A 55,883-nucleotide genomic window follows, 5' to 3' on the forward strand; every position below is an offset into this window, starting at 1 on the left:
GGATGAGCGCGGGCGGCATGCTCCCGCTCACCTTCACCCTGCTGACCGAGACCGTACCGACCCGGCAGCGCGGCTGGATCGTCGTCCTGATCGGCGGCGTCGGAACCGCCGGCGGCTATGTGCTGACCAGCTGGGCGGCCTCACTGCTCGTGCCACACTTCGGCTGGCGCGTGCTGTGGCTGCTCGGACTGCCCACGGGCGTCGTCCTGCTGCTGCTCAACCGCTGGATCCCGGAGTCCGCGCGCTTTCTCGTGGCCTGTGGGCGGCGCGCCGACGCCGAGGCCGTGCTGGCACGCTACGGCGCCCGGTTGACCTTCGTCCCGCCGCCTCTCGCGAACGTCCCCGCGGCCGCGCCCCGCGCCGGCTATCTGAGGCTCCTGCTGGCGCCCTACACCAGAGTCGGCCTCCCCCTGGTGGTGCTCGCCCTCGGGATCGGCCTGGTGACCTACGGCTTCCAGTTGTGGATCCCCACCGACCTGCAGCGCCTGGGCTTCACCGAACTGACCGCGGACACCACCCTGCGGGACGCGGCCCTGCTGGGACTGCCCTTCAACCTCGCGATCGCCTGGCTGTACGGACGGTGGAGCAGCAAGGGCACACTCGTCCTCCTGGGCGCCTGCACCGCGGCCGCCATGGCGGCATTGGCAGCGGTGGGCGACCGGATCGCCGTGCACCCACTGCCGCTGCACCTGCTGCTCGCCGTCCCCATCTGGTCGGCCGGCTCGGCCGTCGCCGTCCTCGGTGCCTATACGGCGGAGGTGTATCCGACGGCGGTTCGCTCGCAGGCTTCCGGACTCACGGCCGCGGTCACCAAGGTCGGCGGCGTGCTGATGATCGCTGTGGCCGTGGCGGCCGTGGCTCCGCCGTCTCTCCGTACCACCGCGCTGCTCGGCGCGGTGCCGCTCGCCCTCGCCACCGTCGCGGTCATCCTCTCGGGAGTGGACACCCGTGCACGGTCCCTGGAAGAGATCTCCACCAGGCCCCTGAAAGGCAGCGCATCCGCGACCACCTCGGCATGACGGCCGCCCCACGTAGGTGTGTCCGCATCGAGGCCTGATGGGTAGACACGGCCTGGACGCCAACTCGCTTTGGACTCGGCCGGATCGGCAAAGGCTCAACGCTCATCGCTCATCGCTCAACGGGGAGGATTTTGCCATGGGACGAACAGGCTTATGCCCAAGAGTGCTCATAGTCGGTGCCGGCCTGGGCGGCACCGCCACGGCGATCCGGCTGCTGCGCTTCGCGCGCAGGCCGCTTGAGATCGTCTTGCTCGAACGGCGTTCCGCATACCGGTCCGCGGGCGTCGCGTACCACCGGGACGGTAACCCCTGGGATCATGTGTTCAACATCCAGGCGGGCCGGATGTCGGTGTTCCGGGAGGACGTCCACGACTTCGTCCGCTGGGCCAACGTCGAGGCCGACCGCCGGGACTGGCCCGCGCCCTGGGCCGCGTTCGAGTTCGTCGAGCAGGGCCCGGCGCCCCGGCGGATCTTCCAGGACTACCTGGTCGATCGGCTGGTCGAAGCCCGGCGGGAAGCCTGTCCCGGCGTCGTGCTCGTCGAAGCGGACGGCGAGGCGATCGACATGGAAGTGCTCCCCTCGGGAGTCGAGGTGACGGTACGGCAGTCGTCCGCGCCGCACTGCGACGGCGTCCAGGTCGGGCAGGGCCCGGAACCGACTGTGATCTTCGCCGAGCACGTTGTTCTCGCGACCGGCCTCGAACTCAGGGAGCCGCCTTTCGCCAACGAGGTTCTCGCGCATGCGTCCTTCGTACGGAACCCGTTCTCCGCGGCAGGCGTCCGGAAGCTCAAGGCACTGCCACCCGGGGCGACCGTCGCGATCGTCGGTTCCACGTTGAGCGCGTACGACTCGGCGGGCCTCCTGCTGCGCCAGGGCCACGTCGGGAGGATCCATCTCATCTCCAAGACCGGCACGATGTTCCGGACGTACCCTCGTGGCCACGAGCACGAAGTGTTCGAACTGCCCTGTCCGACTTCACTGTTGGAGCCGTACGGGAATCGTGAGGAGTTCCTCGCCCGGGTTCGGGCCGAGTGGGAGACGGCGTGTTCGACGGTCGTCCGGGACCATCCCGAAGTCGCCCCGGCGGTGGTCGCGGAGCGGGTGGCCAAGGCGTGGGAGCCGTATCTCCCCGAGGCCATCGAACGGATTCCCTCGGCAGAACTGCGGCGCTTGTTGGACGAGTTCAGCACCGCGATAGCGGCGTTCCGGGTCGGCGCGGTGGAGTACACGATGGCGATCATCGAGCACGCGATGCACCCGGCGGACGGATCGGTGAAGTTGGTCGTCGGCAATGTGGAGGGGATCACGCCGACGGAGTCCGGGCGACTCGTCGTCTCGGTCGCGTCCCCGGAAGAGAAAGTCACCATCGAGGCCGATCTGGTGGTCTCCAACTTCGGCAGGGAGTGGGACTACACCAGGGTCGGCCAGTCGCTCTGGGGGAATCTCCTCCGAAAGGGGATCGCGGTGCCCCATGAACGCACCGGACGCGGCTTGGAAGTCGACGAACAGGGGGCGCTGCTGAGATCCGACGGGGAGCCGGCCGGACCGATCTCGGCGGTCGGCGTACTACGGGAGGGCGACGAGATCGTGCGGAACGGGCGGACGGGCGCATTCGCCTTCAATCTCGCCGCCATAAAGAACCAGTCAATCGTGGTCGCCGCGCGCGTGATCGAGCAACTGGAGTCGCATGAGGATGGTCCGGCTCACATCCATTCTCAATTCCGGAGCCTTGTCAGCAAGAGGGAAGGAGCAGTCCGGACCGGATTCGAGGAGGCTGTGCTCTTGGAGGTGAGGAGGCTGGCCACGCGTACCCGAAAGGAGCGGGAGCTGCTCGATTCCCGGTTGGACGCCTGCATCCGGTCCTTGGACGACCTTCCGGCCCTTCCACTGGGTGCTTCTGCGCGCGGCCGTCTGACCAGGGCGGTCGTCAACCGGGCCGCCGTCGAACGGCTCGTCGACGTCTCCGTGACGCCACAGCAGCTGCGTCGACAATTGGGGATAGCGAACACCGAAGGAATGAAGGATTATGCGAAGCCGGACCGATAGCCTCTGGTGAATGCGGATCTTGCACCTGTCGGACATCCACCTCGATCGCGTTGACGCACCGAACAAACACGGCGTCAACGCCACTCGGTCCCTGCGTCGGATAATTGCTGATCTGCGGCATCTGACGGCTGTCGACGCCGTCGTCGTCAGCGGCGACATCGCCGACGACGGCTCCGTGGACGCATATGTCGCTGCCCGCGACATCCTGCGTGAATTCACGGCGGCGCGGAATGTCCCGGTGATCTGCAGCACCGGCAACCACGACGAACGCCAAGCGTTCACCAAGGTACTCGGCAGCGGCCACCTCGACCCGGATGGCAGCGACCGGGCCCATGCCCTCGTGCCGTCCACCGAGACCGAACGGGCCGCCGTGAGCCTGGTCGACGGCTACCGGTTCATCACGCTCGACTCACTCGTGCCCGACAAGGGGTACGGACACCTCAGCCGTACCCAGATCGACTGGCTCACCGACGTCTTGCGCACGCCGGCGCCCCACGGCACCGTCCTGGTCTTCCATCACCCGCCGATCACCCTCGACGTGGAAGTGCAGGAGGCCCTGGGCCTGCAGAACCCCGCCGAGCTGGCCGACGGGATCCGCGACAGCGACGTCCGCCTCATCCTGTGCGGCCACTTCCACCTGCAGGTCTTCGGCTTTCTGGAGGCGACACCCGTCTGGGTCACCCCAGGCGTCGTCAGCCGCGTCGACCTCACCGCCGCCCCGGGCACCAAACGGGCCGTGCGCGGAGCCTCCGCCACCCTGGTCCAGCTCGATACGGCGCACGGCCCGCTGTTCCACACCCTCCACGCCCGCGACCCGCAGGCCGGCGAGACCGTCTACGAACTCGACGAACAGAAGCTCCGCTCCGTCATCGACACATTCGGCCCCGGAGCCTGACCCCGCAGCATTTCCGGGGCAAAGCCGCAGGTGGCGGCAGACGAGTCGGGCTGTACGCCGGGTTCTGTTCCCCGGTGTCCTCGCGGGCGCCGGGGCGACGGCCATCCATCTAGGGCCGGTGTTGCCACCGGCCTCGTGCGGTCTACCCGCGGACTCGGGCGGGCAGCCCTCGAACGTCCGCGCAGGGACGCCTCTTCTTTCGAGGAGGCGGCCCCTCTTGACCTTGCTCCGGGTGGGGTTTACCTAGCTGCCCAGGTCGCCCTGGGCACTGGTGGTCTCTTACACCACCGTTTCACCCTTACCAGGGGCCAAAGCCCCGGGCGGTCTGCTTTCTGTGGCACTGTCCCGCGGGTCACCCCGGGTGGCCGTTAGCCACCACCCTGCCCTGTGGAGCCCGGACGTTCCTCGGGAAGCCCCCTAGGGGGACTCCACGCGGCCGTCCGCCCGGCTCGTCTGCCGTGTGGACCATGGTACCGGGCGCCGGGACCTGTGCGGGCCCGCGGCCGTGGCCAGGACCGAGCCCGCCAGGATGAGGGCGAAGGCCACCAGGACCGTGGGCGTCAGCCGCTCGTTCAGGAAGACCGCGCCCGCCGCCACCGCGACCGCCGGGTTGACGTAGGTGATCACCGTCGCCCGGGTCGGGCCCGCCTCCTTGATCAGCTCCAGGAACGCCACGAAGGCCACCGCCGTGCAGAGCACGCCCAGGCCGGCCAGGGCCGCCAGGGCGGAGGAGGAAGGGATGGACGACGGGCGCACCGCGATCGCCACCGGGGCGTAGACCACGGCCGCCAGGGTCAGACAGGCCGCCGTCAGGTGCAGGGAGGGGACGTCCTTCATGCGGCGCGCGGCGATCAGGGGGGCGGTCGCATAGCCCACGACCGTCACCAGCACCTCGACGAGGGAGCGGGCGTCGCCGCCGGTCAGGTGGGGCAGGGTCAGAACCGTCACGCCGGCCAGGCCCAGGGCGAGGCCGGCCAGCCGGCGGGCTCCCAGGTGTTCGGTGTCGCCGAGGAGCCGGGCCGCGATCACACCCACGATCGGCACCCCGGCGATCAGCAGGCCCGCCGTCGAGCTGGACAGATGCCGTTCGGCATCGGTGAGCGTGAACCAGGGGACGACGATCTCCAGACACGCGAAGGCCAGCATGGGGCGCCAGTGGGTGCGTATGGTCCCGGGCAGCCCGCCCTGGCGCAGCGCGAAGGGGAGCAGCAGGACCGCGCCGAGCGCGCAGCGCGTGAACACGACCACCGGCGGGGACACCTCGTCCACCGCCACCTTGATCATCAGATAGGGGATGCCCCAGATCACTCCCATGAGGGAGAACAGGAACCAGCCTCGTGCAGTCATGCGGTGAGTTTCGGCCAGCCGCTCAGGGCGCGTCTTGAACGCTGTTGCGGTACGCCGCCGGGGTCACCCCTAGCACCCGGCGGAACCAGCGCGTCAGGTGCGCCTGGTCGGCGAAGCCCACCAGACCGGCCACCTCGGCCGGGCGCAGTCCGGCGGCGAGCAGCGCGCGGGCCCGGGTGACCCGGTACTGGGCGAGCCAGGCGTACGGCGGTATGCCCATGGTCGTGCGGAAGGCCCGCAGGAGCTGGTAGCGGGACAGGCCCAGGTCGGCGGCGAGGGAGGAAAGGGTCGGCGGGGCGGTGAGTTCGTCGGCCAGGCGGTCGCGGACGGTCAGCGCGATCGTGCCCGCGCCGGGGACCAGGTCGGGGCAGGGCCTGGCCGTGGAGTGGCGGCGGGCCAGGGCCGTCAGCAGCCACGGCATACGGGACTCCGCCTCCAACGGGTCCGGGCAGACGCTGAGCTCGGTGTGGGCGAGGCGTAGCGCGGCGGCGAGTTCGGGGTCCTGCACGAGCGGTTCACGGAAGTACGGCTGCCCGCCGAGGACACCGTCGGTCAGGAGGGACGGCTCGGCGTACAGGGCGCGGTAGGCGTATCCGTCGGTGGCGTTGCCGGGGCCGCCGGTGTGCATCTCGCCGGGGTCGAGGACGACGATCGTGCCGGGGCCGGTGCGGATGTGGCCGCCCCGGTAGTCGATGACCTCGCTGCCGCCGACACAGACGCCGATCGTGTACTCGTCGTGGGCGTGCGGGGCGTAGGTGTGCCGGCGGAAGTTCGCCGTCAGGAGGTCGAGCGGGGGTCCTTCGTGGCCCAGCCGGGCGCGCGTCCACAGCGCCTGTTCCGCCATCCCGCGCCCCCTTGCCGTACCGAACCCGTCAAGGGTGCAACGCCTTCAGGCCCCGCTTCCATGCCGCGTCCAGGTCGGCGTCCGCGGGAAACCGGCCGTGGATCTCCAGGATGACCATGCCGTGGGCGAAGGCCCAGGTGGCGCGGGCCAGGTCCAGGTCGCCGCCGCAGACGCGCAGCAGCGGCAGGGCGGCCCGGCCCTCCAGGCCGGCGGGGAGTTCGGCGCGGGGCAGGGGGCGTTCGGTGGCCAGGCAGTACAGGTGCGGGTGGGCGAGGGCGTAGGCGCGGTAGGCCTCGGCGAGGGCTTCGAGGGAGCCGGGGGCGCGGATCTCGGCGGCCTCCAGGGCCTCGCCCGACTCCGCGAGCAGCTGCGCGGTCAGCTCCACCTCCACGGCGTGCTTGTCGGGGAAGTGCTTGTAGAGGCTCGGGGCCCTGATGCCGAGGCGGTCGGCGAGGGTGCGCATGGTGAGGGCGGCGGGCCCGGACTCCTCCAGGAGCGCGCGGGCCGCTGCGGCGATCTCCCGCGCCCGGGGGGTGAGTCGGTCGTCAGCCACGCTGGTAACCCTCCTTGGTGCGCAGTCCGTAGCCGAAGGCGCGATCGTACGAGATGTGGGCGAGCCAGCCGCACAGGGCGGCGAAGGCGGGCGGCCAGGCGACCGGCAGGACGGTGTAGGCGGCGAGGAGCGCGAGCGGGACCAGGGCGCGGTGCATCGCGTTGTAGTACGGCACCGCGCGCGGCGCCAGCCGGCCCTTGGCCATGCGGGGCGCGTCGTCCAAGGCGACCAGGAAGGTCAGGTCCGGCAGGACGAGGAAGGCCAGGGCCAGGGTGCCGGCGAGTAGGCCGTGGTTGATGCCCTCCAGCACCGCGAAGGCCGACCAGAACAGGGCGAGCGCCAGCCATGCGGTGCGGCGCAGGACGGTGAGGGTGGAGCGGGGCGTGCGGGTGGTGCCGGCCGTTGCGGTCATGGCTGCTGCCTCCGGTTCCTCGTACGGCATCGTGCCGCGATTCGGGATGGCTAACGCCGTTAGCCACGACTCGACCGTACGGCTAACAGTGTTAGCCGTCAAGGCCCGTGCGCTCCAGCGCCGCGAAGGCCGCCTCCAGTCGCACGCGGTGCTCCCGCGCCACCTCGTCCACCGGATCGCCGGCCGCGAGTCGGCGCGTGGACGCGACGACGACCGTCCGGTACGCCGCCACGACCAGGGCCGCCAGCAGGTCCGGATCGGGCACGGCCGCCTCGGCGAGGGCGGCGGCCAGCGCGCGCTCCACCTCCTCGACACCCTCGCGGGCCCGGGCGCACAGGGCGGGCGAGGCGGCCACGACCCGCCAGAAGGCGGCGAAGGTGTCCCCCACACCGCCCAACGGGTGCCGTTCGTCCAGCAGCCGAAGGGCGAGGCGACGCAGGGCGGCGAGCGGCGACTCACCGGCGGCCCGGTCGCGCACCGCCCCGGCACAGCGGGCGGCGGCCTCCGGGATGCGGTCGAGGAACAGGTCCTCCTTGCGCGGGAAGTAGTTGAAGACCGTCATCGCGGAGACGCCGGCCTGGCGCGCGACCTCGGCGACCGTCACCGCCTCGAAGCCGCGCTCGACGAACAGACCTGTCGCGATGTCCGAGATGCGCTGCCGCGTGGCCAGTTTCTTGCGCTCCCGCAGGGAAAGCACCTCATCCAGTGGCTCGTTCACACAAAAAGTGTAGCCACCCAAAAATTTTAGTGACTACAGTCAGGGTCATGACGACGTTCGATTACGACGTGGTGGTGGCCGGCGCCGGCCCCGTGGGCCTCTTCCTCGGCTGCGAGCTGGGGCTCGGCGGTGCGCGGGTGCTGGTCGTGGAGCGGCTGACCGAGGTGGACGAGACGATCAAGGCGGGCGCGGTCAACATCCCGAGCGCGGTCGCCCTCTACCGGCGCGGGCTGCTGCCCGAGCTGGCGGCGGTGTGGGAGGCGGCGCTGGAACGACTGCGCGCCTTCAAGGGCAATGGCGCGGGCACGGGCAAGCTCCCGCCCAAGTTCGCCGGGCACTTCGCCGGGATCATGCTGGACCCCGACCTCTTCGACGGCTCCGACCCCGCCTGGGCGGACGTCGGCCCCGCCGCCGACAGCGGGCTCGGCGTGCCCCAGGCCGAGCTGGAGCGGATCCTGGCCCGCCGGGCCGCACAGCTAGGTGTGGAGGTACGCCGGGGCGTGGAGCTGACCGGCTTCGACGCCGAAGGGGACGGGGTCGCCGTACACACCGGCGAGGGGACGATCCGGGCCGGCTGGCTGGTCGGCTGTGACGGCGGGCGCAGCACCGTCCGCAAGCTCGCCGGGTTCGACTTCCCGGGCACGGACCCGGAGATCACCGGCTACCAGGCGATCGTGGAGCTGACCGGCACCGAGCGGCTGGGCGTGGGCTGGAACACCACGGATGTGGGGACGTACGTCCACGGGCCGTTCCCCGGCCGGATCCTCAGCGTGGAGTTCGACGGGCCCCCGGCCGACCGTTCCGCGCCCGTCACCGCCGAGGAGCTGCAGGCCAGCCTGCGCCGGGTGTCGGGGGTGCCGGAGGTGACCATCCACAAGGTGCTCAGCGCCACCCGGTTCACCGACAACGCCCGCCAGGCCACGGACTATCGCAAGGGCCGGGTGCTGCTCGCGGGCGACGCGGCGCACGTGCACTCGCCGTTCGGCGGGCAGGGGCTGAACCTCGGCCTCGGGGACGCGATGAACCTGGGCTGGAAGCTGGCCGCCGTCGTACGCGGCACGGCACCCGAGTCCCTGCTGGACACCTACACCGCCGAGCGGCACCCGATCGGCGCCTGGGTGCTCGACTGGACCCGGGCCCAGATCGCGGTGATGCGCCCGGACCGGCACGCCCGCGCCCTGCGCCGAGTGGTGACCGACCTGGCGCTGACCACCACCGGGACGACCTACCTCGTCACGAGGATCTCCGGCGTCTGGCAGCGCTACGATCTGCCCGGCGACCACCCGCTGACCGGTGCCAGCGCACCCGACCTGGTGCTGTCCGACGGCTCCCGGCTCGGCGACCACCTGCACACCGGCCGCGCCCTGCTGCTCGACCTCACCGACGAATCCGCGCTGCGCGCCCGCGCCGAGGGCTACGGCGACCGGCTGGACGTCCGTACGCTCGCCTGCCCGGACCGGCCGGACCTCGGGGCGCTGTTCATACGCCCGGACGGCTTCGTGGCCTGGGCCGCCGACCCGGAAGACGACAAGGCCGCCGAGGACCTGCCGAAGGCCCTGGAACGCTGGCTCGGCACACGGACGGCCACCGCTTGACCCTGCCGCGACGTCAACGTCTGCGCTGCGCTGCTGTAGACGTCCGCCCAATAGCTCCGTCGGCCGGGCTGAGCCACTGGGGGCTCCGCCCCCAGACCCCCGCCTCCCACCCATCCACCCGACTCGGTTGCCATGAGGCGAAGGCACCGGCAGCGGCTGCGGGCCCAACTGGCCACGCCGTCCTGCGCGCCCTGTACGCCGAATTCGCGCCCGCCCAGGCCGAGGTGTTCCGCCGGGCACTCAATATCCTTGCCGGGGAGGGGAGATGAGGATGCTGAAGGCATGGGGGCGGCTGGCGGGGCACGAGGTGCGGCTCTACGTCAGCCTGGTGCTGTGGCTGGCGCGGCGCACCCAGGGGACCGCCGGTGGGCGGGCGTTCGGGTACACGCGCGGGCAGGGTGCGACGATGGCCGGGCTCGCCTTCGTGTGCGTGGTCGAGACGGTCGGCGTGTCCGTGATGCTGCGCGGCATGCCCACCGCGCAGGACGTGCTGCTGGTGCTGGACGTCTACACCGTGCTGCTCGTCATCGGCCTGCACGCGGCCTGTGTGGTCCGCCCGCACGTGCTGACCCGGGAGGCGCTGCGGGTACGGTACGGGGTCCACGTGGACCTGCGGATCCCGTTGACCGCGATCGCCGCCGTGCACCGTGAGACGCGGATGACGCACGAGCCGGCGGACGACGTACTCGACCTCGCGGTCGGTTCCCAGACGTCGGTGCGGCTCGAGCTGGCCGAGCCCGTCACCCACCGGTCGTTCCTCGGCCACCCACGGCAGGTCAGCGTGGTACGGCTGCACGCCGACGAGCCCGGCACCCTCGTACGGGCCCTCACGCCACAGTGAACAGGATCTTCGTCGTCCCCGGGTCGGCCCGGCTGAGCCGGACCCGCAGGCGTTCGCCGAGCGGCAGCCGGTCGCCCTCGATCCGGCCGATGACCGCCGGCGAGTCCACCTGGACGGTCCCGACGCCCGGCCGGTGCTCGTCGACGTCCACCACACAGCCCTCGAACACGTCCCCGACCCGGTCCTTGAGCAGGGCCGCCTCCACGATGTCCACGCACTCGCGCTCGACCGTGCCGGCGATACGGGAGCCCTCGGCCATCCGCCGGGGCAGCGCGTCCAGCGCGGCGAGCACCCAGTCGGGCGGGGACTGACCGGCGACGGCGGCGAGGCAGATCTCCGAGGCGTAGCGGTCGGCGAGGCGGCGCAGCGGGGCGGTGCAGTGGGTGTAGGGGGCGGCGACGGCGGCGTGCGTGGTGATCGCGGGCAGGACGCCGTCCCGGAAGACGGTGTAGCCGGCGCCGCGCAGCAGCGTGGTGCACTCCTGGAGGAAGGCCGCGTGGTGGGTGTTGTGCGGGTCGAGGGTGCGGATCAGCGCCGCGTACGACACATGGTGCGGCCAGTCGATGTGCAGCGCGGTCGCGGTGCGGCGGAGGCGGGCGACGGCGCCGTCGGGGGCGGCGGGGAGGGTGCGCAGCACTCCGGTGCCGTGGGCCAGCATCAGGTCGGCGGCCGCCATGCCCGTCAGAAGCGAGACCTGGGCGTTCCAGCCGTCGGCGGGCAGCGGGGCCCGGTAGCCGAGGACGTAGGTGCCGTCCTGCTCGGTGATCTCCTGCTCGGGCACGTTCAGGGAGATGCCGCCGCGCTCGGTCTCCTGCCGTTCCCTGGCCTCGCCGATCTCCTTGAGCAGCGCGACCGGCTCCTCGGCGGTCCCGGCGTCGACCTCCTTCTGCACGCGCGCGTAATCGAGCTTGGCCCGGCTGCGCACCAGGGCGCGGCGCACGTCGACGGCGAGGGTGCGGCCCTCCGCGTCCAGGTCGATCGTCCACAGCACGGCGGGCCGGGTCCGGCCCGGCAGCAGGCTGGCCGCGCCCTCGCTGAGCACGGTGGGGTGCAGCGGGATCTTCTCGTCCGGGAAGTAGAGGGTGTTCACCCGCCGGTGCGCCTCCGCGTCCAGCGCTCCACCGGGTACGACGAAGGCGGCGACGTCGGCGATGGCGTACCGGACCCGGTAGCCGGCGCCCTGCCGGGACAGGTGGGTCGCCTGGTCGAGGTCGGTGGAGGCCGGCGGGTCGAGCGTGAAGAAGGGGATGTCCGTGGCGTCGTACGACGGCGGGGCCGGCGCCTTCGCCGCGCGCTCGGCCTCGGCCTGGGCCGGGGGCGGGAACTCCTCCGGCAGACCGAGTCCGGCCCGCAGCGCGGCGAGCGCGGCCCGCAAGGGGGCTTCGGGGGCACCGGTCACGCGGATCCTGCGGCGGGGCATACAGCGAGCGTAGGGCCTGTCCGGCGGATCCGCCGGGCAGGCCCTGCGGTCGCGGACCGACCGGTGGCACGCCGTACCCTGTCGCGGAGGTCTACGTGAGGAGTACGTGTTGCTGGTCCTGCTGCCGCCCTCGGAAGGCAAGGCGAACTCGGGCGCGGGCACACCACTGAAGTTCGAGTCGCTGTCCCTGCCGGGGCTGACCGCCGCGCGGGAGGCCGTGCTCGGCGAGTTGGTCGAGCTGTGCTCCGGCGACGAGGAGAAGGCGCGCGAGGTGCTCGGGCTGAGCGAGGGGCTGCGCGGTGAGGTCGCGAAGAACGCCTGCCTGCCGACGGCCGGCGCCCGCCCCGCCGGGGAGATCTACACCGGTGTCCTCTACGACGCCCTCGGCCTGGCCACGCTGGACACGGCGGCGAAGAAGCGCGCGGCCCGCTCGCTGCTGGTCTTCTCCGGGCTCTGGGGCGCCGTACGGGTCACGGACCGGATCCCCTCCTACCGCTGCTCGATGGGCGTGAAGCTGCCGGGGCTCGGCGCGCTGGCCGCACACTGGCGGGCACCGATGGCCGAGGTGCTGCCCGAGGTGGCCGGCGACGGCCTGGTGCTGGACCTGCGCTCCTCGGCGTATGCGACGGCCTGGAAGCCGAAGGGCGAGGTCGCCGGGCGTACGGCGACCGTACGGGTGCTGCACGCGCCGACCCGGAAGGTGGTCAGCCACTTCAACAAGGCGACCAAGGGGCGGATCGTCCGCAGTCTGCTGTCGGCCGGTGCCGCGCCGAAGGACCCCGCCGAGCTGATCGAGGTGCTGCGGGAGCTGGGGTACGTCGTGGAGGCGGAGGCGCCGGGCCGGGCGGGCAGGGCGTGGTCGCTGGACGTGCTGGTGGACGAGGTTCACTGACAGACATTGCAGCATGTGCAACGTTCGTTGCGAGTGATGCACCGGGTGGGCACGATGAGGGCATGACCTCACCGCCGCCCTCCTCCTCGGCTGCCTCCGTGCTGGACCTCGCCCCGGTCGTGCCCGTGGTGGTCGTCTCCGCCGCCGCCGACGCCGTACCGCTGGCGCGGGCGCTGGTGGCGGGAGGGCTGCCGGCGATCGAGGTGACGCTGAGGACGCCGGCGGCGCTGGACGCGATCCGCGCGATCGCCGGCGAGGTGCCTCAGGCGGTGGTCGGCGCGGGCACGGTGATCACGCCGGGGCAGGTCGGCACGTGTGTGGCGGCGGGGGCGCGGTTCCTGGTCAGCCCCGGGTGGACGGACGCGCTGCTGGAGGCGATGCGCGGGTCCGGGGTGCCGTACCTGCCCGGGGTGTCGACCACGTCGGAGGTCGTGGCGCTGCTGGAGCGCGGCGTGCGGGAGATGAAGTTCTTCCCGGCGCAGGCGGCGGGCGGTACGGCGTACCTGCGCTCGCTGGCCGGGCCGTTGCCGCAGGCCCGCTTCTGCCCCACGGGAGGGATCGGCCCGAAGACCGCGCCCGAGTACCTCGCCCTGCCGAACGTCGGCTGTGTGGGCGGAAGTTGGATGGTCCCGGCGGACGCGGTGGCCGCCGGCGACTGGGCGCGGATCGAGGAGCTGGCGCGGGGCGCCGCGCGGCTCGCCGGGGTCAGGGACGCAGGTGGGACGTGTCGTTGAAGAGCCGGACGCTCGCGTTGCCGTCCGCGTAGTACGCCACCGCCGACAGGGAGGCCGCCGAGAGTTCCATGCGGAACAGGGACTCGGGCGGGGCGCCGAGGGCCAGGCGGACGAACGTCTTGATCGGGGTCACATGGCTGACCAGCAGGACCGTGCGGCCCGCGTGGGCGGCGACCAGCTTGTCCCGGGTGGCGGCGATCCTCGTGGCGGTCTCGGCGAAGCTCTCGCCGCCGCCGGTGGGGTGGGCCTCCGCGTCGGCGAGCCAGGCGTTCAGGTCGTCGGGGTAGCGCTCGCGGACCTCGCCGAAGGTGAGGCCTTCCCAGGCGCCGAAGTCCGTCTCGCGCAGGCCCTCGTCGATCGTGACGTCCAGGCCGAGGCGGGTGGCGACGATTTCGGCGGTTTCGCGGGTGCGGGTGAGGGGGGAGGCGATGATGCCCTGGATGGTGCCGCGCTTGGCGAGCGCCTCCGCGACCCGGCCGGCCTGTTCGCGGCCGGCGGTGGAGAGGGAGGGGTTGGTGCCGCCGCTGCCGGAGAAGCGCTTCTGGGGGGTGAGGGGGGTTTCGCCGTGGCGGAGGAGGACGAACGTCGCCGGTGCGCCCAGGTCGGGGGCGGCGCTCCAGCCAGGGGCAGCGGACAGGCGCTCCTCGTCGGGGGCGGTGAGGCGCTGCTCGCCGGGAGGTGTCGCTTCCTGCGGGACGGGCACGTCCAGGGCTGCCGTGGACTGCGCGGGCGACCACTGTTCGCCCTTCGCGCCCGCGTCCATCGCCTCGTTCGCCAAGCGGTCCGCGTGCTTGTTCTGCTCGCGGGGGATCCACTCGTAGGTGACCTGATCCGGTGGGAAGACGGAGCGGGCCTGGGTCGCCAGGGGCTTCATGGCGGGGTGTTTGATCTTCCAGCGGCCCGACATCTGCTCGATGACGAGCTTGGAGTCCATGCGGACGTGGACGGCGGCCGTCGGGTCGAGGGCGTGGGCGGCGCGGAGGCCGGCCAGGAGGCCCCGGTACTCGGCCACGTTGTTGGTGGCGGTGCCGATGTACTGCGCGGCCTCCGTCAGGGGCTCACCCGTGGCCGCGTCACGGACGACCGCCCCGTAGCCCGCGGGGCCCGGGTTGCCCCGTGATCCGCCGTCCGCCTCGACGATGAACTCCCGCACGCCCCAAGCCCCTTACGTCTCTTACCGGCCCGACTCTTACAGACCCGACTCGGCCGTACGCACCAGGATGCGACGGCAGTTCTCGCAGCGCACCACGGTGTCCGGCGCCGCCGCGCGGATCTCGTTCAGCTCGGTGATCGCCAGCTCCTGACGGCAGCCCTGGCAGGTGCGGGCGTACAGCTTGGCCGCGCCGATGCCACCCTGCTGCTCGCGCAGCTTGTCGTAGAGCTTCAGCAGGTCACCGGGCACAGCACCCGCGATGACCTCGCGCTCCTTCGTCACCGCCGCCACCTCGCCGTCGATCTCCTCGAACGCGGCGTCCCGGCGGCCACTCGCGTCGTCGATCTTCGACTGCACCGAGGCGACCCGCTCGGTCAGCTCGGTCACCCGCTCCTGAGCGGCCTCGCGGCGCTCCATGACCTCCAGGACGATGTCCTCCAGGTCGCCCTGCCGCTTGGCGAGGGAGGCGATCTCGTGCTGGAGGTTGGACAGGTCCTTCGGCGAGGTGACGGCGCCGGAGTCCAGGCGCTTCTGGTCGCGGGCGGCGCGCTGGCGCACCTGGTCCACGTCCTGCTCGGCCTTGGTCTGCTCGCGGGCGGTGTCGCCCTCCTCGGTCTGCGCGGCGACGAGCAGGTCCCGCAGCTGGATGAGGTCCTTGTTCAGCGCGTCGATCTCGGCGTGCTCGGGCAGGGACCTCCGCCTGTGCGCGAGTTGCTGCAGGCGGACGTCGAGGGCCTGGACGTCGAGGAGTCGGATCTGGTCGGCGGGCGCGGCGTTCAGTTGGGGGCTCCTGTTAGCTACTGGGGGTGGTGGACGCCGCGTGGGCGGTCCAGGGGTCGGTGACCGTCTTGGAGACGTGGACGCGAAGGTCCCAGCCGTGGCGGTCGGAGATCTCGTCGAGCTGGGCTGCGGCCAGCTCGCACCAGGGCCACTCGGTGGCCCAGTGCGCCGCGTCGAGCAGCGCGAGGGGGCTGTGCGCGACCGCCTCGCCGGCCGGGTGGTGGCGCAGGTCGGCGGTGAGGAAGGCGTCGACACCGGCCGCGCGGACCTGGTCGAAGAGGCTGTCGCCGGAGCCGCCGCTGACGGCGATCGTGTGGACGACGGTCTCGGGGTCGCCGGCCACCCGGATGCCCTGCGCGGTGGCGGGCAGCCGCTCGGCGGCCCGGGCCGCCAGTTCGCGGACGGTCACCGGGTGGTCGAGCTCGCACACCCGGCCGAGGCCCCGGCGGCCCGCCGGGTCGGTCGGGTCCGCCACCAGCGGTCGTACGACACGGAGGTCCAGCGCGCCCGCGAGGGCGTCCGAGACCCCGGGATCGGCCGTGTCGGCGTTGGTGTGGGCCACGTGCAGGGCGATGTCGTTCTTGATCAGCGTGTGGACGACACGGCCCTTGAAGTGGCTCGCCGCGACCGTGGTCGTCCCCCGCAGATAGAGCGGGTGGTGGGTGACCAGCAGGTCGGCGCCGAGCTTCACCGCCTCGTCGACGATCTCCTGCACGGGGTCGACGGCGAACAGGACCCGGGTGACCTCCTGGTCGGGGTCGCCCACGACCGTGCCGACCGCGTCCCAGGACTCGGCCCGCTCGGCGGGCCACAGGGTCTCCAGCGCGGCGATGACTTCAGACAGACGGGGCACGAGGGAAAGGCTACCTGGCTGGCCTGCGCGGCCGTACCGCATACGAGTGCTCTGCCCCCGCTCAGCACAAAGGTCCCGTTTTCCTCAGGTGAATCGCTTCTGCGCCACCCGTATGTGTGAAGTCCGGGTCAGCCGGTCCCACGCCCGCGCGTGCGAAAACTAGCTTCGTCGCCGGAGGTGACCGAACCATGACGGCCTGTGCGATCGAACCCCCGTCCACGGACGGGGCCGGCGGGGCGCCGGAGGCGGGGTGCGTCATCACGGCCGACGGGACGTACGGCGCCCGGCTCGCGCCGGCCGGCGACTGCTGGTTCCCGGAGCGCTGGACGCTGGACGGCCCGGAGCCGTACGCGGTACCGCTGCCCGGTAACCAGCCGGAGGAGCCCGGAACCGAGGTGCAGCCCCTGTCCGACGGCCGGGTGCTGATCCACCGGCTGGTCGAGCGCCGGCACGCCTTCTCGCTGCTGTACCCGACCGGCCCCGCCACCGGCGAGCTGCCGATGGGCTCGGTGGAGTGCCCCGAGCCCGGCACCCGGCTCACCCTGCTGCCGCCCGCACCGGGCGGCTCGCGGGCGTACGCCCTCGCCGCCGGGCCGCGATCGAGCGTGGTCTGGCTGGTGGTGGGCGGGGCGTTCGGTCCGGAGCGGCTCGCGGAGGTGCCGGGTCGCTGTTCGGGCGGGGTCTGGCTGGACCGGGCCGGACGGATGCTGGCGCTGGACCGGAAGCCGGCCGGAGGGCCGGTCAAGACGGTCGTGGTGGACCTGGAGCGCGCCGAGGTCTCACCGTTGCTGCAGATCACGCCCGGGAGCGACGACCGGCTGCTGCTCGCCGACCTCGACAGCGGCCTGCTGCTCATCTCCTCCGACGCGCCCTCGCCGGGGCAGGAACGATTGGGCTGGGGCGTGCTCGGCAGCAGGCTGCCGGTGCGCTTCCCGGAGTGTCTGCGAGTGCCGGACTGTGCGGTGACGCCGTTCGCGATCCAGCCCGGGCAGGTGCTGATGCCGGAGAACTGCGCGGTGGCGCTGCGCGTCGACGGGTCCTTCGGCAACAGCTGGGTGGGCCTCTGGCGGCCGGGCGGGCGGCGGATGAGTCATCTCCCGGCACCCGTGGGGTGGCTGACCGGGGCCGGGCTGTGGACACGGGACGGGGTGCTGCGGCTGCCGTACGCCACGCGGGAGGCTCCGTGCGGCGTGGCGGAGCTGACGGCACCCAGGGGGGAGCGGGCTGCGGAAAGCGGCACTGCCGTGGCCTCGGGGGGACCGGGGGACACGGGTCTGGAGGGTCCGGTCCGGGACGGCACGGCTGCCGGGGCGCACGAGGCGTCACGGAAGCCGACGGAACCGGGCCCTCGGGAGCCTGCGCCCCCAGAGTTGGCGGAAGTAAACATTCCGGAGCCGGTTGCGGCGCGTCCCGTGCCGTTGCAGCAAGCACCCCTGGGACGTCTTGTAACGAACTAGTGCCGGTTGGCGTGTGCGCCTGGATTCGGCCCGTGGTGTGCCGGTTACACTCGCCCGGCTGTACGTAAGATCATGTTGACGGGGTGAATACGTCCGATGAGCGACACCAGCACGACGGAGCAGCTGTCTGCCGACTCTCAGGAGATGGCCGGCCACGGCCGGCACCGGGGCGCGGTCGCGGCCCAGGAGAGTGACACGACTCCGCACGGCCGGCACCGCAAGCCGGCCCAGGAGACGGCCGAAATGGCTGCCTGACGGTTACGAGAAGAAAGAGGGGGCACCCGCCGGGTGCCCCCTCTTTCTCGTACGGCGCCTTTCCTCAGCCTCGCTTGAGCCCCAGCACCTCCGCCGCCGCAAAGGTCTCCGCCGCCGGCCGGTCCGCGTAGTGCGGGGTGAGCAACGCATCGAGTTCGTCGTACGTGAACGTCTCCTGTTTGCTGTCGAACTTCGCCTGCACCCGCGGCCGTTCCACGATCGCGACCATGCCGCCGTGTACGACGAGCAGCTGGCCGTTGATCCCGGCGGCGGCCGGTGCCGCCAGATAGCCGACGAGCGGGGCGACATGCTCGGGGGCCAGCGGGTCCAGGCCCTCCTCCGGCCGCTCGAAGCCGGCGAAGACGTCCTCGGTCATCCGGGTCCGGGCGCGCGGGCAGATCGCGTTGGCCGTGACGCCGTACCTGGCGAGGGCGAGGGCGGTGGAGGTGGTCAGGCCGACGATGCCGCCTTTCGCGGCGGCGTAGTTGGGCTGTCCGGCGGAACCGGCGAGGAACGCCTCCGAGGAGGTGTTCACGATCCGCCCGTAGACCTTCGCTCCCCCGGCCGCCTTGGACCGCTCCCGCCAGTGCGCGGCGGCGAAGCGGGTGGTGTTGAAGTGGCCCTTGAGGTGGACGCGGATCACCGAGTCCCACTCGTCCTCGGTCATCGAGAAGACCATGCGGTCGCGCAGGATGCCCGCGTTGTTGACCAGGATGTCCAGCTTGCCGAACTCGCCGATCGCCAACTCGACCAGCTCACCGGCCTGTCGGAAGTCGGCGACGTCCCCGGTGTGGGCGACGGCTCGGCCGCCCTGGTCACGTATCTCGGCGGCGACCTCTTCGGCCGGGCCCGCCGAGGCCTCCCCCGAGCCGTCCCTGCCAGGCCGCCCGTAGTCGTTGACGACGACGGCCGCGCCGAGCCGCCCGAGTTCCAGGGCCTCGGCCCGGCCGAGCCCGCGCCCGGCACCGGTGACGACGGCGGACAGCCCCTGAAGTGGCAGTGCCATGCCCGTCCCCGTCCTCAGATCTCGACGCACGTACGCAGGGCCGTCCCGGTACGCATCTGGTCCAGTGCCTCGTTGATCTCCGCCAGTTGGACCCGGTGGGTGATCAGGCCCGCCAGGTCGATGCGGCCGGCCCGCCACAGGGCGATCGCACGCTCGTAGGAGCGCAGCACGTCGCCGCCGCCGTACATGGAGGGCAGGATGCGCTTCTCGTCGAAGAACAGCTCGAACATGTTGAGCCGCAGGAAGTCGTCCATGGCACCGGCGCCGACCACGACGAGGGTGCCGCCTCGCCGGGTGTTCTCGTAGGCGGTGCGGGCGGTGGCCGACCTGCCGACGACCTCGAAGACGTAGTCGAAGCCCTCCCCGCCGGTGACCTGCTGCTTGGCGTCGGCCAGCTCCTCGGGTGAAACGGCCTTCGTGGCGCCGAACCTGAGGGCGGACTCGCGCCGGGAGGCCACCGGATCGACGGCGACGATCTCGGCGGCACCCTTCAGCCGCGCGCCCTGTACGGCGGCGATACCGACGCCCCCGCACCCGATGACGGCGACCGACGAACCGGCCTCCAGATCGGCGGTGTTGAGGGCGGCGCCGAGACCGGTGGTGACCCCGCAGCCGATCAGCGCGGCGATGTCGAAGGGCACGTCCTGCGGGATGGGCACCGCGCAGCCGGCGTCGACCACGACCTCCTCGGCGAAGGTGCCGGTGCCGGCGAAGCCGAAGACATCACCGCCGGGGCGCTTGAAGTTCGGGGTGCCGGCGTTCATGAACCCGGCCAGGCACAGCTCGGTCTGGCCGCGCTTGCAGGCCGGACAGGCACCGCAGGCGGGCAGCCAGCAGATGACGACCCGGTCCCCGGGCTTCACGTTCCGCACCGCGTCCCCGACTTCGAGGACCTCGCCCGCACCCTCGTGGCCCGGCACGAACGGCGCGGGCTGCGGCAGCACCCCGTTCATCGCGGACAGGTCCGAGTGGCACAGCCCGGCGGCCCGCAGCCGCACCCTGACCCTGCCGGGCCCGAAGCCCACCGCCTCGACGTCGTCGAGGACCTCCAGCTTTTCCTGGCCGATCTCGTGCAGTACGGCTGCGCGCATGGTGCGGCTCTCCCCTCGACAGTGGGTTGGCTCAGGAGTGTTGGACGATGGTGTCCGCGAGAACCGGCGCGTCGCCCCGCTCGACCGCACCGACCGCAACCCGCACCCGGCCCTCCTCCCGCCACATGCGGATGCGCAGGGTCTCGCCCGGGAACACCACCCCGGCGAACCGCGTGCTGTAGGCGCGGACCCGGGTGACATCACCGCCGAGCAGCGTGTCCACGACGGCCTTGAGGGTGATGCCGTAGGTGCACAGCCCGTGCAGGATCGGCCTGTCGAACCCGGCGAGCTTGGCGAACTCGGGGTCGGCGTGCAGCGGGTTCCAGTCGCCGGAGAGCCGGTAGAGGAGGGCCTGGTCCTCGCGGATCGGGCGCTCGACGGTCCGGTCGGGTTCGCCGACGGGCGGTTCCAGTCGGGTGGAGGGGCCCCGGTCGCCGCCCCACCCGCCTTCGCCCCGTACGAAGATCTGGGCGTCGTTGGTCCACAGCGGGCCGTCGGCGTCGGCGACCTCGGTGCGCAGGACCAGGATGGCGGCCTTGCCCTTGTCGTAGACGGCGGCGAGCCGGTTGGTCGCGGTCGCGGTCCCCTCGGCCGGGATGGGGCGGTGGACCTCCAGTGTCTGCCCGCCGTGCAGCACCTTGGCTAGCTCGACCTCCACGCCGGGCATGGACAGCCCGCTGATCACGCCGGGTGCGCCGGAGCCCGCGACGGTGGCGAAGCTCGGCAGGACGTGCAGCCGGGACTCCAGGGTGTAGCGCAGCTCGTCGGGGTCGGTGGCGGGGATACCGGCGCCGACACCGAGGTGGTAGAGCTGGACGTCCTTGGTGGTCCAGGAGATCTCACCGGTCCGGGGTTCGGCCGCGAGGGCTTTCGCTGCGTCGATGGGCATACGGCTCCTGACACTGGCGGTTCAAGACCCCGGCGCGGACGTCCGCACCGTCGGCCGCACCGAGGTCGCTACGGGCCGATCTAGAACGCGTTCCAGTCCGGCGCCCTCTGTATAGCCCAGCGCTCCGGAGTTGTGAAGGCTCCTGACGCTGTGTCAGCTCCGCCGGGGCGGTGACATTTGTACTGCCCGAGTCCGTACATGCGCATCTGCCGGGGCGGGACCGCGTTTTCTAGCGTCGTAGGCATGACACAGACGGAGAACACCGCCGTGTCCTTCACGGGGGCGGTCAAGACATACGGCGCCGTGCGCGCCGTGGACGGTGTCGACCTGGAGATCGGCCGTGGGGAGACCGTGGCCCTGCTGGGCCGCAACGGCGCCGGCAAGTCCACCACGATCGGGCTGCTGCTCGGGCTGTACGAGCCCGACGCGGGCGCCGTGGAACTCTTCGGCGCGGCGCCCGAGCGGTCGGTGCGCGCGGGGCGGGTGGGCGCGATGCTGCAGGACGCGCGCCCGGTGCCCCGGGTCACCGTGGGCGAGCTGGTCACCTTCGTGGCCTCCCGCTATCCGGCGCCGATGCCGGTCGCGCGGGCGCTGGAGCTGGCCGGGATCACCGACCTGGCCGGCCGCCGGGTGGACCGGCTGTCCGGCGGGCAGGTCGTGGGGGTCCCCCCGCTCGAGCGAAGCCGAGAGCGGGGGAGGGTCCGGTTCGCCGTCGCGCTGGCCGGAGACCCTGCCCTGCTGGTACTGGACGAGCCGACGGCGGCGCTGGACGTGGAGGCCCGGCGCGCCTTCTGGGAGTCGATGCGTACGTACGCCCGGCAGGGCCACACCGTGCTCTTCTCCACGCACTACCTGGAGGAGGCGGACGCCCACGCCGACCGGATCGTGGTCATCGACCGGGGCCGGATCGTCGCCGACGGCACGGGAGAAGAGCTGCGGCGCGCGGCGGGCGGAAACCTGGTGTGCGTGGACCTGGCGAGTCGGGATCCGGAGTCCCTCGGCATGCTGCCCGGGGTCCGCTCGGTGGAGGTACAGGGCGACCGGGCCCGCCTGCGCACCGACGACTCGGACACGACGGTGATGGCTCTGGCCGAGCTGGGGGCAATCAGGAACCTGGAGGTGTCTCCGGCTTCACTGGACGACGCTTTCCTGGCAATCACCCAAAGGACAACCGTCTGATGCTCGCCTACATCCGCCTGGAAACTCTCCGCACCCTACGGGACACCGGCTTCGTCATCGGCGGCATAGCCATGCCCGTCATGATGTACCTCCTGTTCACCAACCTCGGCGAGACCGACGGGAGTTGGAAAACCACAGCCATGGTCGGCATGGCGGCCTACGGCGCCGTCGGCTCGGCGCTGAACACCGGAGGTGCCGTCGCCGAGGACCGTGCGACCGGCTGGCTGCGCCAACTGCGCGTGACCCCCATGACCCCACGCGAGGTGGTAACCGGCCGGGCCCTGACCGGCGTGGTGACCGTACTGCCCTCGATCGTCGCGGTACTGGCGGCGGGCGGACTGGTCAACGGCGTACGGCTGGCGGCCGGCCACTGGGCGGCGATCGCGCTGCTGCTGTGGCTCGGCTCGATCCCGTTCACCCTGCTCGGCCTCGGCAACGGCTACCGGCTGACCGGGCCCTCCACCGGGGTGGTCAACATGGTGTGCAATCTGGGGCTCGCGGTGCTCGGCGGCCTGTGGTTCCCGATCAGCCTCTTTCCCGGCTGGCTGCGGGCCCTGGCGGCGTACACCCCCACCCATCGGTTCGCCCAGCTGGGCACCTCCGTCACGGAGGGCACCCGCCGGGTCCCGGTGCCATCATCGTGCTGACGGCCTGGCTCATTCTGTTCGGTTCGTACGCTGTGCTGTCGTACCGCCGTCGCGCGGGGACCATCTGACCGGGGGAAACACAGACATGACGTTGATGCAGGGAATTCAGTGCCATATACAGGCCCTGCAGACCGAGCGGCGCCGGTGGCGGGCCGACCTGGACCGCTTCAGGGCCGCGCAACGGGCCGCCCGGCAGCAGGGCAAGAACCCGGACGTCGACCATCCGGGCCCGCCGCCCACCGGTTTCTCGCTGCTGCCGTGGCTGCTGATGGGAATGGGGTCCTTCTCCAACCTGCTGCAGGGCAAGACCCCGAACCCGTGGATCGGCGGCCTGGGCCTGCTCACCTTCAACTCCCTCTACGTCTACGTCACCTTCCGCTCCTTCGACCGGGCCAAGCGCGAGGCCGTCTCCACTCGGGTGGCCCTGGTGCTGATGGGCCTGCTGACCACAGGCCTGGCCGTCGGGTACGGCGGCAACTGGCTGATGTTCTTCCCGCTGCTGGGCCTCGCGACCGGCGCCACCCTGCGCGGCCCCTGGCTGGGCCGTACCGGCGTGCTGCTCGCGCTGTACGCGGCGGCCGTCTCCGGCATCCGCGGCGACTGGAGTGACGCGACGAACATCGGCTACGCCACCTTCCTCTCCAGCATGGTGACCGCCGCGATCCTCGGTCTGTCCGAGGCCGTACGGGAACTGCGCGCCGCCCGCGAGGAACTGGCGCGGCGCGCGGTGGAGAAGGAACGGCTGCGCTTCTCGCGGGATCTGCACGACCTGCTCGGGCACACGCTGTCGGTGATCGTGGTGAAGTCGGAGGCGGCCCGGCGGCTGGCCCCGCGCGACATGGACGCGGCGCTGGGCCAGATCACCGACATCGAGTCGGTGGGCCGGCAGGCACTCACCGAGATCCGCGAGGCGGTGACCGGCTACCGGGAGGGCAGCCTGGCCACCGAGCTGACCCGGGCCCGCTCGGCGCTGTCGGCGGCGAGCGTGGAGCCGGTGGTACGGCAGTCCGGTACACCACTCGAACCGCAGGCCGAGGCGCTGCTCGGCTGGGTGGTGCGCGAGGCGGTCACCAACGTGGTCCGGCACAGCGATGCCAGCCGCTGTGAGATCACCGTCGAGAGCGGCACCGAGCAGGCGCGGCTCACCGTCACCGACAACGGCAGTGGTACGCCGGTCAGCCGGCCCCAGCAGGGTATCGGCGGCACCGGGCTGAAGGGGCTGACCGAGCGCCTCGCGGCGGCGGGCGGCTCACTGACGGCCGGCCCGTCGCCGCGCGGCGGTTTCACGGTGAGCGCCGAACTCCCGGTGGGTTCGGCGGAGTTCGCGGACGCGGTGGCTACGGCGCCCAGGGCGAGCTGACCGCCCAGCTGACGTCGTCGGTCCAGGACGTGGTGCTGTCGAAGTCGTTGGACCCGCCGTCGCTCGCTATGTACAGGTTGTAGTTGTAGTGGCGCAGGTATCTCGTCGGGTAGTTGTAGGAGGCGAACGAGGTGCCGGTGCCGCTCTTGCCGGTCTGTGGGCAGAAGGTGGCGTCGGCCCGGAACTGGGCGGTGCCGTCCATGGGCTGCCGGTAGAGCTTGTAGTTGTAGTGGCGCAGGTAGTCGCCGGGGTAGTTGCGTGACTCGAAGGAGACGCAGGAACTGCTCGCGAGTCCCCTGCGAACGATCCAGGTGGCGTCGCTCTTGTCCAGGCCGGAACTGCTGGAGGTGATGGAGGAGATGACGCCGGCGTTGTTCTGGTGGCGGACGTAGTCGCTGGTGCAGCAGGAGGTGGTGGCGCGCAGCGAGATCTCCGAGCCGGGGCTGAGCGTGCCGGTGCTGCCGGTCGCGCCGCCGTAGCCGACGGAGACGATGTTGGCCTGGACGGCGTCGTCGGCGGCGTCCGTCGGGATGCCGGAGGTCATGACGCCCTCGAAGAAGGAGCCGATGGAGCCGTTGCTGTTGTCGCCGCCGGTGCCGAGGACGATCGCGCCCTCCTGATGCATGGGCGAGTAGCCACTGGTGGTCGGCTCACCTCCGGAATAGGTGGTGGTCAGCCCACCGGATTGCGCATTCCCCCATTTGAGCGCGAAATGGTTCTGCCCGTTGTTCTTGAGCAGCGCGGTCACGAACGGCAGGGCTCCGGTGCCGGTGTTGGAGGTGTTCTTGCTGTATCCGGCGTCGGATTGGAACAGCCCGTTCTCCAGGTCGGCCTGCACCCAGGGGCCCTGGCCGTAGCAGGGCGAGAACCAGCACTCGGTGCCGAAGTTGATGGCGTCCATGTGCCCGTTGCCGGTGTCCTTGTTGTTGGTCTCGGCGTTGCCGTAGTCGAAGCAGCAGCGGTTGTTGACGTGGGTGCCGGAGGTCACCATGTACATCCCCTCGGCGGCGCCGTTGGTGGCGACGCCGGAGGTGGAGTTGTCCCGGTAGCCCATGCCGGCGGAGATCTCCAGGCCGTAGACCTGGTGGCCGCCGACGGTCACCGGCAGCGCGTCGGCGGGCGCCCCGACATCGGCCGCCCCGGCGCCGCCCGCGCCCTCGATCGTGAGGTCGTTGTGGCGCGAGGACTGGTCGTAGATCTTGGTGATGATGCAGGTCGTGCCGGAACAGAAGGAGTCCTGGGCGGCCGCGTTGGCGTACCCGCCGGCGGCCAGCAGCCCGATGTCCTTCGTGGCGCCGTCCGAGGCCCGCCGCACCTGGTAGAGCGAGCCGTTGTACGAGGAGTACAGCGCCCGGGCCAGGCTGTGCGCGGCGACGCAGGGGGTGCCCGCGGCGGCGTAGACGTCACAGGGCAGCGAACTCGCGGCGGCGGCCTCGGGCGCGCCGACGCCGAGCAGCAGCGCGGCGAGGGTGGCGCAGACGGCGAGGACGGACAGGGCGGCGCTTCTCAGGCGGCGGGGCCGTATGTGGGGGGATCTCAGGAGCACGGTGGCACCTCGGTTTCGTCGTAGGGCGGTGCGGGACGGAGATGCGAGATGTTCGATATCTCGAACGATGTTCGACCGAAATACCGAACCCCTCTGATTGCGGAATTACCGGGGATTCCTGGAAATGCAGAGGCGATTGTTTGGGCACCAACCGGGACCGTCAACCCCTGCGGCGCCGGAAAAGAGGGAGTCTTTAATCGGGAGCTGCCGGAGCCGCCGTGTGCAACGGGCGGAAGAAATCCGTCTCTTCGGGCGATCCCGGCGTGCACGGCGGTGGGCCCGGTTTCCGGCCGTAACCTGGCCCCATGAACGAGATGCCCCGGGACCATCGGCCCGCCAAGTGCATTCGGGTGCTGCTCGCCGAGGACCAGGGCATGATGCGGGGTGCGCTCGCGCTGCTGCTCGGCATGGAGGAGGACATCGAGGTGGTGTCCCAGCTGGCGTCGGGCGACGCGATCGTGGACGCCGTGCTCACCCACCGGCCGGACGTGGCCCTGCTGGACATCGAACTGCCGGGCACCAGCGGGCTGGACGCGGCGGCCGAGCTGCGCGAACAGGCGCCCGACTGCCGGGTGCTGATCCTCACCACCTTCGGCCGGCCCGGCTATCTGCGCCGGGCCATGGAGGCCGGGGCGGCCGGGTTCCTCGTCAAGGACGGGCCCGTGGAGGAGCTGGCCGCGGCGATCCGGCGCGTGCTCACCGGGGAGACCGTCGTCGATCCGGCGCTGGCCGCCGCCGCGCTCAGCGCCGGACCCAGCCCGCTGACCGCCCGTGAGTGCGATGTGCTGAAGGCGTCGGTGGACGGGGCGACGGTCGCCGACATCGCCGGCAGGCTGCACCTGTCCGAGTCCACCGTCCGCAACTACCTGTCCTCGGCCATCGGCAAGACAGGCACCCGCAACCGGGCGGAGGCGGTACGGGAGGCCCGGCAGCAGGGGTGGCTTTGAGCGGGCCTTGAGTCCACGGAGAGTCCACGAGGCGCCCTGACCGTCGCCCCGACGACGAGCGAGCAGTGGTGTGCCGGAGGAGAATGGCAGCAGCGGCAGCTGACGGGCCAGGCCACTCCTCGTGCCGTACCGCCCCTTCGTCCCCTCCCCAGCTTCGCCCCGGCTCATGTCGTCCGCCGTGCGATTCCTTCCGCGCTCGTTGATCGCGGTGCTTGCGAGCCTCGCGATCGCGTGGGCTCCGACGGCGTTCTCGGCGCCGGCCGCGACCCAGGAAGACGTCTCGATCACCCTCAGCCCTGCCCAGGGGCCGTCGGGAACCGGTGTTCACGTCGGTTTCGAGAGCTGCGTCGTGATCACCCCCGACTCGAGCGGTCCCGACAGCTCCCCTCCCGATACGAGCACGCCCGCTGCCGTCCCCCACAGCGTGGCGGCGGCCTGCGACATCGGCAGCACCTTGGTCATCGGCACCGGAACGTTCACGGTGACGACCAGCGACAGTGGGGGTGTGACAACGCCCGCGCACCATCCGTCGATCACACTGGACCCCTCCCAGGGCCGGCCCGGCACCTCCCTGCATGTCCACGGCGCCGGTTTCGAGGACTGCGTCGTGAGCGGGAAGCCGGACACGGTTGAACTCTCCACGAACGGCCAGGTCCACGCCAGGATCCCCGTCGCCCCCGGCACGGGCACGTTCGACACGGGCCTCAACGTCTCCGCCGACGCCGCTCCGGGCGGCTACCCCATGGCGGCAACCTGCGCCCACCACAGAAACGTGCACGCCGAGGCGACGTTCACGGTGCTGCCCGCCGACGAGGGACGCCCTGTGCTGGTGCTGAATCCCACGGCGGGCGAGCCGGGGACGGCGGTCACGGCAACAGGTTCCGGATTCAACTGCTCGAAGGTGGACGTGGTCTGGGACGACAACGACACCGCACTCGCCGTCACCACGGTCGCGGGCGACGGCACCTTCGCAACCGACTTCCAGGTCCCGGCGGGCGCTCCCCGAGCGACACACACCGTACGGGCCGCGTGCACACCGGGCTCCGGCACGAGCGCCGAGACCGGGTTCACGGTGACGAGTGTGGGACCGAACACCAGCGGAACCAACGGCACAGGAACGCCGACACCCGCGCCGACGACCGCCCCCACGCCCCATTCGACGCCCGTCGCATGGGTCGTCGCACCATCCGCGTTCGCCGCCGCGCTGCTCGCCCTGGCCGCCGCGTCCGTCCTGCTCAACCATCGGCACCCCGGTCCACGCTGGGTCCGGAAACACATCAGCACGCAACCGCGCCCCGGGGTCGGGACGGCCGACCTCCGCAAGCAGGCCGACACCGGCCCGGCGACCCGCACCGTACGGCTCGAACCCCACGCGGATCCAGGCGACCAGAGCCTGAACGAGGTGACGTGATGGCCGCGACTCCCGTGGCAGAACCCTTCACGGTCAGGGCCTTCCTGCTCGGCCGGGAGGGGCCTGACGCGGGCGACGCCCTGGTCGACCCGCTGCACGGCGGCGGAACGGCCCGAGCGCTCCTGGACGGAGTCCGCCCCCTGACGGCGGCGGCCGACCAGGCCGTCGAGCGCGAACTGGCCACCGCCATCGACTCCTTCCTCGGCCAGGACCTCTTCGACGTGGCCGCGGGTGGCTGGCGAAAGCACGCCGCCCTCACCGCCGCCGCGCGGCGCACCCGCGAGACCCCGGGCAGCGAGGAGGTCGTCGCGCTCGCGAACCATCAGGTCACATCCACCCATCGCCCCTACGTCGACGTGTTCCTGGACGGCGTCAAGATCGGCACGCTGGACGTGGAGCTCCTGCTGGTCTTCCGGATCAGCGGGCTGATCGCGGTCGTCCGCGACGCCCACCTGGTCGCCGTACGCAGCGGCGAGTGCGTGCTGGAGGGGCGTCTGAGCGTTCAGCAGATCACGCTGGCGGAACGCCAGGGCAAGCTGGACCTGCCCGGCGTCTGGCACCTGCACGCGCCGATCCCGCTGCTGCGGAGCCGGCCGGCAACCCCGCCCCCGCCTCACCCGCCACCGCTGTCGCCCCACCCGGCACCGCCACCGCCTCAGCCGACACCACCACCGCCACCGCACCCGGGGGCACCCACCCGGCGCCGGCCCCGCTGGAACGCCTAGCGCGGTCCGTGGGCCAGGGGGCCGCTTCGACACCGGCCGCCGGTGGGAGGGCCTGCAGCAGGATGGCCGTGAGTTACCGGACCACCTTCCGCGGCAGCCACACCACCATCAGCACCGCCCCGCCCAGCAGCACCGCCGTACCGGCGCGGAAGGCCAGTGCGTAGCCGTCGGTCAGCGCCTCGGGGCCGTGGCCGCCGGCCGTGCCGGCCGCGGCGACGGTCGACATCACGGCGAGCCCGAGCGAACCGCCCATCGTGCGCGAGGTGTTGACCAGCCCCGACACCACACCGGCCTCGCCCGGTGCCGCCCCCGAGGTGGCCAGCGAGGCGAGCGGGGTCGCCGCCAGGCCCGCCCCGAGCATCATCAGGATCCCCGGGATCATGATCGAGGTGACGTACGCCCCGTGCGCGCTCATCGTCGACTGCCAGCCGAAGCCGGTCGCGGCCACCAGCGTGCCCAGCGTCGCCACGGTCCGCGCGCCGGCCACCCGCATCAGCCGCGGCGCCAGCTTGGAGCCGATGACCACGGAGAGCGAGCTGGGCACCAGGGCGAGGCCGGCTTCCAGCGGCGTGTAGCGGAGGACGTTCTGGGCGTAGAGCGTCATGAAGTACCACATGCAGAACATGGCCGAGCCGGAGAGGAACATCGCCGCGTTCGCCGAGGCGACCGAGCGCAGCCGCAGCAGGCCGAGCGGCATCAGCGGGGCCGCCGTACGCGCCTCGACCAGCAGGAACAGGCCGATCAGCAGCAGCCCGGCCAGCAGCGGCAGCAGCGTGGCCGGGGCCGTCCAGCCCTCGGCCTCCGTCTGCGAGATGCCGTAGGCCAGGGTGGCGAGGCCGGCCGTGACCAGCAGCGCGCCCGGCAGGTCCAGGCGCCGTCCGTCGCCGGCCCGGCTCTCGCTGAGCCAGGCCACCGACCCGGCCAGCACCAGCGCGCCCACCGGCACGTTGATCAACAGGACCCAGCGCCAGGACAGCACGTCCACGAGCACCCCGCCGACCAGTCCGCCCGCGGCCCCGCCACCGGCACCGACCGCGGTCCAGGTGGCGATCGCGCGCGCCCGCGCCGCCCCCTCCGGCACCGCGGACGTCAGCAGGGTCAGCGTCGAGGGGGCCAGCACCGCCGCGCCGAGCCCCTGCACGGCCCGTGCCAGCAGCAGCTGCCAGCCCTCCTGGGCGAGGCCGCCGCCCAGCGAGGCCAGCGTGAACAGGCCGAGGCCGACCACGAACATCCGCTTGCGCCCGTACAGGTCGCCGGCCCGGCCGCCGAGCAGCATGAACCCGGCGAAGGCGATGGCGTAGGCGTTCACCACCCACTGCAGTCCGGACGCGGTCAGGCCGAGGCCGGTCCGCATGGACGGCAGGGCGGTGTTGACCACCGACACGTCGAGGACGACCAGGAACTGGCCGGCGCAGGCCAGCGACACCACCAGCCAGGTGGGCGGGGTCGTACGGCGGGATATGAGGGGAGTGGTGCCGGCGGCGTCGAGCATGGATGTCATGTTCTCAACCCGGTTACGGTCCTTGCATCAGCATTTCGGACCACCGGTTCTAGGCCCTACGGCCTAGACCCCGCGCAGCACCGTCACGACCGCCGCCCCGCCCAGCCCGATGTTGTGCGCGAGCCCCACCCGTGACCCCTTCACCTGCCGCTCCCCCGCCGTGCCGCGCAGCTGCCAGACCAGCTCGGCCGTCTGGGCAAGGCCCGTCGCGCCCAGGGGATGCCCCTTGGAGATGAGCCCGCCGGAGGGGTTCACCACCCAACGTCCGCCGTACGTCGTCGCACCCGACTCGACGAGCTTCCCGGACTCCCCGGGCGCGCACATGCCGAGCGCCTCGTACGTCAGCAGTTCGTTGACGGAGAAGCAGTCGTGCAGCTCGATGACGTCCACGTCCTCGATGCCGAGCCCAGCCCGCTCGTACGCCTGCCGTGCCGCCCGGCGGGACATGGGCTGCCCGACGACGTCGATGCAGGAGCCGGAAGCGAAGGACTCCTTGGTGTCGGTGGCCATGGCCTGCCCGGCGATCTCCACGAGGCCGGTGAGCCCGCGCCGCGAAGCGAATCGTTCCGACACCACGACCACGGCCGCCGCGCCGTCCGAGGTCGGCGAGCACTGGAGCTTGGTCAGCGGCCGGTGGACCATGCGGGAGGCGAGGATGCCCGCCACGTCGTACACGTCCCGGAACTGGGCGTTGGGGTTGTGGGCGGAGTGCCGGTGGTTCTTGGCGGCGACCGCGGCGAGCTGGGCCTCGGTCGTGCCGTACCGCTCCATGTGCTCGCGGGCCGCGGCGCCGAAGATCTGCGCGGTGGGCGGGGTCGTCTCGAAGCCGTGCCGGGCGGCCATGACGCCGTAGTGCCGGGCGACGGGGGACACGGCGAAGTCGCCGTCGGCTCCCCCGCCGAGCGCGCCCTTCTTCATCTTCTCGAAGCCCAGCGCCAGTACGCAGTCGGCCGCGCCGCCCGCCACGAGCTGCCGGGCGAGCATCAGCGCGGTCGAGCCGGTCGCGCAGTTGTTGTTGACGTTGTAGACGGGGATGCCCGTCAGGCCGAGTTCGTAGGCGGCGCGCTGGCCGGCGGTCGAGGGCTGGAAACAGTAGCCGACAGGAACCTGTTCCACATCGTCGTATGCGACACCCGCGTCCGCCAGCGCCGCGCTCCCCGCTTCCCGCACCATGTCCCAGTACTGCCATGAACGGGTCTCGGGCTTCTCGAACCGCGTCATCCCGACCCCGGCGACATAGGCCTTCATGGCGCGCAGACTAGAACGCGTTCCATCAACTCACCAGCCCCTGACGGTAGATCAGAAACCCATGAGTCGGTCAAGGATTCATTAGAGGCCCGAAGCAACGGAATAGTTGCCTGTGCATACGAGGTTTACCCAGCACTTATCACTACGGGGAGGCCTCGACTCCATGACCCACACGACGACCGACCAGCCGGCCCAGAGGGCGAGCGGCGCCGTGGTCCCGGTGCTCGCCTTCGCCGGCATCGTGGTCGCGGTGATGCAGACCCTGCTCGTGCCGGTCATCAAGGACCTGCCGCAGCTGCTGCACACCGCCCCCTCCAACGCCACCTGGGTCCTCACCTCGACCCTCCTGTCCGGCGCCGTCGCCACCCCGATCATGGGCCGTCTCGGCGACCTCTACGGCAAGCGCCGGATGCTGATACTCAGCCTCGGCGTGATGGTGGTCGGCGCCCTGGTCAGCGCGCTCACCAGCCAGCTGCTCACCATGATCGTCGGCCGTACCCTCCAGGGCTTCGCCATGGGCGCGATCCCGCTCGGCATCGGCCTGATGCGCGACATGCTCCCGCGCGAGAAGCTCGGCTCGGCCATGGCCCTGATGAGCTCCTCGATCGGCGTCGGCGGCGGCCTCGCACTGCCCGCCGCGGCCCTGGTCGCCCAGCACACCAACTGGCACGCCCTGTTCTACGGCGCCGCCGGCCTCGGCGCGCTGTCCATCGTCCTGACCCTCCTGGTCGTGCCCGAGTCCCCGATGCGGGCGGAGGGCTCCTTCGACCTGCCCGGCGCGATCGGCCTGTCCGGCGGTCTGGTGCTGCTCCTGTTGCCGATCACCAAGGGCAGCGACTGGGGCTGGTCCTCGGGTACGACGCTCGGTCTGTTCGCCGCGTCGGTCGTGGTCCTCGTCCTGTGGGGCCTGTTCGAACTGCGGGTCCAGGCGCCCCTGGTCGACCTGCGCACCACCGCCCGCCCGGCCGTCCTCTTCACCAACCTCGCGTCGATCATGGTCGGCGTCTCGTTCTACGTCGTCTCGCTGGTCCTGCCCCAGCTGCTCCAGCTGCCGAAGGCCACCGGCTACGGCCTCGGCCAGTCCATGGTCGTCGCGGGCCTGTGCGTGGCCCCGCTGGGCCTGACGATGATGTTCACCGCGCCGGTCTACGCCCGGCTGTCCGCCAAGTACGGCCCGAAGGCCACGCTCATCATCGGCCTGCTGATCATCGCGATCGGCTACGGCGGCGGCCTCGGCCTGATGGACGCGGCCTGGCAGACGATCGTCACCTCCGTGGTCCTCGGCGCCGGCATCGGCCTCGCCTACTCCTCCCTGCCCGCGCTGATCGTCGGCGCGGTCCCGGCCTCCGAGACGGGTGCGGCCAACGGCCTGAACACGCTGATGCGGTCCATCGGCACGTCGGTGTCGAGCGCCGTCATCGGCATGGTGCTGGCCAACACGGCGAACAACGTGGGCGGTGTCGCGATCCCGACCATGCACGGGTTCCGGGTGTCGTTCCTGATCGCCACGGGCGCGGTGGCGGTGGGGCTGCTGCTGGCGCTGTTCCTGCCGAAGGCCTCCCGGCCGGGTCAGCAGCACACCCAGCTGCGGGCCAGCAGTGAGGAGGACGCTTCGCTGGAGCGGGCCGAAGAGGCCCTGCGTGGATTCCGGGGGCGGGTCCTCGGTGCCGATGGTGCTCCGGTTGCCCGGGCCAAGGTGACGCTGATCGACCGTCGGGGGCGGCAGGCGGGGGCGACCGTCTCCGACGAGGGCGGCGGTTATGTGCTCGCCGTGCCGGCGCAGGGGGCGTACGTGCTTGCCGCGAAGGCCTCCGGCCATGGGCCGCTTGCCTCTGCTGCGACGCATTCCGGTGAGGAGCGGGCTGTCGAGCTGGATCTTTCGTTGCCTGGGGAGATTGTGAGCGCCTAAGAGCTCGGGGGTACTGCCGTCTGGCGGCCGACTCGCCGTCGTGGCCATTCGCGCAGTTCCCCGCGCCCCTATGAAACGCACCCCCTGTCGATAAGTGGCCGGGGGTGCGGCAGCATGGGCCCCTGAACAGTCGTACGACCGAGAGGCCCCCTATGACCGCCGCCCCCAAGCCCGAGATCCTCGCCGCGTTCGAGGCGGCCAAGGGGTTTATGCCCGTGGATGAGGGGCTGGCGTTGTATGCGGCTGCCGTGGAGGCGGGGCGGCTGGGGCTGCCGTTGCTGGAGGTCGGGACGTACTGCGGGCGGTCCACCGTGCTGCTGGCCGACGCGGCCCGTGCGGCCGGGGTGACGGCGTTGACCGTCGATCATCACCGGGGCAGTGAGGAGCAGCAGCCCGGCTGGGACTACCACGACCCGGAGACCGTCGACCCGGAGATCGGGCTGATGGACACGCTGCCGACGTTCCGGCGCACCCTCCACAAGGCCGGTCTGGAGGAGCACGTGGTCGCGTTCGTCGGGCGCTCCCCGCAGATCGCCGCGTTCTGGAAGTCCCCGCTCGGTCTCGTCTTCGTCGACGGCGGCCACACCGACGAGCACGCCACCGCCGACTACGAGGGCTGGGCGCCCCATGTGGCCGAGGGGGGCCTGCTCGTCATCCACGACGTCTTCCCGGAGCCCGAGGACGAGTTCACCGGGCAGGCGCCGTACCGGGTGTACCTGCGGGCACTCGGGTCCGGGGCGTTCACGGAGGTCTCGGTGAGCGGCTCCCTGCGTGTCCTGCGGCGAACGGGCGCGGGGATCTGAGGCCCCGGTTAGAGTCGCAGACGTGTCCTACGTAGGCCCCGAGTTCGATTCCCCGCAGCCCCGCCGGCCCCGGCGCGGCCCGCTGACCGTGGCGCTGGCCGCGCTGGTGCCCGGCGCGCTGCTCGGCTGGGTGGTGTACGAGGCGGTGGGCGGCGGGGGCGGCGGCGCGGACCGTACGGCCGCGGCGCCCCCGGCGTCGAGCAGCTCCGCCGCGCCCACCGACGACGCCAAACGGCCGTCCACGGCACCCGCGGCGCCCGCGTCCGGGTCGCTGAAGGGGAAGGTCGTCGTCATCGACCCCGGGCACAACCCGGGCAACTCCCAGCACGCGGCCGAGATCAACCGCCAGGTGGACATCGGCACGAACCGGAAGGAGTGCGACACCACGGGGACGTCCACGAACGCCGGTTACACGGAGGCTCGGTTCACCCTCGACGTCGCCCACCGGCTGCGCACGCTGCTGGAGAAGCAGGGTGCCACGGTCAAGCTGACCCGTGACGGCGACAGTCCGGCCTGGGGGCCGTGTGTGGACGAGCGGGCCCGGATCGGGAACGCGGCGCACGCGGATGCGGCGATCTCCATCCACGCCGACGGCTCCGCCGAGGGCAACCGCGGCTTCCACGTCATCCTGCCGGGGTCCGTGCACGCCGGTGCCGCCGACACCCGCGGGATCGTCGGCCCCTCCCGCGACCTCGGTACGCGCGTCGCCGGAACCTTCCTGCGCGAGACCGGCGAGCCGCCGTCCAACTACCTCGGCAAAGGTACCGGTCTCGTCACACGTACGGACCTGGGCGGTCTCAATCTGTCAACGGTTCCCAAGGTGTTCATCGAGTGCGGCAACATGCGCGATAGCAAGGACGCGGCACTGCTGACCAGCGGCGCCTGGCGGCAACGCGCGGCGCAAGGGATCTCTGAGGGAATCGTGAGTTTCCTGCGCGAGTCGTGACCGGCGGGCGAGACCGGCCGGACAGCCGGATCTTGCGGACGGTAGTGTCTACCGACGACGAGACGACTTACGAAGGACTTGAAGTGAATATCCGCTCCCTCACTAGAGGCGACGGCGTGGTGATCGGAGCAGCGGTGGTGCTGTTCATCGCGTCGTTCCTCACTTTCGAGAGCATCTCCATCTCCGGCTTCGGCACCAGCCAGAGCCGGAACGCGTGGGACGACCTGGGCATGGGCCTGGGCATCTACATGGGCGCGGTCATCGGTGCCGTCCTCATCGTCGTCAACCGTTGTCTGCCGCAGCCGCGCAAGGTGCTCGGGCTCGACCTCGGCCAGGTCGGCGCCGCGTTCCCGGTCCTGGCCGCCTGGGCGCTGCTGTGGACGCTGATCGACGTGCCCGACGGCGTGGACGCCGGTGCCGGTCTCATCCTCGGCTTCATCGCCTCCATCGTCCTCGCGGGCGCCGCCATCGCCTCGCCCCAGGTCCCCGCCCTCCAGGTCGCGTTGCTCCCGGCCCCCAAGCCGGTCGCCCCGCAGCCCTACGGCGCCCAGCCGCCCGGTGGTTACGGCTACCCGGGTGCCCAGCCGCAGCAGCCGTACGGCGCCCAGCCGCAGCCGGGCCAGCCGTTCGGGCAGCCGCCGGCCGCGCAGGGCGCTCCCGCGGCGCAGCCGGCGGCCCCGGCGGACTTCTCGCCGTTCTGGTTCGCCGTGCCGGTGGCTCGTCCGCTGTTCCCGGAGGACGGCTCGCCGAACCCGATCGCCGAACTGGCTCCGGGCACCTGGTACCTGGCCGTCGAGCAGCGCGGTGCCACGCTGGTCGCGCAGACCCAGGACGGGCGCCGGGGCGTGCTCCAGGACACCTCCGGCATCCAGCGCGGCTGAGCCCCGCAGACCGCCGCACGCGGCCCCTCTCCCTTCCGGGCGGGGGGCCGTTGTCGTACAGTCGGCTCCCGGTCGGTATCTGACGGTCCGTCAGGAGGCAGGGGTATGCGGCTCGGTCTCGCACTCGGTTACTGGGGACGCGGCCCGGACGCCGGTCACGTTCCGCTCGTCCAGGAGGCGGAGCGGCTCGGCTACCACTCGGTGTGGACGGCGGAGTCCTGGGGCTCGGACGCCTTCACCCCGCTGACCTGGCTCGCGGCGCGGACCTCGACGATCAGACTGGGGACGGCCGTTGCCCAGATGGCGGCCCGCCCACCGACCACCACCGCGATGCACGCGCTCACCCTGGACCACCTCTCCGGCGGGCGGATGATGCTCGGGCTCGGCCTGTCCGGTCCGCAGGTGGTGGAGGGCTGGTACGGCCGCCCGTTCCCGAGCTCGCCGCTGACCGCGACCCGGGAGTACGTGGACGTCGTACGGCAGGTGCTGCGGCGAAAGGCGCCGGTGGCAGTGGACGGACGGTTCCATCCCCTCCCCTACCGGGGGCCGGACGGCACGGGGCTCGGCAAGCCGCTGAGGTCCATCACGCATCCGCTGCGGGGCGACCTCCCCGTCCTGCTGGGCGCCGAGGGGCCGAAGAACGTGGCGCAGACGGTCCGGATCGCCGACGGCTGGCTGCCGCTGTACTGGGCGCCGAGCCGGCCCGAGGTGTACGGCGACGTGGTGCACGAGTTGCCCGAGGGATTCATGGTCGCTCCGATGGCCCGGGTGAAGGTGTGCGACGACGTGACCGAGGGGCTGCTGCCGGTGAAGGCCATGCTCGGCTTCTACATCGGCGGGATGGGGCACGCGGCCCGCAACTTCCACGCCGAGCTGATGGCCCGCATGGGGTACGAGGAGGCGGCGCGCAGGATTCAGCGGCTGTTCCTGGAGGGCCGCAGGCAGGAGGCCGTGCTGGCCGTGCCGGACGCCTTCGCCGACGAGATCTCACTGGTCGGCCCGCGTGAACGCATCGCCGAGCGGCTGCGGTTGTGGCGCACGGGCCCGGTGACGGACCTGCTGGCCCTGTCCCCGGACCCGCACAGCCTCAGAGTGCTGGCGGAGCTGAACTCCTAGCTTCCCTTGGCGAGTTGGGACGCGGACGGTACCTGGTCCTTGACCGGGGCGCCCGCGCTCGCGCCCGCGCCCTTGACCTTGCTGATGGTGTCGTCGAAGGCGCTGACCGCACTGTCGTCGCCGTTGCGGAGCTTGGACGGCAGGTTCTTCAGGTCGTCGATGGCGGAGTTGAGCGGCGCGAGCGCCTTCGACAGCGTGGGATCGCCCTGTGCGTTGCGCACGGCCGCCTTGAGCCGGTTGTAGGTGAAGGCACCGGCCAGGCCGGCCTTCACCAGGGCCGACTTGCGGCCATGGGCGCCCTTCTTGAACTTGCCGGCCTTCCAGGGCTTCACGATCCACTGGTAGGTCGCACCCGCCGCGAGACCGGCGTCCACCACGAAGCGGGTCTTGGCGAACTTGTGCCGCTGCGCGGAGGTGGTCGGGCTGGGGGTGTCGGCGGCGGGCACGGCCGGGGCCGCCGCGGAGTCCTTCGTACTGGTCTTCCCGCCGCTGCCGCAGGCGGCGGAACCGGCCAGCAGGGCGCAGGACAGCGTGAGCGCCACGAAGAGGCGCCCTATGGGTACGGGCACGGGGCGCCGTATGGGTACGGGCACGGGGTCCTCCGGACCTGTTCTCCCCGAGCGGTTCGCTTCCTCCGGCAGGCTCGCCCAGGGCGGCCGGGTCCGCCACTCGGGGGACGCCACCCGAGGGACACCGTTCGGGTTTCAATGTCCGTTTCACGGCAATCCGGCAGGTATGATCCCTCGGTATCTCTCCTACGGCGCGAATCCGGCCGGGAGAGTGATCGCAGCCGTCGCCGACGTCATGGCGCTGATCATCGGCCTGTGGATCCTGCTGTTCCTGCTGGACGCGAACCGCTCCAACGGCGCGGTCCGGTTCGTCCACGACGCGGCGACCTGGCTGGCGGGCTGGGCCCAGGGCATCTTCACCTTCGACCAGGAGTGGGCCCGGGTGGTCGCCGATTACGGCCTGGCGGCGGTCGTGTACCTGTTCGTGGGCCACGCCATCGCCAACCGCATGCACCGGTACTGAAGACCCCGGGCCAGGGGGTGTCTAGCCGCAGCAGTCGGGGTCCAGCCCCGTCGGCAGGTGCTCACCGCCGAAGACCGCACACGTCGCCTCGTGGCCGCCCAGGGCCGCCACCGCGAGCAGCAGGGAGCCGGCCGTCCAGGTGGTGAGTTCGCGGGGCCAGACCGCGTCGTCCTCGAAGACGTAGCCCGTCCAGTACAGGCCGCTCTCCGGGTCGCGCAGATGCTGGATGGACTGGAGGATCTCCAGGGCGCGGTCCGACTCCCCCACCGCCCACAGCGCCAGGGCGAGTTCGCTGGACTCGCCGCCGGTGACCCAGGGGTTGGGGACCACGCAGCGCACGCCGACGCCGGGCACGACGAACCGGTCCCAGGACTCCGCGATGCGGGCCCTGGCCTCGTCGCCGGTCAGCGCGCCGCCGAGGACCGGGTAGTACCAGTCCATCGAGTAGCGGTCCTTGTCCAGGAAGCGCTCGGGGTGCCGGCGGATCGCGTGGCGCAGCGCGCCGACCGCCAACTCCCAGTCCGGCTGCGGTTCTTCACGCTGCTCGGCGATGGCGAGCGCACAGCGCAGCGCGTGGTGGATCGAGGAGCTGCCGGTGAGCAGGGCGTCCGTCGTGGGCGTGCCGTCGTCCTCGCGGCGCCAGCCGATCTGACCGCCGGGCTGCTGGAGCCCGAGCACCCACTCCACGGCCGCGTAGACGTACGGCCACATGCGGTCCAGGAACGTGTCGTCACCGGTGGACAGGTAGTGGTGCCAGACCCCGACTGCTATGTAGGCGACGAAGTTCGACTCGCGGGCACGGTCGGTGACGTCGTCGTGGGCGCCGTCGGCGTAGGCCGCGTACCAGGAGCCGTCCTCCTTCTGGTGCCGGGCGAGCCAGAGGTACGCCCGCTCGGCGGCCTCGTGCTCGCCGGCCGCGTCCAGGGCCATCGCGGCCTCGGTGTGGTCCCACGGGTCCAGGTGGTGGCCGCGGAACCACGGGATCGCGCCGTCCTCCCGCTGTACGGCGAGGATGCCGCGGACGGTCGCGGCGGCCTGCCCGGCGGTGAGGACCCCGGGCAGGACGAGGTGTTCTGTCCGGGGAGTGGTCACTTGGCCGCCGCCTCGGAGGTCTCGGTCCCGGCCCCGGTCTCCGTCTCGGCGAGACGCGGCAGGTGCGGCTTGGTCGCGTAGACCACGAAGCTCTTGCCGATCAGCGGGTTCAGCGCCTGCTCGGCGACCCGCGTGGCGAGCGGCTTCTTCATGATGTCCCAGACCAGCAGCTTGTGGTACGCCCGCACCGGCAGCGCCTTGTCGTTGTCGACGCCGAACGCGCACTTCAGCCACCAGTACGGCGAGTGCAGCGCGTGCGCGTGATGGCTGCCGTACGGCTTCAGGCCCGCCTCGCGGATCTTCCCCACCAGCTCGTCGGCCTTGTAGATGCGGATGTGGCCGCCCTCGACCTCGTGGTAGGCGTCGGACAGCGCCCAGCAGACCTTCTCGGGGCCGTAGCGCGGCACGGTGATCGCGATGCGCCCGCCGGGCCTGAGCACCCGCACCATCTCGGCAAGGACGCCCTTGTCGTCCGGGATGTGTTCCATCACCTCGGAGATGATGATCACGTCGAAGGACTCGTCCGGGAAGGGCAGGGCGAGCGCGTCGCCCTCCATGGCCGTGGCGGTGGCACCCGCCGGCGCCTCCCCGGCCTCCTTCATCGCCGCGAACCACTTGGCGACCTCGCGGATCTCCTCGGCGTTCTGGTCCAGGGCCACGACCTGGGCGCCACGCCGGTAGCACTCGAAGGCGTGCCGGCCGGCCCCGCAGCCGAGGTCCAGGACTCGGTCGCCGGGGGCGAGCGGGAACCGGGAGAAGTCGACGGTCAGCACGTGGCCCTGCTTTCGGGGTAGACGCCGGTGTCACTCGTCGAGGTCATGGACGCAACGCTCGTCGAGGTCGCGGAAGCAACACTTGGTGAGGCCGCGGAAGCACCACTTGGTGTGGCCGCGGTGCGGCCGGCGCGGGCGATGGCCTCGCGGTAGTGGGCCACCGTGCCCTCGGCGGCCCGCGCCCACGTGAAGTGCCGCAGCACCCGCTGCCGGCCCGCGCGGCCGAGGCGCACTCGAAGCTCCGGGTCCCCGAGTAGCCGGCCGAGCCCGGCGGCCAGCGCCCCCGCGTCGCCCGGCGGTACGGCCAGACAGGTCTCGCCGTCCCGCCCGGCGACCTCGGGGATCGCGCCGCCGGTCGTGGCGACGAGCGGCGTGCCGGTGGCCATGGCCTCGGCGGCGGGCAGCGAGAAGCCCTCGTACAGCGAGGGCACGCAGGCGACCTCGGCCGAGCGGATCAGGTCGACCAGCTCGGCGTCGGAGATGCCCTTGACGAAGTCGACGGCGCCTTCGAGGCCGTAGCGCTCGATCGCCGCCGCGACCGGCCCCTCCTCGGGCCGCTTGCCGACGACGACGAGATGGGCGGCCGGATGCTCGGTGCGCACCTTGGCCAGCGCCTCCACCAGGAACACCAGCCCCTTCAGCGGCACATCGGCGCTGGAGGTGGTGACGATCCGGCCCGGCACCTCGGCCACGGCCGGATTCGGCGCGAACAGATCGGTGTCGGCGCCGATGTGGACGACGTGGATACGGTCGTCGCGTACGCCGAGATGGTCGACGATCTCCTGGCGGGAGGTACCCGAGACGGTGAGGACGGAGGGCAGCCGGCGGGCGACGCGCTTCTGCATCCGGGTGAAGGCGTACCAGCGGCGCACCGAGTAGCGGCGCTGCCGGCCCTCGGCGGCGTCCAGCTCCAGCTGCCGGTCGACGGTGATGGGATGGTGGATGGTGGTCACCAGGGGCGCGCCGATGTCCCCCAACAGCCCGTACCCGAGCGTCTGGTTGTCGTGCACGACGTCGAACTCGCCGCGCCGGGCGCGCAGATGACGGCGGGCGCGCAGCGAGAAGGTCAGCGGCTCGGGGAAGCCGCCGGTCCACATCGTCGCGACTTCGAGGGCGTCGATCCAGTCCCGGTACTCGTCCCGCCCCGGGGTGCGGAAGGGGTCGGGCTGGCGGTAGAGGTCGAGGCTGGGCAGCTCGGTGAGGCGCAGATTGCCGTGGCCCTCGTCGAGGATCGGGTACGGCTGCGAGCCGATGACCTCGACTCGGTGCCCGAGCTTGGCCAGCTCACGCGAGAGGTGCCGTACGTAGACACCCTGGCCGCCGCAGAACGGGTTCCCTTTATAGGTGAGGAGCGCGATGTCGAGCGGTCGCTCGCCGTCGGATGCGGGGTCCTCCTGGGCACCCGCTTCCCGGGCCTCAGCGGTCACTCCGTGCCCCCTTCTGCCTGCACTGTCCCGCGAGACTACGACGGGACGCTAATCTAGAACAAGTTTCAGACTTGATCGTTCAAGAGGCTCTGAATCTACCGGCAGGTAGGGGTGCTGTGAGCAGTGGATCAGGTGATTCGCGCCACGGCGCGTCGCCCTGTCATGCTGTTTGATCACGTGCCCCACAGACGCCTTCACCGACTGTCACGGAACGGGACCCATGCCTGCGGAAGCCAGTGTTTCGAGGCCCCCCTCGCCGCCTCTGACCGAGCGGCAGGAGGCCCGCCGCCGCCGGATCCTGCACGCGAGCGCCCAGCTGGCCAGCCGCGGCGGTTTCGACGCCGTACAGATGCGTGAGGTGGCGGAGTCCTCCCAGGTCGCCCTGGGCACCCTCTACCGCTACTTCCCGTCCAAGGTGCATCTGCTGGTCGCCACCATGCAGGACCAGCTGGAGCACATGCACGGCACGCTGCGGAAGAAGCCCCCGGCGGGCGACACGGCCGCCGAGCGGGTCGCCGAGACCCTGATGCGGGCCTTCCGCGCCCTCCAGCGCGAGCCGCATCTGGCCGACGCGATGGTCCGCGCGCTGACCTTCGCCGACCGCAGTGTCTCGCCGGAGGTGGACCAGGTCTCCCGCCAGACGACCCTGATCATCCTGGACGCGATGGGCCTGGAGAACCCCACCCCCGAGCAGCTGTCCGCGGTCCGCGTCATCGAGCACACCTGGCACTCGGCCCTGATCACCTGGCTCTCGGGCCGGGCCTCCATCGCCCAGGTGAAGATCGACATCGAGACGGTGTGCCGGTTGATCGACCTGACGGAGCCGGGCGCACCCGGCTGATCACCCCCGCTTCCAGCGCCGCAGGGCACCGAGCAGCTGAACGAGCACCTTCAGCGCCGCGGTACGGCGGGCGGGCCGACGGGACCACACGGCGGGCAGGACGACACCGGCGTAGACGGCGAGGAAGACGAGGGCGGCGAGGAGGAGGGGCAGCTGGGCGTTCATGGCGTTCCTTCCGAGGCGGACGGCCGAGTGGCTTGTGCGATGACGATCGCGCCCGGGAACGCCGCCCCGGCCGGACCTCGAATCCGGCCGAACTGCCTCCGAAAGACGCAGGTCAGGTCGTACGCTTCGGAGACGTTCACCGAACCGCGCCGAAGGGGACGGGGAGTTGGCCGCACCGACCGCGGGACCCGTGGCGGACTTCTGTGCCGCGCTGGGCCGTCTTGTGAGTGACTGCGGTGTGTCGCAGCGGGAGATCGCCGATGTGCTCGGGCTGAGCGCCGGTTCCGTCTCGGAACTGCTCGGTGGGCGGCGCCGGAAGGTGCCGGACTGGGACGTCGTCCGGACGATCGTGGCCCTGTGTGCCGACCGCAACGGCACCCGGGCGGCACCCTCGGGCATGAGAGCGGACGTCCAGTGGTGGAAGAGCAGGCACGCGGAGCTGGAGCGGACGGCGGAGGCGGCGCGGGGGCGGGTCGAGCGGGCTGCCGGGGCGATCGCGCCGACGCCCGCACGGAGGGGCGACGCGACGACCCGTAGCCACATGGGCGTCGAGGAGGCGGTGTCCCTGCTGGCCGGGGGGCGCATGGCGCCGATGGCGACCGCGGACGCGCTCATGAAGCCGCAAGCCATACGGAGCAAGGCCCAGGTCCTAGACGTATTGCTGAGGCACGTCCCGGCCCGGGTGCGAGCCGCACACGGGGTCGAACGGGCCGTTCTGATCCAGGCCGCGCGCGTGGTGCTGGTGGCGGCGGCTGCTGCGGGGACGTGGAGCCCCGAGCGGGCCGACGGCCTCATTCGTGAGCTGGCGGACGGGACGCATACGGGCCATGGAGCCCCGCTCCCGGAGGTCATGGACAGGAGCGATTCCGACACCGCGCGGCACGTCCTCGACACGTACCTGCGGCTGGCCACCCCGCTGGCCAGGGCCTGCCGGGAGTTCGCGCTGGTGGCGGGCGTGCCCTCAGCCGCCGAGGACGGCGAAGCAGCCGGCCCGCCCGCCACCGGCCTGGCCGGGCTCGAGGAGCTGCTGTCGGAATGCACCGGCGGGCACGGGGACTTCACCCCCCACAGGGCACTGCTGCACGAGCCGATCGCGTCCCTCGACGCGCCGGGTCCGCGACTGCCCAGTCTCGCCGAGGGCTATGTCACCCCGCGCTTCAGGGTGGCGGGGCCGAACAGGACGGAGATCGCCTCGGACAAGTGGTGGGAGACGCGGCCCCTCCACGACGACATCGGCCAGTTCCTGGCCGCTCACCTCCTCGGTCTGCCCGCCCTGCTGGCGCCCCTCGTCGTGCTCGGCCACCCCGGTGCCGGCAAGTCGCTTCTGACCAGGCTGCTGACCGCCCGGCTCCCGGCTGGTGAATTCCGCCCCCTGCGGGTGGAGTTGCGGCACGCACCGGCGGAGGCGGACGTGCAGGCCCAGCTGGAGCACGCGCTCGCACGGGCGACGGGCCGGAAGGTGAGCTGGCCGGACTGGTCCGAGGAGTCCGACGCCCTGCCCGTGGTCCTGCTGGACGGCTTCGACGAACTGCTCCAGGCCGCCGCCCAGAAGCTCGGTCGCACACAACACTGGGGCTATCTGCAGGAGATCACGGACTTCCAGAGACGCGAGGCCGGGCTCGGGCGCCCGCTGATCGTGCTGGTGACGAGCCGGACGGTGGTCGCCGACCGCGCGAACGTCCCGTACACCAGCCGGGTGATCCGCCTGGAACCTTTCGACGAGCCGGAGATCGAACGCTGGCTCACCGTCTGGAACGGCACCAACGCCCACTATTTCGCCCGGCACGGCCTGCTGCCGCTCACGCCGGAGGTGGTCCTCCCCCACCGGGACCTCGCGGCACAGCCCCTGCTGCTGCTCATGCTGGCGCTGTACGACGCGAGCGGCAACGCCCTGCACCTGATGCGGGACCACGACATCAGCCGGACCGAGCTGTACGACCGGCTGCTGCGGGAGTTCGTCCGCCGCCAGGTCACCAAGGACGGCCCGCTGCCCCCGGCCGAGGCGGACGCCGCCGTGGACCGCGAACTGCGCCGGCTTTCCGTCATCGCCCTCTCCATGTTCCACCGCGGCTCCCAGTCGATCAGCGGCGAGGAGGCCGACCGGGACCTGCGGGGGCTCGGTGCGGTGGGTGACGGCTCGGGTCTGCTGTTCGGCCGTTTCTTCTTCGTGCACGAGGCACAGGCGGTCGTCGCGGAGGAACGGCTGCGCTCCTACGAGTTCATGCACGCGACCTTCGGCGAGCACCTGGCCGCGCGGCTGATCGAGGGGGCGCTACGACGGCTGGACGACGGCGAGTTGTACGCGCTGCTGTCCTTTGCGCCGCTCACCGACCGGGCCGAACTCGTCCAGAACCTGCGGGACATGCTGGCGAGCCAGACGGAGGATCACGTACGCACCGTCCTGGTGCCCGCGCTCGTCGAGCGGTTCCGCGCCGCCGGATGGGGACCCGAGCGGCACACCGCCACGGGGTACGCCCCGGTCCGGCTGCGCAGGGCGTACCGGGATGCGGTGTACGAGGTGAATCTGGTGCTGGTCGCGGTGCTGGCGGCGGGTGAGGTGTACGCCTCGGAAGTCGTCGACTCCCATCACGGTGTGGCGCACGGGTGGCGACGGCATGCGCTGCAGTGGCAAGGGCAGTTGACCGTTACCTCCTGGGCCGCGCTGACCTCGACCCTCCATCCCGAACGCTGCTGGCGCCACGATCCGCACGCGCCCGGCCACCACGTGCAGGATCTGCGGCTCACCACCCGCCCGACGCCACTCGCCGACCATGATTTCACCTGGTTGCGGTGGACAGCCCCACCCAAGGCCGTCAGGTCCCTGTCGGCCGGGTTGCAGGAACGGCTCTCGTCCTCCGCGCCGAGCATCCTGGATCTGATCAGGCGGGTCTCGTTCGCCGCCGATACGGACACCGAGTTCCTGCTGCATATCGGCTATCCCGTGCTCCTTCAATGGCCGAGTGCCATGTCGATGCACGTCCACCCCGCCGACGAGCGGCTCCACTCGGCAGGGCAGGCACTGGTCGCCCTGCTCACCCGCGACGTGTACGCCCCCGAAGCACTGCCCAGCCTGTATGAGGACTGTCTGGCGCGGATCGGAATACTGGCACCGAAAGAACGCGAGCCCTATGCGGAAGCGGTGCTGTGCCACCTGGTCCACGACGCCCCCGCCCTGCGCGACGACGACCTCACCTCCGTCATCACTCAACTGCGCCATGTGTTCAGCGAAGGTGACGTGGTGCTCACCGAGGCCGCGGAGCGGGCGCTCCTGGACTGCATCCGCCACGCGCTGGACCGGGGAAATCCCGACCTGGCCGATGCGGCCAACGCCCCCCGTACCGTCCTCACCGGGAGCAAGGGAACCCCGCTGCAGAGCCTCCTGACGATGATCCACCTGAGTCGCTCCACCCACACCTGGCAGCGATCGAGCTCCCTGCGAGGCAAAACCGCCGCCCGCCACTTCGACAAACTGCTCGAAGTCCTCTGCCTCCCCACAACAGCCACCACCCACCCCTCCGCCCTCATAGACCTCCTCCGCCTGGCCTCGGAACTGGCCCTGGACGACTGGCTGGCCACCCGCGCCCCGGAGATCCTCGCCGCGCTCCCCGCCACGGCCTTCGGCCTCCTCCGCCCCTCCGACCTCACCTACCTGCGCGCGGCTCTGCCGCCCGGCGCCTACGCCGAGCAGTTCGAGGAGGTGGAGCGGGCCTGGCGGGGACCGGAACCGACGTCACCCGGGTCCTAGTCCTCCGGCGGGAACACCGCCTCCCCGCTGCCCAGCAAGGTGATCAGGATCGCCTCCACCGGGCAGCTCTCGGCCGCTTCCAGGACGGGTTCCGCGGCGTCGGTGTCGGGGGCCAGCGAGTGGGACTGTCGGGCGGAGTCGAGGCGGAAGTGGCCTGGGGCGTGGTGGAGGCACTGGGCCGAGCCGATGCACAACGACCGGTCGACCTCGACGTGCCAGCGGTCGCCCATGGCCTACGCCCCCGCCGGCAGGTGGATCATCTTGTGTTCGAGGTACTCGCCGTACCCCTCGGGGCCGAACTCCCGCCCCAAGCCGGAGTTCTTGTAGCCGCCGAACGGGCCCAGCATGTCCAGGCTGAAGGTGTTGACCGAGTAGGTGCCGGTGCGGACCTGCCGCGCCACTTCGATGCCGTGCTCCACGTCGGCGGTCCAGACGCTGCCGGACAGGCCGTAGTCCGAGTCGTTCGCGATCTTCAGGGCCTCCGCCTCGTCGCCGTACGGCAGCAGGCAGATCACCGGGCCGAAGATCTCCTCGCGGGCGATCCGCATGGAGTTGTCGACGTCGCCGAAGAGGGTCGGGTCGACGTACCAGCCGCGGTCGAGTCCCGCCGGGCGGCCACCGCCGGTGAGGATCTTGGCGCCCTCCTCCTGGCCGATCCGGATGTAGTCCAGGTTGCGCTGCTGCTGGCGGCGGGCGACCAGCGGGCCGACCTGGGTCGCCGGGTCCAGCGGGTCGCCGACCTTCAGCGCGCTCGCGGCCTGGGCGAAGGCGTCGGCGAACTCGTCGTAGCGGGCGCGCGGGACGAGGATGCGGGTCTGGGCCACACACGCCTGCCCGTTGTTCATCCAGGCCGCCGGGACGATCCCGGACACCGCCGTCCCCACGTCCGCGTCCGGCAGGACGACCGCCGCCGACTTGCCGCCCAACTCCAATGTCACGCGGGTGAGATTGCGGGCGGCGACCTCCATCACGCGCTTGCCGGCCGCGACCGAGCCGGTGAAGGAGACCTTGTCGATGCCCGGGTGGCCGACCAGGTACTCGCTGACCTCGCGGTCGGCGGGGAGGATGGACAGCACCCCCTCCGGCAGCCCGGCCTCCCGCGCGATCTCGCCCAGCAGATACGCGTCCAACGGCGACTCGGGGGACGGTTTCAGTACGACCGTGCAGCCGGTCAGCAGCGCGGGCGCGAGCTTGGCGGCGGCGACGAACTGCGGGACGTTCCACGGGACCACGGCCGCCACGACCCCGACCGGCTCACGGCGGACGAGGATCGGGCCGAGGACGCCGTCCCTGCGTTCCTCGTACGTGAACTCCCGCGCGACCCTGATCGCCGCGTCCCACACCATCATCGCGCCGAGCGCCTGGGCGAGGACGCTCCAGGAGTACGGGGAGCCGTTCTGGGCGGAGATCACCCGGGCGATCTCCTCGTGCCGGGCGGCGATGCCGTCCTTGATGCGGGTGACGACCTCCAGCCGCTCCTCGAGCGTGGCGCGCGGCCAGGGGCCCTCGTCGAAGGCGCGGCGCGCCACCGCCACCGCCCGGTCGACGTCCTGCCGGGAGGCGTGCGGGACCCGGCCGATGACCTCCTCGGTGTGCGGGGAGATCACCTCGATCACGTCCTTGCCCAGGGGGTCGGTCAACTCCCCGCCGATGAACAGCTGTCCGTGTTCCACGAGCTCGGTCATGGCCGACTGCCTCCCGCCGCACCGCATGTTTCTGACGCTGTTTCAGAACTGATATCAGTTCTAGTTATAGTGGGCAATGGTCCTGGGGTGCGGGCGATCGGGCGGAGGGCACATGGCGAAGACGTTCGATCACGGCGGGGGCGTGCGTTCCGTGGCGGTCCCCATCCCGGACAACCCACTCGGCCACACGCTGGTGTACGTCGTGGACACCGACCGGGGGCCGGTGCTCGTCGACACCGGCTGGGACGACCCGGACTCCTGGGACACGCTCGCGGCGGGGCTCGTGGCCTGCGGTACGGCGGTGCCGGAGGTGTACGGCGTCGTCATCACGCACCATCACCCCGATCACCACGGTCTGTCGGGCCGGGTGCGCGAGGCCTCCGGTGCCTGGGTGGCGCTGCACGCGGCCGACGCGGCGATCGTGCGCCGGACGCGGCAGACCCGGCCCGAGCGGTGGTTCACGTACATGGCCGCCAAGCTGACGGCGGCCGGGGCGCCCGAGGAGCACGTGGCGCCGCTGCGCACCGCACGCGGCCGGAGCCTGCCCGGCTCCGCCCCCGCCCTGCCCGACCGCGAGATCGTCCCGGGCGAGCTCCTCGACTTGCCCGGCCGCCGGCTGCGCGCGATCTGGACCCCGGGGCACACGCCCGGCCACGTCTGCCTGCACCTGGAGGAGCAGCATCCGGCCCACCTCCCGGGCCAGGGTCGCCTGTTCAGTGGAGATCACGTGCTCCCGGAGATCACCCCGCACATCGGCCTGTACGAGGACCCCGACGACGCCACCGTCACCGACCCTCTCGGCGACTACCTCGACTCCCTGGAGCGGGTGGGCCGCCTCGCCCCGGCCGAGGTGCTCCCCGCGCACCAGCATTCCTTCACCGACGCGGCCGGCCGGGTACGGGAGCTGCTCACCCACCACGAGGAACGCCTCACCGGCCTGCTCGCCCTCCTCTCCGAGCCGCTCACCCCCTGGCAGCTGGCCGAGCGGATGGAGTGGAACCGTCCCTGGCCCGAAATACCCTACGGATCGAGGAACATCGCGGTCTCGGAGGCCGAGGCACATCTGCGGCGCCTGGTGAAGCAGGGCCGGGCGGAGCCGATGGCGGGGAGCGGGCCGGTGGCGTACATCGCGGTGTAGTCGGTGGCGTACGTGGCGGTGTAGTCGGTGGCGTACGTGGCGGGTGTAAAAACCGTTCGTGTCCCAAGGGACTCCCCTGCTAGACAGCCCCATGGACCTCGTCGACGCATTCCGCGCCCAGCACGCCTGCGAGCACCTGATCCTGCACGTCGTCCACCGCCTCGACCTCGGCGAACCGGCCTCCGTGGCCGACCTGTTCACCGAGGACGGCGTCTGGGAGTGGCCCCCGCCGGGGGACGGGCGCCGGATCGAGGGCCGGGAGGCGCTGCGCGCGTACTTCGGGTCCCGCCCCGCCGACCGGCTCTCCCGCCGTCTGATGTCCAACGTGCTGGTCACGGTGACCGGCCCGGACACGGCGAGCGGCACGTCCTACTTCACGACGTACCGTGTCGACGGGTACGAGCGGGGGCTGGTCCCCGCCGGGCCGCCCGTGCAGGTGGGGCACTACGAGGACACCTTCCGCCGGGTCGACGGCAGATGGCTGATCGCCACCCGCACGCTGCACCTGGCCTTCGCCGGCGACACTCCGAAGGCTCCGAAGGGCCGGCCGGACCAGTCGGACCCGGCAAACCCGGCAGACCCGAAGGTCAGCTGATCTTGTGCCGCTCCGCCGAGATGATCATCTCGGCGAGGTCGGCGAGGGTGGCGAGCTGGCGGGCGTTCATCTGCGGGGCGCGGGCGGCGAGCCGGACGAGGCCGCACTCGCGCAGCCGCAGCAGCGGGTCCGCCTCGGCCTCCAGCCCCTGGAGCACCGGCCGCAACGCCTCGTACAGCGCCTCCGGTTCGTCGGCCGTGAAGAAGCCGGCGGGCAGGCCGAAGTACCGGCGCAGCCGGTCGGTGTGCTCCAGGCTGGGCATCCCGCTCTTGCGCCACTCGCTCAGCCACTGCCGGCTGGTTCCGGCGATCCGGGCCAGCTCGTCCAGCGAGTACCGCTTGCCATCGGGGCGGCGCCGGGTCTCGCGGATGAAGTCCAGCCGCTGGCGCACCCGCCCGGACAGACAGGTCTCGGGCGCCCGCCCGCCGGCGAGCAGTTCGACAACGACGCCGACGGGGATGCCGGTGCGATGGGACAGGTCGGCCACGTCGAGGGCTTCCGGCAGCCGGCCTGGCCGACCGGTCAACTCGCCGAGCCGGTCCAGGACTTCGGCCAGCGAGGAGTAGGCGTCACTCACCGAGGTCCCCCCTGGGCGTGTCGTTCGTTTCGGTGGCTGGGCTGACGGCGAGGCTACCCGGTCACCGGTTCGCCGACCAGATGTGACAAGGGTCGCTGCCCAACACGGCAGCAATCGTTGACAGTTGAGGGTGCGGTGGGTGAGGATCACGACACAGAGAGCAAGCTTTCGACCCGCCCCGGGTGCCGTCTATGGGGGAGCGGCATCCGGGGCGTTTCTCTGACCGCCTCTCCCGCGAAGGGTGATGCGCCGATGCCGCAGCCCGTCCTTCTGCTCGGGACCGGCCGGGCCGCGCACGGCGCGTACCCGCTGGCGCGGATCGCCGCCGTGCGCCCGGTGGTGCTGGTCGACGCCTCGGCACCCGCCTGGGCGCGGCCGTATCTGTCCGGACACCTCACGGCCGACCCGGCGCGGGAGGCGGAGACGGCCGAGACAGTGGCACGGTACGCGGCCCGGCAGCCGGTCGCCGGCGTACTGACCTGGAGCGGCGAGCACCTGACCGTGGCCGCGCGGACCGCCGCCCGGCTGGGCCTGCCGTCCCTGCCGTACGAGACGGCCGCGGCCTGCGCCGACCCGGTGGCGCTGCGGGCGCTGCTGGTACGGCACCGGGTGGCGCCGGCGGGGCCGGAGGACGCGGAGGGGCCGCTGGTGTCCGCCGAGACGGTCGTCCTCGACGACGAGGTCCGCATCACCGCGCTCACGCGGACGAGCGCGCTACGGCACTCGGTCCACGCCCATGACGCGCTGCTGCACAACAGGTTCCTGCGGCAGACCGTGGAACGGGCGGTACGGGCGCTGGGTCTCACCCACACCGTCGCGCATGTGGGTCTCCGGCTGACGGAGCGGGGGCCACGGGTGACCGGCGTCGCACCACATCTGCCGGGGGACCTGATCCCGTGGCTGGTGGAACGGGCGACGGGGGTGGACCTGGTGGGGGTGGCGCTGGCATTCGCGTGCGGGGCGGTGGTGGATGTGACGCCTACGCGGCAGCGGGCGGCCGCGATCCACTTCGCGGCTTCGGCAGGGCCCGGGCGGCGCGGGTACTGGGTGGTCGAGGGTGACGACGCGCATCAATGCGAGCGGGCGCTCGAGGGGGTCTCCGGTGTTGCCGCCTAACGCCCCCTCGGGGCGCTGACCGGGCTGCCGGTAAAGTGGCGGGGTCGTCACACCCGTACGGGAGGAAGCCGGTGCAATTCCGGCGCTGACGCACCGTTGAGGTTTACGGAGCCGAGCCGCCCGGGGTGTTGCCCGTGCGCTGCCGGTTCCCCGTAGGAGAGGCAGTCGCCGACCATGAACGTCCGCCGCAGTGCCGCGGTACTCGCCGCCGTAGGCGTGCTGGCCGCCGCCGCGCCCGCCACGGCCGCCGGCCCGTCCCCGTCTCCGAAGGTCGCGATCCCGTCCGGGCTGTACGGCACGTCCGACCCGACCTACGACGGCGTGTGGCGGCAGTCGCTGACGCTGATCGCCCAGCGGACCCTCGGCTACCGGCCGGCCGCGCAGGCCGTGGACTGGCTCGCCGGCCAGCAGTGCGCGAACGGCGCCTTCGCCGCCTTCCGTGCCGAGCCCGCCAAGGGCTGTGACAGCAAGGTCATGGTGGACACCAACAGCACCGCCGCCGCGGTCCAGGCCCTGAAGGCCGCCGGCGGGCACGACAGCGCAGTCGGCAAGGCGGTGACCTGGCTGAAGTCCGTGCAGAACAAGGACGGCGGCTGGGGCTACTCGCCGGGCGGGGCCAGCGACACCAACTCCACCTCCGTCGTCATCGGCGCGCTGTCCTCCGTGGGCACCGACCCGGCGTCCGTCCGCACGTCGGGCAAGTCGCCGTACGACCTCCTCGCCGCCCTGTCCCTCCCCTGCGACCAGGACGGCGGCGGCGCCCTCGCCTTCCAGCCGGACAAGAAGGGCAAACTGGTCGCCAACGCGGACGCCAGCGCGGCCGGGGTGCTCGGCGCGCTCGGCAAGGGGTTCGTGGCGGAGGCCGGCAAGGCGCCCGCGCAGGCCTCCTGCACCAAGGCCACAGCCCCGGCACAGGTCGCCGACAACGCCGGCGCATATCTGGCGGCGGCCGTCGGCAAGACCGGGCACCTCCTGTCCGCGCTGCCCGGCGCCAAGGACCAGCCGGACTACGGCAACACCGCGGACACGGTCGTCGCGCTCGCCGCGGACGGCCGGACCGAGCAGGCGAAGAAGGCGTACGACTGGCTGAAGAAGAACGCCGGGCCGTGGGCGGCGCAGAGCGGTCCGGCGGCGTACGCCCAGCTGATCCTCGCCGCGCACGCGATCGGCGCGCAGCCGGGTGACTTCGGCGGCACCAGCCTGGTCCGGTCCCTCAACGCGCTCGGCCCCCTCCCGCAGATGGCGGCGACCGGGCACCAGCAGGAGACCAAGTCCGACGGCGGCTCCGGCTTCGGCGCCTGGTGGTTCGTCGGGGTCTGCCTGGTCGCGGGCATCGGCATCGGCTTCCTGCTCAGCGGCCGGAAGAAGCGGCAGCCGTGACGGCCGTCCGCCGCGCCGCGGGCCTGCTGTGCGCCGCGCTCGTCCTGTCGGCGGCCGGGGCCGGCCAGGCGCAGGCCGCCGGCTACCGCTACTGGTCCTTCTGGGAGCGGACGGGCGGTCACTGGACGTACGCCACGCAGGGCCCGTCGACCGCCGGTCCCGACGACGGCGCGGTGGAGGGCTTCCGCTTCGCGGTGAGCGCGGACTCCGCGGACGCGAGCAGGCCGCGCGGCGCGGCGGACTTCGGCACGATCTGTGCGGGTACACCCGCCAAGTCCGGTACGAAGCGGGTGGCTCTGGTCCTCGACTTCGGCACCGCTGCGGATGCGCCGTCCGGCGAGACGCCGCCGGGCCGCCGCACGGCGTGCGCGAGGGTCCCGGCCGACGCGACGACCGCCGACGCCCTGGCGGCCGTCGCCCCGCCCCTGCGCTACGACACCAACGCCCTGCTGTGTGCGATCGCCGGGTATCCGAGGAAGGGGTGCGGGGAGCAGGTTTCGGCGTCTTCGGGCAAGAAGTCCCCGGAAAAGAGCGACGGTTCGGACGACGGGCCTTCGCTGGGTCTGCCCATCGGCGCGGGTGCGGTAGCCCTCCTGGCAGGCGCGGCGGTGTGGCAGGCACGGCGGCGACGCGATGCATCCGTCTAGTTCTGTTCACCCCGGCGCCTGGTGGCTCTGGGCGTTGAGCCTCGGCACGGCCGCCACCCGCACCACCAATCCCCTCCTCCTCGCCCTCCTCATATCCGCCTCCGCCTACGTCGTGGCCACGCACCGCACCCCCACCCCGCCTCCCACGCCTACACGGCCTTCGCCAAACTCGCCCTGGCCGTGATCCTGATCCGCCTCCTCTTCGCGGTGGCGCTCGGCTCCCCCATCCCCGGCACCCACACCCTCCTCACCCTCCCGGAAGTCCCGCTCCCCCACTGGACGCAGGGCATCCGCCTGGGCGGAAAGGTCACCGCCGAGGCACTCGTCTTCGCCGCCTACGACGGCTTGAAGCTCGCCACCCTCCTGATCTGCGTCGGCGCGGCGAACGCACTGGCCAGCCCCACCCGCCTCCTCAAATCCCTGCCCGGCGCCCTCTACGAAACCGGCGTCGCCGTCGTCGTCGCCCTCACCTTCGCGCCGCACCTCATCGCCGACGTCCGGCGCCTGCGCGCCGCCCGCCGGCTGCGCGGCCGCCCGGACCGCGGCCTGCGCGGACTGCTCCAGGTCGGACTGCCGGTCCTGGAGGGCGCGTTGGAGCGCTCGGTCGCGCTCGCCGCCGCGATGGAGGCCCGCGGCTACGGCCGTACCGCCGAGGTCCCCGCCCCCGTGCGCCGCACGACGGCCGCGCTCACCCTCGGCGGACTGCTCGGCGTGTGCGCGGGGACGTACGGGCTGCTCACCGCGGAGGGCGGCACATACGGGCTGCCGCTCCTCCTCGCCGGTGTCGCCGCCGCGCTCGCGGGGCTGCGGCTCGGCGGCCGGCGTTCGCTGCGCACCCGGTACCGTCCGGACCCCTGGGACGCCCGGGCCTGGCTGGTCGCCGGCTCCGGCGCCGCGGTCGCCGCGCTGCTCAGCCTGGCCTCCGCCCGCGACCCGGAAGCCCTGCACCCCGGAGTCGTACCGCTCGTCGCACCCACCCTCCCCCTGTGGCCCGCGGCGGCGATCCTCCTCGCCCTGCTGCCCGCCCTGGTCATCCCCAAGGAGCCGTCGTGATCCGCTTCGAGGATGTCAGCGTGACGTACGACGGTGCGGCCGCCCCCGCCGTCCGGGGCGTCGACTTCGAGGTGCCGGAGGGCGAACTGGTGCTGCTCGTCGGCCCGTCCGGGGTCGGCAAGTCGACCGTGCTCGGCGCGGTGAGCGGGCTGGTGCCGCACTTCACCGGCGGCACCCTGCGGGGCCGCGTCACGGTGGCGGGCCGGGACACCCGTACCCACAAGCCGCGCGAGTTGGCGGACGTGGTCGGCACGGTCGGCCAGGACCCGCTCGCCCACTTCGTGACGGACACCGTGGAGGACGAACTCGCCTACGGCATGGAGTCGTTGGGCCTCGCCCCGGAGGTCATGCGGCGCCGGGTCGAGGAGACCCTGGACCTGCTGGGCCTGGCCGGACTGCGCGACCGCCCCATCGCCACGCTCTCCGGCGGCCAGCGCCAGCGGGTCGCGATCGGCTCGGTCCTCACCCCGCACCCGCAGGTCCTGGTCCTCGACGAGCCGACCTCGGCCCTGGACCCGGCCGCGGCGGAAGAGGTCCTGGCGGTCCTCCAGCGCCTGGTACACGACCTCGGCACGACGATCCTGCTGGCCGAGCACCGCCTGGAACGCGTCATCCACTACGCCGACCGCGTGGTCCTGCTGCCCGGCTTCGGCGAACCCCCGGTGATGGGCACCCCGCCCGAGGTGATGGCGGTGTCCCCGGTGTTCCCGCCGGTGGTGGCCCTGGGCCGGCTGGCCGACTGGGCCCCCCTCCCCCTGACGGTCAGAGACGCCCGCCGCCGCGCCGGCGCCCTACGCGAACGCCTGGCCGCGTCCGCACCTGCCGCAGCCGCGGGCAGTCGTGCCGCTGGGGCGGCACCCGTCCCACGGATAGCGGCCCCCCGCCGGCGCGGGCACGCGACCCAACCCCCGGCCTGCACCAGCACACGGCGCCCCTTCCTGTTCCGTCGCCGCCGCTCCAGCTCCCCCGCTCCGGAAGCCACGCAAGCGCACATCGCCGAGATCCGCTCCCTCTCCGTCCGGCGCGGCCGCATCACAGCCCTGCGCGACATCGACCTGACCGTCACCCCGGGCGAAACCATCGCCCTCATGGGCCGCAACGGCGCCGGAAAGTCCACCCTGCTCGGCTCCCTCGTCGGCCTGCTGTCCCCCACCGCCGGAACAGTCACCGTCGCCGGAGCAACCCCCCACCGCACCACCCCCCGTGACCTGGTACAACGCGTCGGCCTCGTCCCGCAGGACCCACGGGACCTCCTCTACGCCGACACGGTCGCCGACGAGTGCGCGGCGGCCGACCGGGACGCCGGCGCCGACCCGGGGACCTGCCGCGCGCTCGTGTCGGAGCTGCTGCCGGGAATCACGGACGACACCCACCCCCGCGATCTCTCCGAGGGACAGTGTCTGACGCTCGCCCTGGCCGTCGTCCTGACCGCCCGCCCACCCCTCCTCCTGCTCGACGAACCGACCCGCGGCCTGGACTACGCGGCCAAGGCCCGCCTGGTGACCGTGCTGCGCGCCCTCGCCGCCGAGGGGCACGCGATCGTCATGGCCACGCATGACGTGGAGCTGGCGGCCGAGATCGCCCACCGGGTGGTGCT

The 55,883-nt window shown here is 72.0% G+C and carries 51 protein-coding genes, 1 other RNA gene and 3 pseudogenes (2 of these 55 cut by a window edge); 30 read left to right on the forward strand and 25 right to left on the reverse strand.

Annotated elements, in window-relative coordinates; genetic code table 11:
• The 3 genes from ACWC0C_RS12820 to ACWC0C_RS12830 form a co-directional block, all read left to right on the forward strand.
• A protein-coding gene (locus tag ACWC0C_RS12820; protein WP_450863720.1) for an MFS transporter crosses the window boundary here: on the forward strand, positions 1–1,019 show its 3' portion. Its footprint begins 619 nt before the window's first position; the window shows 1,019 of its 1,638 coding nt (coding positions 620–1,638); the start codon falls outside the window, past its left edge; it ends in the stop codon at positions 1,017–1,019.
• A gap of 136 nt (positions 1,020–1,155) precedes the next feature.
• Positions 1,156–3,066, forward strand: a complete 1,911-nt coding sequence (locus ACWC0C_RS12825) for an FAD/NAD(P)-binding protein (RefSeq protein WP_450863721.1) — start codon at positions 1,156–1,158, stop codon at positions 3,064–3,066.
• A 10-nt stretch (positions 3,067–3,076) separates the two neighbouring features.
• Positions 3,077–3,961, forward strand: coding sequence for a metallophosphoesterase family protein (locus tag ACWC0C_RS12830; RefSeq protein WP_450863723.1), 885 nt, complete (start codon positions 3,077–3,079; stop codon positions 3,959–3,961).
• Positions 3,962–3,998: 37 nt separating this feature from the next.
• Here ACWC0C_RS12830 and rnpB read toward each other — a convergent pair.
• From rnpB to ACWC0C_RS12860, 6 genes and pseudogenes are all read right to left on the reverse strand, one after another.
• An RNA gene (gene rnpB, locus ACWC0C_RS12835) (RNase P RNA component class A) lies at positions 3,999–4,413 on the reverse strand.
• Positions 4,414–4,528: 115 nt separating this feature from the next.
• Positions 4,529–5,308: pseudogene (locus ACWC0C_RS12840) on the reverse strand (DMT family transporter); the annotation flags it as partial.
• Between the two features lie 22 nt (positions 5,309–5,330).
• Positions 5,331–6,152, reverse strand: coding sequence for a helix-turn-helix domain-containing protein (locus ACWC0C_RS12845; RefSeq protein ID WP_450863724.1), 822 nt, complete (start codon positions 6,150–6,152; stop codon positions 5,331–5,333).
• Positions 6,153–6,180: 28 nt separating this feature from the next.
• Positions 6,181–6,705, reverse strand: coding sequence for a TetR/AcrR family transcriptional regulator (locus ACWC0C_RS12850; RefSeq protein ID WP_450863725.1), 525 nt, complete (start codon positions 6,703–6,705; stop codon positions 6,181–6,183).
• Complete coding sequence (locus tag ACWC0C_RS12855) at positions 6,698–7,117, reverse strand: DUF4260 family protein (RefSeq protein ID WP_450863726.1); 420 nt, start codon at positions 7,115–7,117, stop codon at positions 6,698–6,700. Before ACWC0C_RS12855 ends, ACWC0C_RS12850 begins: the two co-directional genes overlap by 8 nt.
• Positions 7,118–7,208: 91 nt before the next feature.
• Entirely contained in the window at positions 7,209–7,835 is a 627-nt protein-coding gene (locus ACWC0C_RS12860) for a TetR/AcrR family transcriptional regulator (protein ID WP_450863727.1), read from the reverse strand.
• Positions 7,836–7,882: 47 nt separating this feature from the next.
• On the opposite strand from ACWC0C_RS12860, the gene ACWC0C_RS12865 reads away from it, so the two are divergent.
• Positions 7,883–9,430, forward strand: a complete 1,548-nt coding sequence (locus tag ACWC0C_RS12865) for an FAD-dependent monooxygenase (protein WP_450863728.1) — start codon at positions 7,883–7,885, stop codon at positions 9,428–9,430.
• A 271-nt stretch (positions 9,431–9,701) separates the two neighbouring features.
• On the forward strand, positions 9,702–10,271 hold the full coding sequence (locus ACWC0C_RS12870) for a hypothetical protein (protein ID WP_450864065.1): 570 nt from the start codon (positions 9,702–9,704) through the stop codon (positions 10,269–10,271).
• On the opposite strand, the gene ACWC0C_RS12875 is transcribed toward ACWC0C_RS12870, so the two are convergent.
• Positions 10,258–11,691 carry an RNB domain-containing ribonuclease gene (locus ACWC0C_RS12875; RefSeq protein ID WP_450863730.1) on the reverse strand — a complete coding sequence of 478 codons (1,434 nt, stop codon included), beginning with the start codon at positions 11,689–11,691 and terminating at the stop codon, positions 10,258–10,260. The genes ACWC0C_RS12870 and ACWC0C_RS12875 overlap by 14 nt on opposite strands.
• Before the next feature lie 109 nt (positions 11,692–11,800).
• Between ACWC0C_RS12875 and yaaA the strand changes: the two genes are divergently transcribed.
• Positions 11,801–12,583 (forward strand): peroxide stress protein YaaA, encoded by a 783-nt coding sequence (yaaA, locus tag ACWC0C_RS12880; protein WP_450863731.1) that lies wholly within the window; start codon positions 11,801–11,803, stop codon positions 12,581–12,583.
• Positions 12,584–12,645: 62 nt separating this feature from the next.
• The gene (gene eda, locus ACWC0C_RS12885) at positions 12,646–13,317 is read left to right on the forward strand and encodes a bifunctional 4-hydroxy-2-oxoglutarate aldolase/2-dehydro-3-deoxy-phosphogluconate aldolase (protein ID WP_450863733.1); all 672 of its coding nucleotides are present in this window, start codon (positions 12,646–12,648) and stop codon (positions 13,315–13,317) included.
• Here eda and ACWC0C_RS12890 read toward each other — a convergent pair.
• From ACWC0C_RS12890 to ACWC0C_RS12900, 3 genes are read right to left on the reverse strand one after another with little or no spacing between them, the layout of a single operon-like run.
• Positions 13,289–14,470 (reverse strand): bifunctional RNase H/acid phosphatase, encoded by a 1,182-nt coding sequence (locus tag ACWC0C_RS12890; RefSeq protein ID WP_450863734.1) that lies wholly within the window; start codon positions 14,468–14,470, stop codon positions 13,289–13,291. The genes eda and ACWC0C_RS12890 overlap by 29 nt on opposite strands.
• A 36-nt stretch (positions 14,471–14,506) precedes the next feature.
• Complete coding sequence (locus tag ACWC0C_RS12895) at positions 14,507–15,250, reverse strand: zinc ribbon domain-containing protein (protein ID WP_449200228.1); 744 nt, start codon at positions 15,248–15,250, stop codon at positions 14,507–14,509.
• Positions 15,251–15,263: 13 nt separating this feature from the next.
• Positions 15,264–16,103 (reverse strand): Nif3-like dinuclear metal center hexameric protein, encoded by an 840-nt coding sequence (locus tag ACWC0C_RS12900; RefSeq protein ID WP_449200214.1) that lies wholly within the window; start codon positions 16,101–16,103, stop codon positions 15,264–15,266.
• Between the two features lie 188 nt (positions 16,104–16,291).
• Here ACWC0C_RS12900 and ACWC0C_RS12905 point away from each other — a divergent pair, with 188 nt between their 5' ends.
• Both ACWC0C_RS12905 and ACWC0C_RS12910 read left to right on the forward strand, forming a co-directional pair.
• The gene (locus tag ACWC0C_RS12905; RefSeq protein WP_450863735.1) at positions 16,292–17,560 is read left to right on the forward strand and encodes a hypothetical protein; all 1,269 of its coding nucleotides are present in this window, start codon (positions 16,292–16,294) and stop codon (positions 17,558–17,560) included.
• A 96-nt stretch (positions 17,561–17,656) separates the two neighbouring features.
• Complete coding sequence (locus ACWC0C_RS12910) at positions 17,657–17,815, forward strand: hypothetical protein (RefSeq protein WP_449200216.1); 159 nt, start codon at positions 17,657–17,659, stop codon at positions 17,813–17,815.
• Positions 17,816–17,879: 64 nt separating this feature from the next.
• On the opposite strand, the gene ACWC0C_RS12915 is transcribed toward ACWC0C_RS12910, so the two are convergent.
• From ACWC0C_RS12915 to ACWC0C_RS12925, 3 genes are read right to left on the reverse strand one after another with little or no spacing between them, the layout of a single operon-like run.
• Entirely contained in the window at positions 17,880–18,821 is a 942-nt protein-coding gene (locus ACWC0C_RS12915; protein WP_450863737.1) for a 3-oxoacyl-ACP reductase, read from the reverse strand.
• A gap of 14 nt (positions 18,822–18,835) precedes the next feature.
• Entirely contained in the window at positions 18,836–19,912 is a 1,077-nt protein-coding gene (locus ACWC0C_RS12920; RefSeq protein WP_450863738.1) for a Zn-dependent alcohol dehydrogenase, read from the reverse strand.
• 31 nt (positions 19,913–19,943) lie between these two features.
• Complete coding sequence (locus ACWC0C_RS12925; protein WP_450863740.1) at positions 19,944–20,801, reverse strand: MaoC/PaaZ C-terminal domain-containing protein; 858 nt, start codon at positions 20,799–20,801, stop codon at positions 19,944–19,946.
• 243 nt (positions 20,802–21,044) lie between these two features.
• On the opposite strand from ACWC0C_RS12925, the gene ACWC0C_RS12930 reads away from it, so the two are divergent.
• The 3 genes and pseudogenes from ACWC0C_RS12930 (at position 21,045) to ACWC0C_RS12940 (ending at position 23,987) form a co-directional block, all read left to right on the forward strand.
• On the forward strand, positions 21,045–21,980 hold the full coding sequence (locus tag ACWC0C_RS12930; RefSeq protein ID WP_450863742.1) for an ABC transporter ATP-binding protein: 936 nt from the start codon (positions 21,045–21,047) through the stop codon (positions 21,978–21,980).
• Positions 21,980–22,695: pseudogene (locus ACWC0C_RS12935) on the forward strand (ABC transporter permease). The gene ACWC0C_RS12930 and the pseudogene ACWC0C_RS12935 overlap by 1 nt, the downstream one beginning before the upstream one ends.
• A 17-nt stretch (positions 22,696–22,712) precedes the next feature.
• Complete coding sequence (locus ACWC0C_RS12940; RefSeq protein ID WP_450863744.1) at positions 22,713–23,987, forward strand: histidine kinase; 1,275 nt, start codon at positions 22,713–22,715, stop codon at positions 23,985–23,987.
• Here ACWC0C_RS12940 and ACWC0C_RS12945 read toward each other — a convergent pair.
• Entirely contained in the window at positions 23,965–25,533 is a 1,569-nt protein-coding gene (locus ACWC0C_RS12945) for an alpha-L-arabinofuranosidase B (RefSeq protein WP_450863746.1), read from the reverse strand. The two genes, ACWC0C_RS12940 and ACWC0C_RS12945, sit on opposite strands and share 23 nt — an antisense overlap.
• 305 nt (positions 25,534–25,838) lie before the next feature.
• Between ACWC0C_RS12945 and ACWC0C_RS12950 the strand changes: the two genes are divergently transcribed.
• Positions 25,839–26,480 carry a response regulator gene (locus tag ACWC0C_RS12950; protein WP_449200224.1) on the forward strand — a complete coding sequence of 214 codons (642 nt, stop codon included), beginning with the start codon at positions 25,839–25,841 and terminating at the stop codon, positions 26,478–26,480.
• Positions 26,481–26,804: 324 nt separating this feature from the next.
• Here the strand turns inward: ACWC0C_RS12950 and ACWC0C_RS12955 are convergent, their stop codons facing one another.
• Positions 26,805–27,017 carry a hypothetical protein gene (locus tag ACWC0C_RS12955; protein WP_450863748.1) on the reverse strand — a complete coding sequence of 71 codons (213 nt, stop codon included), beginning with the start codon at positions 27,015–27,017 and terminating at the stop codon, positions 26,805–26,807.
• A 70-nt stretch (positions 27,018–27,087) separates the two neighbouring features.
• Here ACWC0C_RS12955 and ACWC0C_RS12960 point away from each other — a divergent pair, with 70 nt between their 5' ends.
• Positions 27,088–27,891, forward strand: a complete 804-nt coding sequence (locus ACWC0C_RS12960; protein ID WP_450863750.1) for a hypothetical protein — start codon at positions 27,088–27,090, stop codon at positions 27,889–27,891.
• Positions 27,891–28,616, forward strand: coding sequence for a hypothetical protein (locus tag ACWC0C_RS12965; protein ID WP_450863752.1), 726 nt, complete (start codon positions 27,891–27,893; stop codon positions 28,614–28,616). The genes ACWC0C_RS12960 and ACWC0C_RS12965 overlap by 1 nt, the downstream gene beginning before the upstream one ends.
• 73 nt (positions 28,617–28,689) lie before the next feature.
• Here ACWC0C_RS12965 and ACWC0C_RS12970 read toward each other — a convergent pair whose 3' ends face one another.
• Together ACWC0C_RS12970 and ACWC0C_RS12975 are read right to left on the reverse strand one after the other, a co-directional pair.
• The gene (locus ACWC0C_RS12970; RefSeq protein WP_449201099.1) at positions 28,690–30,108 is read right to left on the reverse strand and encodes an MFS transporter; all 1,419 of its coding nucleotides are present in this window, start codon (positions 30,106–30,108) and stop codon (positions 28,690–28,692) included.
• 72 nt (positions 30,109–30,180) lie between these two features.
• Positions 30,181–31,365 (reverse strand): lipid-transfer protein, encoded by a 1,185-nt coding sequence (locus ACWC0C_RS12975; protein WP_450863754.1) that lies wholly within the window; start codon positions 31,363–31,365, stop codon positions 30,181–30,183.
• 163 nt (positions 31,366–31,528) lie between these two features.
• Here ACWC0C_RS12975 and ACWC0C_RS12980 point away from each other — a divergent pair, with 163 nt between their 5' ends.
• From ACWC0C_RS12980 to ACWC0C_RS13000, 5 genes are all read left to right on the forward strand, one after another.
• Positions 31,529–33,274: an MFS transporter gene (locus tag ACWC0C_RS12980; RefSeq protein ID WP_450863756.1), complete on the forward strand. Its 1,746-nt coding sequence runs from the start codon at positions 31,529–31,531 to the stop codon at positions 33,272–33,274.
• 152 nt (positions 33,275–33,426) lie between these two features.
• Positions 33,427–34,077, forward strand: a complete 651-nt coding sequence (locus tag ACWC0C_RS12985) for a class I SAM-dependent methyltransferase (RefSeq protein ID WP_450863758.1) — start codon at positions 33,427–33,429, stop codon at positions 34,075–34,077.
• A 22-nt stretch (positions 34,078–34,099) separates the two neighbouring features.
• A complete protein-coding gene (locus ACWC0C_RS12990) occupies positions 34,100–35,023 on the forward strand; it encodes an N-acetylmuramoyl-L-alanine amidase (protein WP_450863760.1) in 924 nt (307 codons plus the stop codon).
• 83 nt (positions 35,024–35,106) lie between these two features.
• Complete coding sequence (locus ACWC0C_RS12995; protein ID WP_449201104.1) at positions 35,107–35,904, forward strand: hypothetical protein; 798 nt, start codon at positions 35,107–35,109, stop codon at positions 35,902–35,904.
• Between the two features lie 105 nt (positions 35,905–36,009).
• Positions 36,010–37,020 carry an LLM class F420-dependent oxidoreductase gene (locus ACWC0C_RS13000; protein ID WP_450863761.1) on the forward strand — a complete coding sequence of 337 codons (1,011 nt, stop codon included), beginning with the start codon at positions 36,010–36,012 and terminating at the stop codon, positions 37,018–37,020.
• Here the strand turns inward: ACWC0C_RS13000 and ACWC0C_RS13005 are convergent.
• Positions 37,017–37,589 (reverse strand): hypothetical protein, encoded by a 573-nt coding sequence (locus tag ACWC0C_RS13005; RefSeq protein ID WP_450863763.1) that lies wholly within the window; start codon positions 37,587–37,589, stop codon positions 37,017–37,019. The two genes, ACWC0C_RS13000 and ACWC0C_RS13005, sit on opposite strands and share 4 nt — an antisense overlap.
• Positions 37,590–37,755: 166 nt before the next feature.
• On the opposite strand from ACWC0C_RS13005, the gene ACWC0C_RS13010 reads away from it, so the two are divergent.
• Positions 37,756–38,052 (forward strand): hypothetical protein, encoded by a 297-nt coding sequence (locus tag ACWC0C_RS13010; RefSeq protein ID WP_450863765.1) that lies wholly within the window; start codon positions 37,756–37,758, stop codon positions 38,050–38,052.
• Between the two features lie 21 nt (positions 38,053–38,073).
• Here the strand turns inward: ACWC0C_RS13010 and ACWC0C_RS13015 are convergent, their stop codons facing one another.
• Genes ACWC0C_RS13015 through ACWC0C_RS13025 form a run of 3 tightly spaced genes read right to left on the reverse strand, consistent with a single transcriptional unit; the run spans position 38,074 to position 41,344 of the window.
• Positions 38,074–39,144, reverse strand: a complete 1,071-nt coding sequence (locus ACWC0C_RS13015; protein WP_449201107.1) for a prenyltransferase — start codon at positions 39,142–39,144, stop codon at positions 38,074–38,076.
• Entirely contained in the window at positions 39,141–39,917 is a 777-nt protein-coding gene (locus ACWC0C_RS13020) for a class I SAM-dependent methyltransferase (RefSeq protein ID WP_449201108.1), read from the reverse strand. The genes ACWC0C_RS13015 and ACWC0C_RS13020 overlap by 4 nt, the downstream gene beginning before the upstream one ends.
• Positions 39,911–41,344 carry a glycosyltransferase family 4 protein gene (locus tag ACWC0C_RS13025; protein WP_450863767.1) on the reverse strand — a complete coding sequence of 478 codons (1,434 nt, stop codon included), beginning with the start codon at positions 41,342–41,344 and terminating at the stop codon, positions 39,911–39,913. Before ACWC0C_RS13025 ends, ACWC0C_RS13020 begins: the two co-directional genes overlap by 7 nt.
• A 220-nt stretch (positions 41,345–41,564) precedes the next feature.
• Here ACWC0C_RS13025 and ACWC0C_RS13030 point away from each other — a divergent pair, with 220 nt between their 5' ends.
• Positions 41,565–42,185: a TetR family transcriptional regulator gene (locus tag ACWC0C_RS13030; protein WP_449201110.1), complete on the forward strand. Its 621-nt coding sequence runs from the start codon at positions 41,565–41,567 to the stop codon at positions 42,183–42,185.
• On the opposite strand, the gene ACWC0C_RS13035 is transcribed toward ACWC0C_RS13030, so the two are convergent.
• On the reverse strand, positions 42,186–42,350 hold the full coding sequence (locus tag ACWC0C_RS13035) for a hypothetical protein (RefSeq protein ID WP_449201111.1): 165 nt from the start codon (positions 42,348–42,350) through the stop codon (positions 42,186–42,188). It abuts the gene before it with no gap.
• A gap of 166 nt (positions 42,351–42,516) precedes the next feature.
• Here ACWC0C_RS13035 and ACWC0C_RS13040 point away from each other — a divergent pair, with 166 nt between their 5' ends.
• Positions 42,517–46,095: an NACHT domain-containing protein gene (locus ACWC0C_RS13040; protein WP_450863770.1), complete on the forward strand. Its 3,579-nt coding sequence runs from the start codon at positions 42,517–42,519 to the stop codon at positions 46,093–46,095.
• Here ACWC0C_RS13040 and ACWC0C_RS13045 read toward each other — a convergent pair.
• Together ACWC0C_RS13045 and ACWC0C_RS13050 are read right to left on the reverse strand one after the other, a co-directional pair.
• A complete protein-coding gene (locus ACWC0C_RS13045; protein WP_449201113.1) occupies positions 46,092–46,325 on the reverse strand; it encodes a ferredoxin in 234 nt (77 codons plus the stop codon). The two genes, ACWC0C_RS13040 and ACWC0C_RS13045, sit on opposite strands and share 4 nt — an antisense overlap.
• A 3-nt stretch (positions 46,326–46,328) precedes the next feature.
• On the reverse strand, positions 46,329–47,780 hold the full coding sequence (locus tag ACWC0C_RS13050) for an aldehyde dehydrogenase (RefSeq protein WP_450863771.1): 1,452 nt from the start codon (positions 47,778–47,780) through the stop codon (positions 46,329–46,331).
• A gap of 112 nt (positions 47,781–47,892) precedes the next feature.
• Between ACWC0C_RS13050 and ACWC0C_RS13055 the strand changes: the two genes are divergently transcribed.
• A complete protein-coding gene (locus ACWC0C_RS13055) occupies positions 47,893–48,918 on the forward strand; it encodes an MBL fold metallo-hydrolase (RefSeq protein WP_450863773.1) in 1,026 nt (341 codons plus the stop codon).
• A gap of 91 nt (positions 48,919–49,009) precedes the next feature.
• Positions 49,010–49,513 carry a nuclear transport factor 2 family protein gene (locus ACWC0C_RS13060; protein ID WP_450863774.1) on the forward strand — a complete coding sequence of 168 codons (504 nt, stop codon included), beginning with the start codon at positions 49,010–49,012 and terminating at the stop codon, positions 49,511–49,513.
• Here the strand turns inward: ACWC0C_RS13060 and ACWC0C_RS13065 are convergent.
• Positions 49,506–50,090, reverse strand: a complete 585-nt coding sequence (locus tag ACWC0C_RS13065; RefSeq protein ID WP_449201117.1) for a helix-turn-helix domain-containing protein — start codon at positions 50,088–50,090, stop codon at positions 49,506–49,508. The two genes, ACWC0C_RS13060 and ACWC0C_RS13065, sit on opposite strands and share 8 nt — an antisense overlap.
• A gap of 252 nt (positions 50,091–50,342) precedes the next feature.
• Here ACWC0C_RS13065 and ACWC0C_RS13070 point away from each other — a divergent pair, with 252 nt between their 5' ends.
• The 5 genes and pseudogenes from ACWC0C_RS13070 to ACWC0C_RS13090 form a co-directional block, all read left to right on the forward strand.
• The gene (locus tag ACWC0C_RS13070; protein ID WP_450863776.1) at positions 50,343–51,206 is read left to right on the forward strand and encodes a hypothetical protein; all 864 of its coding nucleotides are present in this window, start codon (positions 50,343–50,345) and stop codon (positions 51,204–51,206) included.
• Between the two features lie 174 nt (positions 51,207–51,380).
• Entirely contained in the window at positions 51,381–52,586 is a 1,206-nt protein-coding gene (locus ACWC0C_RS13075; RefSeq protein WP_450863778.1) for a prenyltransferase/squalene oxidase repeat-containing protein, read from the forward strand.
• Complete coding sequence (locus ACWC0C_RS13080; RefSeq protein WP_450863780.1) at positions 52,583–53,233, forward strand: SCO2322 family protein; 651 nt, start codon at positions 52,583–52,585, stop codon at positions 53,231–53,233. Before ACWC0C_RS13075 ends, ACWC0C_RS13080 begins: the two co-directional genes overlap by 4 nt.
• Positions 53,220–54,286, forward strand: a pseudogene (locus tag ACWC0C_RS13085) (CbiQ family ECF transporter T component). The gene ACWC0C_RS13080 and the pseudogene ACWC0C_RS13085 overlap by 14 nt, the downstream one beginning before the upstream one ends.
• On the forward strand, positions 54,283–55,883 hold the 5' portion of the coding sequence (locus tag ACWC0C_RS13090; protein WP_450863782.1) for an ABC transporter ATP-binding protein. Its footprint extends 142 nt past the window's final position; 1,601 of the gene's 1,743 nt are visible here — the first part of the coding sequence; its start codon is at positions 54,283–54,285; its stop codon lies beyond the right edge, outside the window. Before ACWC0C_RS13085 ends, ACWC0C_RS13090 begins: the two are co-directional and overlap by 4 nt.

This window comes from Streptomyces sp. NPDC001709 (genome assembly GCF_053596375.1).

Excerpts from the sequence above, each read along its gene's own strand:
- ACWC0C_RS12825 (WP_450863721.1), top strand. The coding sequence starts at position 1,156 with ATGGGACGAACAGGCTTATGCCCAAGAGTGCTCATAGTCGGTGCCGGC.
- ACWC0C_RS12830 (WP_450863723.1), top strand. The coding sequence starts at position 3,077 with ATGCGGATCTTGCACCTGTCGGACATCCACCTCGATCGCGTTGACGCA.
- ACWC0C_RS12845 (WP_450863724.1), bottom strand. The coding sequence starts at position 6,152 with ATGGCGGAACAGGCGCTGTGGACGCGCGCCCGGCTGGGCCACGAAGGA.
- ACWC0C_RS12855 (WP_450863726.1), bottom strand. The coding sequence starts at position 7,117 with ATGACCGCAACGGCCGGCACCACCCGCACGCCCCGCTCCACCCTCACC.
- ACWC0C_RS12865 (WP_450863728.1), top strand. The coding sequence starts at position 7,883 with ATGACGACGTTCGATTACGACGTGGTGGTGGCCGGCGCCGGCCCCGTG.
- ACWC0C_RS12870 (WP_450864065.1), top strand. The coding sequence starts at position 9,702 with ATGCTGAAGGCATGGGGGCGGCTGGCGGGGCACGAGGTGCGGCTCTAC.
- ACWC0C_RS12875 (WP_450863730.1), bottom strand. The coding sequence starts at position 11,691 with ATGCCCCGCCGCAGGATCCGCGTGACCGGTGCCCCCGAAGCCCCCTTG.
- eda (WP_450863733.1), top strand. The coding sequence starts at position 12,646 with ATGACCTCACCGCCGCCCTCCTCCTCGGCTGCCTCCGTGCTGGACCTC.
- ACWC0C_RS12905 (WP_450863735.1), top strand. The coding sequence starts at position 16,292 with ATGACGGCCTGTGCGATCGAACCCCCGTCCACGGACGGGGCCGGCGGG.
- ACWC0C_RS12910 (WP_449200216.1), top strand. The coding sequence starts at position 17,657 with ATGAGCGACACCAGCACGACGGAGCAGCTGTCTGCCGACTCTCAGGAG.
- ACWC0C_RS12915 (WP_450863737.1), bottom strand. The coding sequence starts at position 18,821 with ATGGCACTGCCACTTCAGGGGCTGTCCGCCGTCGTCACCGGTGCCGGG.
- ACWC0C_RS12920 (WP_450863738.1), bottom strand. The coding sequence starts at position 19,912 with ATGCGCGCAGCCGTACTGCACGAGATCGGCCAGGAAAAGCTGGAGGTC.
- ACWC0C_RS12925 (WP_450863740.1), bottom strand. The coding sequence starts at position 20,801 with ATGCCCATCGACGCAGCGAAAGCCCTCGCGGCCGAACCCCGGACCGGT.
- ACWC0C_RS12930 (WP_450863742.1), top strand. The coding sequence starts at position 21,045 with ATGACACAGACGGAGAACACCGCCGTGTCCTTCACGGGGGCGGTCAAG.
- ACWC0C_RS12940 (WP_450863744.1), top strand. The coding sequence starts at position 22,713 with ATGACGTTGATGCAGGGAATTCAGTGCCATATACAGGCCCTGCAGACC.
- ACWC0C_RS12950 (WP_449200224.1), top strand. The coding sequence starts at position 25,839 with ATGAACGAGATGCCCCGGGACCATCGGCCCGCCAAGTGCATTCGGGTG.
- ACWC0C_RS12965 (WP_450863752.1), top strand. The coding sequence starts at position 27,891 with ATGGCCGCGACTCCCGTGGCAGAACCCTTCACGGTCAGGGCCTTCCTG.
- ACWC0C_RS12970 (WP_449201099.1), bottom strand. The coding sequence starts at position 30,108 with ATGCTCGACGCCGCCGGCACCACTCCCCTCATATCCCGCCGTACGACC.
- ACWC0C_RS12975 (WP_450863754.1), bottom strand. The coding sequence starts at position 31,365 with ATGAAGGCCTATGTCGCCGGGGTCGGGATGACGCGGTTCGAGAAGCCC.
- ACWC0C_RS12980 (WP_450863756.1), top strand. The coding sequence starts at position 31,529 with ATGACCCACACGACGACCGACCAGCCGGCCCAGAGGGCGAGCGGCGCC.
- ACWC0C_RS12985 (WP_450863758.1), top strand. The coding sequence starts at position 33,427 with ATGACCGCCGCCCCCAAGCCCGAGATCCTCGCCGCGTTCGAGGCGGCC.
- ACWC0C_RS13000 (WP_450863761.1), top strand. The coding sequence starts at position 36,010 with ATGCGGCTCGGTCTCGCACTCGGTTACTGGGGACGCGGCCCGGACGCC.
- ACWC0C_RS13010 (WP_450863765.1), top strand. The coding sequence starts at position 37,756 with ATGATCCCTCGGTATCTCTCCTACGGCGCGAATCCGGCCGGGAGAGTG.
- ACWC0C_RS13030 (WP_449201110.1), top strand. The coding sequence starts at position 41,565 with ATGCCTGCGGAAGCCAGTGTTTCGAGGCCCCCCTCGCCGCCTCTGACC.
- ACWC0C_RS13035 (WP_449201111.1), bottom strand. The coding sequence starts at position 42,350 with ATGAACGCCCAGCTGCCCCTCCTCCTCGCCGCCCTCGTCTTCCTCGCC.
- ACWC0C_RS13045 (WP_449201113.1), bottom strand. The coding sequence starts at position 46,325 with ATGGGCGACCGCTGGCACGTCGAGGTCGACCGGTCGTTGTGCATCGGC.
- ACWC0C_RS13050 (WP_450863771.1), bottom strand. The coding sequence starts at position 47,780 with ATGACCGAGCTCGTGGAACACGGACAGCTGTTCATCGGCGGGGAGTTG.
- ACWC0C_RS13055 (WP_450863773.1), top strand. The coding sequence starts at position 47,893 with ATGGCGAAGACGTTCGATCACGGCGGGGGCGTGCGTTCCGTGGCGGTC.
- ACWC0C_RS13060 (WP_450863774.1), top strand. The coding sequence starts at position 49,010 with ATGGACCTCGTCGACGCATTCCGCGCCCAGCACGCCTGCGAGCACCTG.
- ACWC0C_RS13070 (WP_450863776.1), top strand. The coding sequence starts at position 50,343 with ATGCCGCAGCCCGTCCTTCTGCTCGGGACCGGCCGGGCCGCGCACGGC.
- ACWC0C_RS13075 (WP_450863778.1), top strand. The coding sequence starts at position 51,381 with ATGAACGTCCGCCGCAGTGCCGCGGTACTCGCCGCCGTAGGCGTGCTG.